Source organism: Veillonella sp. 3913, assembly GCF_003992235.1.
Classification (GTDB): domain Bacteria; phylum Bacillota; class Negativicutes; order Veillonellales; family Veillonellaceae; genus F0422.
Window position 1 is genome coordinate 57,672 of the sequence record NZ_RQVF01000006.1, and the last position, 57,671, is coordinate 115,342.

Consider the following 57,671-nt stretch of genomic DNA (forward strand, 5'->3'; position numbering starts at 1 on the left):
GTATGTCCATGCATAGGTGTTGCACCTGCATGAACAGATTCTGTATGTGTATCCATAGGAACTACCTCCTTAGTTTCTTCTTTCCATGCTTCTACCAATTCATAGGCTTGTTTGATGCCATCTGGCATGCCGACCCCTTTAAATGGAGTTCCAATTAATGCCAATCCCGGATAGTGTTCTTGGGCATGGTCCATGAGGGTTGCCACTCGTTCTTTGTGGCCCACTTCATATTGGGGCATACTTTTTTGTAACCGTACCACTTCTATCCATTCTGGATTTCCTGTAAACTTCAATATATTTCGTATTTCTGAAAGCGCCAATTCACACAGTTCTTCTTCACTGTGCGTATCTACCGTAGAGTCTGTAGGCTTCCCTAAAAAGACGCGTAATACCACCTTGTCTTGTGGTGTCGTTTGTGGCCACTTACTAGAAATGTAAGTACATGCCGTCAATGGTGTCTCTGTGCTGCGAGTGATGACAAAGCCTGTGCCTTGCAATGGTTTTGTAAAAGCTGACTTCGGCAAACTCATAATGACAATGGCACAAGAAGATTGTTCCATATGCCGCAAGTCTTCAAATTTTTTATCTCCCACAAAAAATTTTTCATAGGCTTTAGGTGGCGTAGTGATCACAAGACGATCGTAGGAGTCTGTACCGTTTTGTGTTTGCACTGTATAGAGCTTATCTGTGTATGATGCCTCTAGCACCTCAGTCGATGTGTGCAAAGAAACGTTCTTTGGCATTTGTTCCACAAGAGCATCTACTAATGATTCTAAACCTCCCGTTAATTGGGCAAATTGTCCTTCAGTAACCGCCCCAGATTGTTTGCGCATACCTTGCATAGCCATCATACCTTTGACCAAGTTTCCATGCTTTTGTTCTAATTGACGAAATTCTGGAAAGGTTCCCAGTAAACTTAAGCGTTTTAAGTCTCCACCGTAGATACCTGATAAGAGAGGTTCAATTAATAAATTGACTAGTTCGTCCCCTAAATGATACCGAAAAAAGGCATCGATACTCATATCCTCGTTTCCTGGATATGGTTTCTTAAAAATATCTAATCCAGCTCGTAATTTACCAGACCAACTCAATAAGCTAGACATAGCAAAAGGAAGAAATTCTGTAGGGATGCCAATGATGGATCCTCCAGGGATAGGCTTCATTTGACCTTGATGATAAATATAGGATTCTCCCGTAGCATTACGTACCAAGGTATCACCTAATCCCAATTCCTGTACCAAATCTGTCATAGATGTTTTTCTGGCTAAATACGAATCAGGCCCCACTTCTACCACATAGCCATCGCGACGTTTTGTTTGTACCTTTCCACCCCAACGATTCGAAGATTCTAGGACATGAATGTCCCAGTTAGGAAATGCTTTGCCCATATAATACGCTGCAGATAAGCCCGTTAGGCCACCACCAATAATTGCTACTTTCATATTATCCCTCCTTCAAGAGAGCTGTTAATACACCATGCGCCATGGCTTTCACAAAGAGAGTGTCACGATCTGGCATAGGCACTCGCACATAAGATATACCTAAGTGATCACATTGTTCACGACGTTCCACATCTAAATCATAAGATACTTCCATATGAGTGCAAGTAAAGCCGATAGGCATATATACCACATGGGTATGCCCTTCTGCGCCCGCTTGTTCCGTAACCATTTCTACCGTAGGTGTTAGCCATTCCCCACGAGTGCCTGCACTTTGCCAAGCTAGGGTAGCATTGGGCAACACCAATTGATCTGCTATAGATTGCATCACCCGTTGTAAGCTATGCACATATCCATCATAGGAAATTCCTTGCATCAGTGGCACACTATGGCCAGTAAAGACATACAGCGGTTTCGCCGTAATAGGCAATGTACGCATAGTCTTCTGTACTCGGTCTGTCCAAGATTGCACTAATGTCGGTATATCTGCCCAATGTTGTACTACCTTCCATCGGTCATTCATAAACGGTTTCAGTGGCTCTAGATAGGATGCATTTAATATGTCTGTTCCATAAGGATTCATCATAAGTACCACTACTATATCATAGTGGCCCAATTCCTTCGCTACATCCCCGATGAGTGGTTCTATATATTTATGTGCTTGTACCACCGTTACCTTTGCAAAGGGCAGTTCGTTTTGTAACTCTTCTTGTAACCGCTCTACTTGCCATGCGGTAGACTCCATTAACTGAGATTGTCCACCAATGCGTTCATACTTATGTCGCAATCCTTGTAATTCTTTGTCACTTGGCCCGTGACCTCTCCGTATGCGGGTATAATATGTTTTCACATCTTCTAAGGAGCGGGGAGAGCCATAATCTAATACCAATACACAAACTTGTTGTATCTCTTTATCCTCTGTCATGTACATACTCCACTATGTTTCGCAATACTTTAGGATTCGCATCTGGCACAACACCGTGGCCTAAATTAAAAATATGCTTTCCATGAGCAGCACCTTCTGCCAAAATACGATCAATTTCACCTTGAATTGTCTTCCAATCTGCAAATAAATAGGCAGGGTCCAAATTCCCTTGTAATGTTTGCTTGATGCCCATCGCACTTGCTTCTGCAATGGAGCATCTCCAATCGCAACCGATTACATCTAATGGTAATTCTTTCCACACTGGGAATAAATGCTTAGTACCTACGCCGAACATAGTGATAGGAATATGAGGATATCGTTCTTTAATAGTCCCAATAATATGTTTCATATACGGAAATACACCATTTTCATATTGTTCCATGGAAAGGGCTCCAATCCATGAATCAAAAATTTGAATTGCATTCACACCCGCCTGAATTTGACCTTCCATATAAGTAATGGACATAGCAGTCAATCGCTCCATCAAAGCATGCCAAATCTCAGGCGTTGCCACTAAACATTGACGAGTTTTCTGGTAATTCTTAGAAGGGCCACCTTCAATCATATAGCTAGCCAATGTGAAAGGAGCTCCTGCAAAACCAATTAAGGGAACTGTGAGCATTTCTTTCGTCAAGATTTGGATCGTTTTCACCATAAAGTCCAACGATTCTTCTACTACAATATCCCGTAGCTTTTCCACATCATCTTTGGACCGAATGGGATTAGAAATTACTGGCCCTATACCAGATTTTATGTTCACATCTACGCCCATAGGCACCAAAGGCGTCATAATATCTTTGTACAAAATAGCCGCATCCACATCATACTCATGAACGGGAAGAGCTGTTACTTTTGCACATAATTCCGGTTGATGAGTAATCTCAAATAGGCTATATCGCTCTTTAATCTTGCGATACGCCGCTTGACTTCGCCCCGCTTGACGCATAAACCAAACTGGTCTGCGGGACACCGACTCACCTGCAATCATTTGCAAATAATCCTGTTGTTTTTCCATATATAATTACACCTTACCTTTTACCAAACCAAACTTGGATTCTATACTCTATTGTAGCATATAGCGCATGTATTTACCTATATATTCTATCACTAGTTATATGCTCTATATTGAGAAATATTTATAAGTTCTGCTCCTAACATATGAGCAATTTCTTTGGCACGGTTCATACGTACAAAACTGGTGTCTGTATCGATAACCGTCGTTTGTATTCCCTGATTCGCAAGCCATCTACCGATGTCGTCTAGTCCCTGCAGTGCTTGTGAAGTGACCTTCCCATCTGTAATAATTACAACCTTTGCCTGTACATGCCCCATTTGAGACATGTCATTGCCTATCTGTTTGACCGCTTCCTCAATACCTTTTACAAAGGGCGTTCTGCCCCCAATACGAGCTTCTCCCAATGCTTTGGGGATGGTCTCAATTCGCTGTGTCAGCGGCACCACACATTGCGCCCCATGCTTTTGAAAGGTGATGAGCGATACATACTGTCGTTTTACATACATCATCTGTACCAATTGTGAAAGTAACTTCTCTGCCCCCTGTAATCGTTGTCTCTGCCCCATAGATCCACTTGTATCAACTACTAAATAGATGGCTTCTTTTGGCATTTCCTGATACATAGCATATCTGACATCTTCTATAGTTAGTCGAATCGGTACTTGCCGACTGCGTACAATCCCTTGTACTATCGTTGGTATCCATGCAATGGTTCTCCCCATAGTTCCTTGACGATGTACCTTAGGGCCTCGACCGTCATCACTGATGTCTATGTCTTTCTTTGCCAGCCCAGATTGCAACATCCCATATAAATGTAACACCTGCGTTTCCACTGCTTCTGAAAGTGCAAAGGACTCCTCTACCTTACCGCTATTGGGCTTACGTTGACCTTGTCCGTTAGTATCTGTTTCTTCCTCTGTTCCATCATGACTAGTGTCAAGTTCCGCTTCTGTCTGATCTAGTTCCAGAGTGGTTTCCTCTTTTGATTGTCCATCATGAGCTTCATCGCTATCTGTCATCATCCCCTGAGGCCACTTCCCTATTGTCTCATCACGGTCCTTTTCCCTATCCATACCTTGTGAGCTATTGTCCTCTTGTTCTCGGTTTGAACTGACCTCTTTCGTTTTCTCTTGTTCCCTTCTTGTCTCATCGGATGGACTTCGGCCAGATGAATCCTGTGCCTCTCCCTCTTGCTGTATCCGAGGATTCACTAGGTTCTTCATTTTCTGTGGTAATGTCCAAGGAAGTACTGTTTTTACATCAGTAGGCTCCACAAACTGATGGCCTTTTTCTCTAGCTAAACCGATGGCCGCTTTTAGTAAAATATATTCCATACCCATAAAGGAAATGTTGAATCTCTCTACTAGACTGGAAATATATGTATATATGCTATCATGCACGAAGGGGGTTCCAGGTGCATCCATTAATTTCCCCTTAGAACAAATCGACTCTTCTTCATGAGTTTTATATACATCTACTAATGTTCCCTCGTGAAAAGTTCCCTCCCCGTGGTAACTTTCACGAGTCGTACCGTTCTCATATATATCTGCATGGTCTCTATCTGCTAGGATCCGCACTCTAGTATCCACATCCGGTGATTCTATGGGTATCCACAAATCCATATCATAGACCCATTCTGAAAGCCCTTCTGCTCCCGTATAGGTCCCAATGATTTGTAGCGGTCTTCCCTCTTCGTACCGACGATTTTGCTCGTAAAGAATCCGTAACCACATGGACCGGTCAAAGTGATCCAATCCTTCGCAGATAAGCAAGTCATACACGTCCCAAGGATGTGCTTGTTTTACAATTTGAGCTGTTTCTAAGGTCCTTTGTATATCCACTGCTTCCTGCATAGCACTCACATCTGTGTGGGATGTAATCGTCGTATAGGTTCGGCCCCTATCATGCAATGTTTGTAACAGAGCATACGTTTTTCCCGTTCCCACTTCACCTGAAATCAGTAATGTCCGCAACAAAGGTTCTTGCAAAAAGAGGTGAATGCCTGTATTCAGTTGTACGCTCATACCATTCACCTCCTTTAACAAAATCTTTATTATGTAAGCTATTATATTAGTTATATTAGATGCGTCAGATGCGGTATTTATTAAATACCTTTTCTACTAATTGCAAGATTTCTCATAGGTAGCCCATAGATTGTCCAGCATAGTTTCATCAAATTCACGTTGTTCAAAGGGTTTTCGCTTCATCCGATGAGATACCACAAGAGGTGTTAACTGTTTCAGATGATCGATAGTCACACGGGACTCCTCTTGTAAGGCCGCTAAGGCACGGCTACTATTGAGTAAGGTAATATCCGAACGATGTCCCTCTACGCCTAGGGTAATCGATATATTGGCAATCAATTCTAATAGATTTGCATCTACCCCAATGGTAGGCAATACTTTGCGCGCTGTTTCAATAGTTTTACGCAACGCTTCATCGTCCTTCCTGTAGGACTCAATAAATGCTTGTGGAGTATCTTCAAAGGCCAATCGACGGCGCAATACTTCCATCCGCAATGCTACATCTGATTCTGCTTTCACAGTCACCGATAAACCAAAGCGATCTAGCAATTGTGGGCGAATAGCACCCTCTTCGGGGTTCATGGTGCCCACCAAAATAAATCGTGATAGATGACTATGGCTAATGCCCTCACGTTCAACCCGATTCACACCCATCGCCGCCACATCTAACAATGTATCCACTAAGTAGTCCTCTAGTAAATTGACTTCATCCACATAGAGAATATTTTCGTGAGCCTCAAATAAAATTCCTGGAGAAAACTCTTGCTTCCCCTCTTGCAGCATCCGCTCAATATTCAAGGTTCCTACCAATCTGTCTTCCGTGCAATGCAATGGAAGGTCCACCACTTTCATCGGGGTGCCATCACGATGCATCGGCAGCACCTTGGCTAAGCCTCGTACCGCCGTCGATTTTGCCGTTCCCTTATCACCCTGTATCAATACACCACCTACCCGTGGGTCTACCGCATTGAGGAGTAAGGCCAATTTCATTTGATCTTGTCCTACTAAGGCTGTAAAAGGATATATAGTACTCATGTTAGTCTCCTTACGTTTCATCATAATACCCCTCTAGATCATCTTCCAAGGACATTGCCACATCGCGCAATCCTTCTATACGTTCCGCACTGGCCTTCCAAAGTCCTCGTTGTTCTGCTTCTAATAAAGTAGTACAAATGGCCCCTAATGCCCAAGGATTGACTTGGCGCATCCAGTCCTGTACGTCCTGATTCATGACATACTCGTCTGTATAGGCATCATACATCCAATCTTGAATCATATCACTAGTGGCGTCCCATTCATAGGTATGTTGTACATAGGAAGCCATATCCGCTGCCCCCTTGTAGCCGTGTTTCATCATCCCCTCTATAAAAATAGGGTTCATTGGTTCACTACGGAACTGACGCTGAATTTCATCTTCTAAGGAACGCACCAAAATATCTTTACGATACGTGGTATCTCCTATAAATGATTTCGGCTTAATACCTTTCACCGCCTCCACAGCCGCAATCATACCCCCATGATAGGCATTGAAATCATCTGCACTCAACAAACTAACTTCACGATTATCTTCATTTTTCACGGTCACTTCAATGGAACCTAATCGCTTACGAAACTGTTGATGGCTTGGAATAATTTCCCCTTGCTCATCATATCCATAGCCACCCCAGGTGACATAGGCATTGGCTAAGTCTTCACGAGTCGACCAATTACTTTGTTCTAAAATTTGGTTTACCCCTGCCCCATAAGCGCCTGGTGCATCCCCAAAGACACGAATCGAAGCTGCTTTGACAGCTTCCTCATGATCCATACCTTCATCTTGTAATGCAGCTGCATCTAGTTCTATATGTTTTTTCACATAATTTACGCTATGATCTTCGGCTAGGGAGCCCACCATTTGCACCGCTTTTGCAATCCACATGACACCAGAAGGCATCATATCTCGGAATAATCCACTAATACGGCTTGTTACATCGATACGTGGTCGCCCTAATTCCTCGAGAGGTATGACTTCCAAATCGGACACACGACTACCTGTATAAACTGGTCGTACACCCAATAAATAGAATACTTCACCAATACATTGTCCATGAGTGCGTTGCGTGTTGTCTGCCCACAAGACAATACCAATTTCCTCTGGATATCGCTGTTCTTCTCGAATATATTCATTGAGCAACGCATCGCCTAGTTCACAACCGATGGCATAGGCAGGAACGGTCGGCAAGGTCCGTTCATCGACGCCATAAAAATTGCGCCCCATCGGTAGCACATCGATACCACCATTAGTAACAGCCCCACCGATATTAGGTGGAATATAGTTTCCTTCTAAACCTCGTAACAATTGGCACATTTCTTCTGTGGTTTGGCGCAACCCTGCGAGGTAGGTCTCACACAGCGTTTCCTTCTGTGCATCGTCTGGCACACCATACATGTCTATGAAAGCATCTATATACCCCTCCTCTTCCTCTGTGGTTGGATTTTGTCCTAAAATATGCAAGCCACAACGAATATGACGATTTTGGATATCCATCAAATAGTTATGAACATCCCCTAACAGTTCTTCTGCCTCGTCTGCATGAATGGAGTCAGCTAAGGCGCGCCACTCTTCTTCACTGACAGATCTATCTGCCACAAAGTGTGCCTGACCGCTCTCTTGATACCAGTCGAAGGGTTCGCACAAGTGTTCCAGATGACAATCTTTCACAGAAGATAAGATATACCCTAGCACCACATGCTCTTGGTTTGTTTCCTGGGCTTTCATATAGTCATATTCGTCCAAATACCGTTCTAGCGTTTCATAGTCACCATATAAGCCGGACCGCTTCATAGGTGGCGATAAATAGCTAAGTAAAACAGCATGGCTACGCCGTTTTGCTTGGATACCTTCACCGACAATAGTCGTCCAATACGGGTATAGATTCGGAATATCCTCAATCCCTAATTGGGGATAACAATATTCGCTTAAGGCGGTACCCTTACCAGGTAGCCATTCTAAATTGCCATGTGTCCCCATATGAATCGCCACATCAGCTTGAAATACAGTACGCACCCAATGATATACTCCCTCATAGTGATGCGTAGGCGGAATGTCCGGCGAATGGTACAAAGCATCTGGATTATCACTAAATCCACGTGGCGGTTGTACTAATATCCACACATTGCCAAAGGCCACACCGGGAATAATGAGCTCATCCTCTTCTACAAATATCTCCCCTATGGGCTGTCCCCAATATTGTAGTAGTGATTCTTGGGTAGCACTATCTAGCTTTGAAAACCACGTCGTATACACTTCTTTCGGTAGTTTCGGGGCTTTCTCTACGGCTGAATCGGTCAAACAATCTACATCATTCGTAGCATGTTTGGTCAATATTATCATTAGATCTTCACTCGTTTGAGGGATACCATCTACTGTATATCCGTTCTGTTGTAATTCTTGCAACAACCGTAGTACAGATTCTGGCGTGTCTAGCCCACAGGCATTGCCAATATGTGAATTTTTGGGAGGATAATTATGAAGGAATAGAGCAATCTTTACTTCTGACCTATGTTTCTGTTGCAATGCAATCCATCGTTTGGCTTGGTCTACTAACTTTTGAATCCCCTCAGGATATGATTTGAAATAGTAGCCTCTTTCCTCTGAGTACGTTCTGGTCCCTACAATATGACCGTTTAAAATGCCATCTATTTCCGGCAATGACAAGGAAAAGGATATATCCATAGGCTCTAACCCTTGTGAACGTGTTTGCCAGCTTTCAAGAGTAGTATAGGTAACAAAGCCCTGCAAGATAGGGATCCCTAAATCCGTCAGTTCATCACGACTCGCCCCCTGCAAGCCAATGATGGAGAACTTACATGTATTAATGATGAGAGATATTGTCTCTTTCACTTGATGATCAAACAACATGTGCCAACAATCGTACCACCGTAATTGCCCACCAGATTTACTGCTATATTGACCAAATACTAATACCGGGGATAATCCTTGTTCTAATACACGATCATACAGTGCATAGGGATAGTCTAATTGACCTTGCACCCATTCATCTCGATAAAAGAAAATACCTACCACTGGACCGCCATGATCATAGTCCTTACGATATTCCTCATAGGATGGATACACTTCCCCTTGTCTGCCTAAAATACCTTGGTATGGTAGTTCTTTCACCGGTTCTACTGGCCCTGTATAACCTTGTAAGGATAGCATATATTGGCACAGTCCATAAAAGTTTTCTCTTCCACCTTGGTGCAAATAAGCCTTAATTTGATCAATGTCCTCATCTGCAATACCATATCGCTGTATATCCGACGCTGAATCATGGAATAGTAATACATAAGGAACTTGTTTCTGTGTAATATATTTGTGAATCCCTTTTACCAAAGGAGTATCTAAGGTACTTCCTACATGAGTAAATAGTACTATATCCGTACCATCAATCGCCCTCTGAACATCTTCTAACTCTATATTTTCAGATGACAGAAAGACTATGCCCAAGGACATAGTCTCATCTGTATACTTCTGTTCTATTTCTTTAGCCCATTGCCAATGCTTCGTCATAGACGTAATGAGTAATATAGAATGTTTCATATCGTACTCACCACAATACGTAATGCCTTCCCTTTCATCATTACCTCTCCTATAGTTGATTTTTATTACCAAGTGTATATCCACTGCCCATAGTGAATCACTATATAGTACATATTAATTAGCATGTACTCTCTATACTTAAATAATACTATATTTCTAAGTAATAAGTAAAACATACAAAAAAGCCGTCACTATTGTGACGGCTTTTACTATGTATAAGACTATGTAATTAGTCAATATGGATACCATGGATTTCTTCAGCTAAACGTTTTAACGCTTCTACTGTACGAACGCCTGGTGTAATTTCAGATAATTTTACGCGAACGAAATGATTTTCTTGTACCGCTTTAATTGTTTGTAATTGAGGGTCAGCTTTAATTTTAGCTACTTTTTCTTGGAAATCATCATCGTTGCGGATGGAATTACCATAGTCAGGAATGATGATGTAATCAGGATTTTGTTGAACTACAGTTTCCCAAGAACCTTTCGCCCAAGTTTTATCTACCCCTAAACCACTCATTACGTTATCAGCACCGATTAAACGCAATACGTTAGTTGTGTAACCTTCGAATACTGTGAAAGGTTGTCCATCTTGGGAGTCATATACGAATACACGTTTATGTGGAAGGTCTTTCAATTTAGCTTGTACTTTTTCTAGCAAAGCACGTTGACCTTTTACCCATCCTTCTGCTTTTGCTTTCACGCCGAAGATTTCACCTAACTTAATCATATCTTTGAAATTAGTTTCTAAGTCAGCTTGTGTAGATAAAGCAGACTCTGGAATCCAAATGTTTACTTTTTGAGCAATCATTTTATCTGCAGGGATACCTTCTTTACTGAAAGAATCTTCCCATCCTGTAGCGAAGTCAGGTTTTACAGACATAAGCACTTCATAAGAAGGCCATTTTTCAGCTAATACTTTTACTTTGCCATAGGCTTCTTGTAATGGTGGATAGATTTCTTCTTCTTGGAAAGCTGTACCTGCCATTTTATCTTCCAAGCCTAATTGTAACATCATTTCTGTTGTAAATTGAGACATGGATACGGCATGTTTTGGAGATTCTTTCACAGCAAACTCAGTTTGTTTGCCTTCAAATGTTTGATTCCAAGTCACTTCTGTGCCAGTTTTCGCTTGTTCTTTTTCAGAACCACAGCCTGCTACTGTCAAAGCACCACATACTAAAGCTGTTAATACAAAGCCTTTAGATTGTTTCCAATTACTTAACATAATCTTCCCTTTCTTACCTTAATTAGTAATACAAATGATACACGCCCTCTTCCATAGACACATGGAAGGGCACTTCAAAAATAGGCTCTAGCAACTCTGGGGTTAATACCTCTTGTGGGGCTCCCGTTTTTAATACTTTGCCGTCTTTCATCAATACGATGTGATCACAATAGCGCGCCGCTAGATTTAAGTCATGGAGAACCACAATACTTGTACCCGAAAAGTTTTGCAATTCTTTCATGAGTGCTACCTTGTATTTCATGTCTAGATGATTTGTTGGTTCATCTAACAATAATACCTCTGTTTGTTGTGTCAATGCTTTTGCAATGAACACACGTTGCCGTTCACCACCCGACAAATGTCCCATTTCCTCTTCTGCCAAGTGGGATACCCCCACTTGATCCATATAGGACTGGGCAATGGCAACATCTTCCGCTGTATAATTACCAAAATGACTTTTATAAGGATATCGTCCCATAAGGACAATATCTTTCACTAAAAAATCATCGATCATAGCATCATGCATTTGTGCTAGCACTGCCACCTTCCGTGAAAAGGTGGGGCCATCAATAGTTTGTAAAGGTACACCATCCAGTGTAATCGCATCAGTGGGATGCAATTGGCTCAAATGTCCAAGGAGTGTCGATTTACCACAACCATTAGGTCCAATGATAGCCGTCATTTTATGTTTAGGAAAGCTGAGCTTCACATCATCTAAAATTTGTCGTTTTCCATAGGAAAAGGACAAAGAATTTACCTCGTACATAGTCCCTCCTATTGTCTAACCTTGATGACGGTATCTCGTCATAATAATCCAAATAAATAGCGGTGCCCCTAGTAAGGATGTCAATACGCCGATAGGAATTTCTTCGGGGCTATACATAGCTCGTGAAAGTACATCCGCCCAGATCATCACAATACTACCAATGAGTGGCGCAAAAATCAGTAATCGTCCATGTTTAGGGCCCCCAACCATGCGTGCCAAGTGCGGAATAATAAGGCCCATAAAGCCTACTACACCTACTTTTGCTACTAAGGTAGCGATAGCCACAGAGGATACGATGACCATAGATAATTGCAAGGATTTCACAGATAAGCCCATTTGCTTCGCTTCTTGTTGCCCTAATAAGAGGACGTCAAAATCCTGTTTATACATGTACATATAGAACATCAACAAACCAATGATAATGGCTGTTAATGGTAAATCTCTCCACTGAATGCCTGCAAAACTACCGAGCAACCAGAACATAGCACTTCGTACTTGTGCTTCGTGCTTCGCTCCATAAATAATCATCATCGTAATGGATGAGAAAATACCTGTCATACCCATACCAATTAAAATTAATTTTACTGGACTTTGGCTACGTCCCACACAGATTAACACCAACAAGATGGAAATACCTGCTCCTAAAGCCGCAAAGAATGGCACATTATAGGATGCCAAGAATGGTAATCCTCCCATAATGATAGCAAAGACCGCTCCTGTACTAGCACCTGACGAGACACCTAATACATAAGGATCGGCTAGTGCATTGCGTGTTACTGTTTGCATCAGAACCCCTACTAAAGATAATCCAATCCCTGTCAGTACGGAATACAACAACCGTGGCAAACGAATATCTTGCACAATGGTGCTCAACATTTTCATCTCATCTGTTGGCACTGGACTGGTAAATGCCTGGTACATATCCCACACCGGTATGAAAGAAGCCCCAAATTGAGGGGCTACTACGAGTGAAATCACCAGTAAGATCAATAATCCTACGATTTTTAATTTCATGTTATACGCCCTTTAACTATACCCAATATACGCTTAGGAGTTTCCCTCACGAAATTCGTGCCTCCTACAGTAAAAAAAGAGCAACCTATGATGGGCGCTCTTTTGTCTATATATAGTATACTATAATTTTCGATATAGTGTAAAGGTCTTCTCTTGATTTTTAACACGCCACAATTCCCATGACATATTACTGTAACATATAATTTCAGTCACATATTATTTCAACAGACCTTTCCCTAACAATATGTGTCGTATCGTCATGATTGGATGTATCCATAACATACGAGGACCACTGTAGCGCATGACTTCTTTAATTCGTTCCCGATAGGTCGGTGCGTAACAATGTGTTTTGCACATGGCGCAAAATGTTTTTTCTTCCATATGCGGGCATCGCTCTACCCTTGCTTCTGCATAATGCATCAATTCTGCACAGCTTTCACAGAGCTCACCGGACTTACGTCGGTGCTGTCCTTTGCAGTAGATTTCTATCATCTTGCGCACCGTTTTTAATTCTTTTAATCGCTTATCTTCGATAGCCTGCTGTTTCTCACGTTCTTTCATCACTAACTCCTCACTATTTAATGCTCAGTATGTCTACAACTATCTATGCCGCACATTTTTGTATGTTTATTCTATCACAGCCATGAACATAGACTCAATGTTTTCTATCACATGCAAAAATCCGCTATCCATAATTTTACTAGGCTCAACTTGTATTTTTTTCATTAGCTTTTATGAAAGTAAAAAGAGGAAAGTGAGTACCTATACTCAACCTTCCTCTATCATATAATCCCTATCTAATATGCCGTATGGAATGTTGCACTCACTATTCCTCTATAGTATAAAGGATATTTATAGTCCCCCTAAAATTTACAGTGTAATCGGCAAGAATGTCATGAATATTGCTATAAATATTGCTGGTAGCAAGTTAGCCACACGAATCTTGTTGGGCCACAATACATTAATTCCCACACAGAAAATTAAGATGGAGCCCACATAGGATAAATTATCAATCGCCTCTGGAGTCATAAGCGGTGCCGCTAAATGAGCTAAACCCGTAATCATCCCTTGGGTAATCCCCACTGGTAAAAAGGAGAACAAAGCCCCTTTTCCCATAGAAGATGCCATGACCATCACGATAATGCCGTCTAGAATACTTTTAACAACCATCGTACTATAATCGCCAGTCAAACCATCTTGAATAGAACCGATGACCCCCATAGCTCCTACGGTAAATGTCATGGATGCCGTAATAAAAGCATTGGTAAACTGTGGGTCCCGACTGTTACCTGTTTTCAACTTCAACCATTCTCCAATGGCTGTAATACGACGATCAAAATCAATCAATTCCCCTATAATCGCCCCTAGTACCATAGAGATAATCATCATCATAGGTCCTGTTGTATGCAAACTGTCGCTAACAATAACTAGCATATATTGCATAGTGCCACTCATACCTAATAGAAGGATAATGATCCCACACACCATCATGAGCGTTTCTTTTAAATTTTCTTTCATGCGATGTCGAATAAAGAGTCCTAATAAGCTACCACAAATAATCAACACCACATTAAGGATGGTTCCCATACCATGCATTGGTTGTTCCTCATCTTTCTAAAAAATCACTACACTATCATCCCCATCCACTTCGTGCACACGAACTTGCACCGTTTCCAAGTGGGACGTAGGAATATTTTTCCCTACATAGTCAGCTCGTATAGGTAGTTCCCGATGGCCTCGATCCACTAATACAGCTAATTGGATGGCACTCGGTCTACCTGCATCCATAAGGGCATTCAATGCAGATCGAATCGTACGACCTGTAAATAATACATCATCTACAAGAATCACAATTTTACCCGTCGTATCCATCGTAAACGGAGGCCCTTCCTTCGGTTGATTGCTCCGATCATCTCGATACAAGGAGACATCCATTGTTGCCACATCTACTTGAATCCCTTCAATGGCTTCAATTTGAGCTTGTAATCGTTTTGCTATATATACACCACGGCGCTCAATGCCAATAATTAAAGCATTGGATAATCCTTTATTACGCTCTAAAATTTCGTGCCCGATACGACGAATGGCTCGCATCATACCAGCTTCATCAATTAAGATACGTTCTTCCATAGTATCACTCCTTATCGATTATGCTCTTTCGCATACTCAATACATGCCAAAAAATCTTCCGGCAATGGCGCTTCAAAGTGTAAGGCTTCCCCTGTGATAGGATGTTTCACAGATAATGTTTTAGAATGCAAGGCCTGCCCTACAATAGGAAAATCCATTTTACGGAATCCATAGAACGGATCATTCACCACAGGATGTCCAATATACGCTAAATGTACACGAATTTGGTGAGTTCTTCCCGTTTCTAGTTCGCATTCTATTAATGTGTGCTTGCCATATCGTTCTAGTACACGGAAATGGGTCACTGCGTCTTTACTATTTTCAAAGACCACCGCCATTTTCATACGATCTTTAGGGTGGCGCCCAATAGGGGCCTTGATAGTCCCTTTTTCTTCTGCAATATTGCCTTGTACTAATGCATAATAGGTTCTTGTAGCACTATGTTCTTTCACTTGCTCTGCTAAGCCCAAATGGGATTCATCATGTTTGGCTGCCATCATCACACCAGATGTATCCTTGTCTAATCGATGCACAATGCCAGGGCGAATTTCTCCATTGATGCCAGATAAATCTTTACAATGGTATAACAAAGCATTCACCAGTGTCCCCGAATGATTGCCTACCGCTGGATGTACCACCATACCACGAGCTTTATTAATGACAATCATATGCGAATCTTCAAATAGAATATCCAGTGGAATGTTCTCTGGTTCTACTTCTACTTCGTGCACTTCAGGAATAGTAACGCTAATTTCACTATCCTTTGAAAGTTTCAAGTTTGATTTTCCTGTTTTACCATTCACTTGTACATTTCCCTCTTTCACTAAGGATTGCACATAGCTCCGTGACTGACCAAGCTCTCTCGTGAGGTACACATCTAATCGTGTACCCTCATCTTGAGCCTCTACTATATATTGTTTTGTTTCCATTATTTACCTCACTGTTTCTGGCTTTCATAGGACCAAAAATATAGAATCAACAAAGGTACACCAATGCAAATACCAATATCTGCAATATTAAAGATAGGCCATACTCGGAAATCAAAGAAATCCACTACCCCACCTAAGTACAAACGATCCCAGGCATTGCCCAAGGCACCACCCAAGAGCGTACCTGTCCCAATTCGCGCATATAACGGTGCCATAGCTAATTTCTTACGACCTACGTACATAGCGCCTAACAAAAGTACCACTACCAACAACAATATCCATCGTTGGTGCATCAACATACCAAAGGCTGCTCCATGGTTCACAATATAGGTCCAATGAAAAACATCAGGTACAACTGGCACAGATTCACCCAACCGAAAGTGGCTACGTACATACCATTTTGCTACTTGATCCAATAGGAAGGTCAAGATACTTATGATATAGATCATCGTTTACGTCCTCCACGGTCAGCCCATTGTTGTAATAAAGCGCCTAAATCCTGCTCTTTTTCTTGCCGTTTTCCTCGATTGTTTCTATCTCGCATAGGATTACCTGAGCCACTTCTTACATCCTTAACGTTCTTAGAGTTTCGACCCTGCTGTCTTTCGCATTTTGGTTGTTGACCATCCTTACGTGGTGTATCTTGACGGGGATTTCCATCGCCATTGCGTCTATGACCTTGACGGTTTAGATGTTTTGGTTTTTCTCGTTTCATAGATAAACCAATGCGGTTCCGTTTTGCATCGACAGAAATAATCTCTACTTCGATAATATCTCCTACTGCCAATACATCAGATGGATGTTCATGATAGGCACAAAACTCGCTTTTATGCAACAGTCCATTGATTTTCACACCAATATCCACAAAGGCACCAAAGTCCACCACATTATGGACTGTTCCTTTTACCACAGTGCCTACTTGCATATCCTCCAAGCTAGCTATTTGTTTGCGAGTCATCGGTACTGGTAAATCTTCCCGTGGGTCACGACCTGGTTTTTGCAAGGCTTCTACAATATCTCGCACTGTAGGTACACCTGCTTCTAGCTGTTTCGCTAACTCTTCAACATCCACAGCTTGCAGTTTTGCTTTGGCCCTTTCCAACGTCGCTTTATCTCGTAAATCTTCTAAGGACATTCCCAATTGTGTGAGCACTCCTTGTGCAATCTCATAGGACTCTGGATGAACTGGCGTCGCATCTAAAGGGTTCTCCCCTTTACCGATGCGCAAGAAACCGGCACATTGTGTAAAGGCGGCAGGACCTAAGCGAGCTACTTTCAATAATTGCTTACGACTTGTAAAAGCACCATGTTCCTTACGGTAGGCAATGATATTATTCGCCACTGTGCTAGAAATACCTGATACATGCTTCAATATCGCTGGAGACGCTGTATTGAGCTCTACCCCTACATGATTTACCACAGTTTCTACCACTTGATCTAAAGTGGCGCCCAATTGTTTTTGATTCACATCATGTTGGTATTGACCGACACCAATTGATTTTGGATCAATCTTCACAGATTCCGCCAATGGGTCTTGTACACGGCGCGCAATAGATACGGCACCACGAATAGATACATCTAAATCTGGCAATTCTTCGATAGCCAACTTAGAAGCGGAGTATACAGAGGCACCAGCTTCATTAGTGATAATATAATGACAATCTAATCCTTCTTCCGCAATCATGGAAGATGTGAATTGCTCTGTTTCATAAGACGCCGTGCCATTGCCGATAGAAATCAAAGTAACACCATATTGGCGAATTTTCTTAGCTAATTCTTGTTTGGCCCGCTCTGCTTGTTTATCACTCATCGTAAGATAGTAAGCACCATAATCTAGGACATTGCCTTCCCTGTCGATGATGGCCATTTTACAACCTGTACGATATCCTGGATCGAGTCCCATGATGACATGTCCAGATAAAGGTGCTTGGAGCAATAAATTGCGCAAGTTCGTTCCAAATACTTTGATAGCCTGCTCTTCTGCTTGCTCTGTCATAGCATTTCGCGTTTCACGCTCTAACGATGGATACAATAGTCGTTTATATCCATCAGCAATAGCCTCAGCAATATACGAATGCTCTACCCTTGCAGTACCTTGTACAATATCTACCATATATTGGATAAACATTTCATCCGGTACCACAAAGCTAACTTTTAAAGCGCCCAAGCTTTCCCCACGATTCATCGCTAATACACGATGGGATGGGACTTGGCGAATAGGTTCTTTGTATTCTTCATTGTACTGTAAGAATCCTTGGTTTACTTCTTCTTCGCCTACTAGCTCCGTTTTCATATGACCAGTTTCCCACATGGCTTTACGCAAATATTGGCGAATATCTGCTCGTTCACTCGCTTCTTCTGCTACAATATCCATTGCCCCCTGTAAGGCATCTTCCACAGTAGGCACTTCTTCATTAAGGTACTCTGATCCCATTTGGCGTAACTCTTCTTCTGTAGCCGTTGTAAACAATGCCTGTGCCAACGGTTCCAAACCACGGTCTCTGGCCATGGACGCACGAGTTCGTTTTTTCGGACGGAACGGCAAATACAAGTCTTCTAATTCTTGCAATTTCATAGCCTTCGTAATAGCTAGGGACAATTCTTCCGTCAATTTTCCCTGTTCTTCGATAGATTTTGTTACTTCTTCTTTACGTTGTAACAAATTGCGTAAATATTTCATCCGCTCTTCGATGTCACGCAATTGTTCATCTTTTAACTCACCAGTCACTTCTTTTCGATACCGTGCAATAAATGGTACTGTATTGCCCTCATCTAATAAAGTAATGGCTGCTTCTACTTGATGCGGTTTTACCCCTAATTCTTGGGCTATCACTACATGTATTTCCATTCTATTTCCGCCTTTCATAGGTTACAAAATCATAGGACAAATACTCTTGCCCAGCGCCGGGTATACGCTCTATCTCCATCCATTCTGGCTTGGTATGCTCAGTAAATGTCACATCCCCTGTGAAAGCTCTCTGTAACTCGGTCACATACAAACGATCTGCATAAGGCGCCATGCTTGCATACACCTGGGCGCCGCCAATGCAATACGCTATCTCTAGGTCTTGTGCTGCTTGTACCGCTTCCTCTGGACTATGGAATACTTTCACTCCTTCATAAGGTGGTATGTAATCCAATTGCGACGTAATCACCCAATGTTCACGATTAGGTAACAAAAACGGTAAAGACTCCAATGTCTTTCGCCCCATTATGATGACATGCCCAGTAGTGCGCTGTTTAAAATATGCTAAATCTTCTGGAATGCGCCAAATCAGTTGATTATCCTTACCTATAACGCCATTCTCAGCTACTGCTACAATCATTGCTAACATAGATAACTCCTTATACAGCTACTGTCATAGATAGTTTCCCTAAATGCTCATAGCCTTCTAGAGTTATATCTTCTGGCGTAAAATCATAGAAATTTTTGATCTCTCGGTTTAATCGTAACACCGGAGCCTCTAAAGCTTCATGTTTACGTTCTAATTGAGTACGTAAAGCTTCTACATGGTTCTCATAAATATGAGCATTATTGATAACATGCGTGAATTGTCCTGCCTGCAATCCAGATACTTGAGCAATCATATGAACCAATGCTGCATATTGAGCCGTATTAAAAGGTACTCCTAATCCCATATCCCCACTGCGTTGGATGAGCATACAATTTAAACGACCATCTGTGACATCCCATAATGTTTCATAGGCACATGGTTGCAACGCCATATCTGGCAAGTCCTCAATATTCCACAAGGTCACAATCATACGACGACTTTGAGGGTCCTTTTGTAGCATATCCAATAAATTATCTAATTGTTTATATTTGGCAATTTGGTATCCATAGGCCTTACCAATCGTACCATCTTCACGCATCCATTCATCCCAAACTTTTACATTCATGGCCTGTAATTGGCGTACATCATTAGATTGCAATTGCCAAATCCAAAGCAATTCTTTAATGGCCGTTTTGAAAGCCACAAATTTCGTAGTTAAAATAGGAAATTCTTCTGCTAAATTGAATTGCATCACTTGATGCGGTAATTTATAGGTCGCAATGCCTGTACGATTGTTGGCATAATACCCATGATCTAATATATTTTCTATAATCTGTAAATATTGCGTATCTGCTAAACTCATCTATGCCTCCTTGTATACGAAACTACGCTAAATTGTATCAGCATATATTTTGTATATCTGTATATATATCTGTATTTGTATCAATATCTGTGTCTAAATGTATTTGTATATCTACATTTAGATAAATATCAAGTTGTCCCTCTATCGCTATATGTTGCCCTTAAACCCGGCAATGACCTTCAAAAATTCATTGCCATATTTGCGCAGCTTCATATCTCCTACGCCTTTCACATTCGCCATATCTCCTAAGGTCAATGGTTCTTTTGCTACCATATCCAATAAAGTAGCGTCTGAAAAAATCATGAACGGTTTTACCCCTTCTGTTTTTGAAAGTTCCAAACGATGCACACGCAGAGCCTCAAATAAGGAGTTATTCTTAGTGGCTTTTGCTAGCCCTGAAGCATTTGATTTAGAACGGCCCTGCATAGGACGATGTTCCCCTACATCTATAGGCACATCTTTCACAGTGACTCGTCCCGCTAATACTTCATGACCTTGTTCCGTAACGGATAAAATAGGATATTGCCCTCCCGAAGACGTCACATACCCCATCGCCATTAAGCGCTTAATAAAGCCTTTTACATCTTTATCTGCCCAACGATTTAATTTGCCAAATACGGATAATCGGTGTAAGCGAAACCTCTCAATACGCTCCGTCCGATTCCCACATAGGATATCCGCAATCATGGTCACTCCATATCGTTCTTCTGTATTCCAAATCGTCTGCAATACTGCGCTCGCCTCGGCTGTTACATCCACCGCCACTCGTGGTTCATCACAAGTACTGCAATGATGACATTGATCCCAAGGCACTTGTTCACCAAAATAAGACAACATGAATTTACGTAGACACATAGGTGTATGACAATAATCGATCATGGCTTGTAGCATATTCCGCTCAATCCGTTGTCGTTCTGGTGGCAAGTCACTTTGACTTAGAATATATTGATGCACTGCCACATCTTGCCCATTATATAGCAAAATACAATCTGCCGGTGCTCCATCTCGTCCAGCACGGCCTGCCTCTTGGTAATAACTTTCCATATTTCGTGGCATTTGGTAATGGATTACATAGCGCACATTACTTTTATCGATGCCCATTCCAAATGCATTGGTAGCTACCATAACTTGTACTTCATCAAAGGCGTAACGATTCTGTTGGTACTTACGCTCTTCATCAGATAAACCACCATGGTAGTAACCTACTTTCACACCGTACCGTAAAAGCTCACGATATACCTTTTCCACATTCGCCCTAGTGGCACAATAGACAATCCCCACATCATTTGGGTTGTGTAGCACATAATCTCGTACATATTCCATACGCTTACTTTCGTGGATCACAGAAAACGCCAAGTTAGGACGATCAAATCCCGTAATATGCACACGGGCATTCTCCAATCCTAAGAGTTGTTTTATATCACGTTCTACTTCTTCCGTAGCACTGGCTGTGAAAGCCCCTACCACAGGTCTATGGGGCAAGCTCTTAATAAAAGGTCCTATGGCCGTGAAAGAAGGCCTAAAATCATGCCCCCATTGTGAAACACAATGGGCTTCATCAATGATGACTTGGCTAATCGGTAGTCCTCTTAGAAACTCACAAAACCCTTCAGATGCTAATTTTTCTGGCGCCAAGTATAATAATTTAATGCGCCCTTCCCGTAAATAGTACAAAATTTTATTCTGCTCTTCTCGACTGAGGGTGCTATTCATATACGCCGCTGGCATACCTTGCTCTTTCAAGGTATCCACCTGATCTTGCATCAAGGAAATCAACGGAGAAAATACAATGGTAATACCCGCCTTTAGCATAGCAGGAACCTGAAAGCAAATCGATTTACCTGCCCCAGTAGGCATAATCCCTAGCACATCTTGGTTCTCTAACAAAGCTGTAACAGGTACCTCTTGAGCAGGGCGAAAACTGGAATATCCATAAAAATGTTGCAATGCTCGTAGGGCTCTAGCATCCATATGTCTTTCCTCCTTTCTAACTGTACATTTATCGAATCGTATCTATATATTATACCATTTTTATAGGCCAGTATAAACCGTTTGCACTAGAACTACACTATCCTTTCCATAATCTACACATCTTCTACAAAAAAATGTTGGCACTACCCCAAAGGAGTAGCCCCAACATTTCGTTTACTATGTGTATGTAATTATAAAATATGCATTTGTTCTGATGCATCGAACTCCGCTTGGATTTCTTTGCTTGGCTCATGATCCAACAAACTTACTACAAAGATAGCAATGGCAGATAAGATGAAACCTGGTACGATTTCATACAAGCCGAACCAACCGAATTGTTTCCACACAAGAACGGTAATGCCCCCTACTAAGATACCAGCGATACAACCTTTCAGAGTCATACGTTTCCAAGTCAACGAGATTAAGATAGCTGGACCAAAGGCAGCGCCAAATCCTGCCCATGCATAGGCCACCATCGTCAAGATATAGCTTTGTGGATTCACCGCCATCACGATGGCAATAGCAGATACGATCAATACCGTAGCACGGCTAACCATAACTAGTTCACGGTCTCCTGCATCACGGGCAAACACATTGCGGTACAAATCTTGAGATACAGAAGATGCAGTCACCAATAATTGTGCAGAGGCTGTACTCATGATTGCTGCCAATACAGCGGACCAAATTAAGCCTGCCACAAATGGATTAAATAAATGCTCGCTCATCACAAGGAATACTGTTTCTGCATCAGCATCTACTAGAGGTGTTGTTAAATATACTTTACCAACAAGACCTACTGCCACTGCCGCCAACAAGGAAATAACCACCCAAATCATGGCAATATTCGTAGCTTTTTTTAATTCTTTCGCATCGGAAATCGCCATGAAACGCACTAAGATGTGAGGTTGACCAAAGTAACCAAGCCCCCATCCTAGGCTAGAAATGATACCTACCACCAAGGTGAAAGTATCTTGTTCCGATCCCCAAATAGACAAGCCTGCTGGGAACTCCGTAGCAATTAATTGAGATGTTTCTACAGGACCACCTAAATACATGGCTGCCGTCACCGGCACCAATAAGATGGCGAAAAACATCATCATACCTTGGATACAGTCTGTCCAACTTACGGCTAGAAAACCACCTAGGAACGTGTAGAAAATAACTACCCCTGCTGTAATAAAGAGGGATGTCATATAATCTAGTCCAAAGATAGTATTAAATAATTTACCACCTGCCACAAATCCGGAGGACGTGTAAATTAAAAAGAAAATAACGATGAAGATAGCAGACACCACCGGCACAATTCTTGATGTATCATGAAAACGGTTTTTCAAATAATCCGGTATAGTCAAACTATTATTCGCTACCTCTGTATAATTGCGCAATCGTTTCGATACGAACACCCAGTTCAGCCACGTTCCCAAAGCTAAACCAATGGCAATCCATAAGGCCGATATCCCTGTTGAGTAGGCAAATCCAGGTAAACCCATCAACATCCATCCACTCATATCTGATGCTTCCGCACTCATGGACGTGATCCAGGGGCCTAGCTGGCGACCTCCTAAAATATAGTCGTCTAAGCTATTAGACTTGCGGTAATAATATACCCCGATGTACATCATGAGGCCTAAATACAATGCAAATGCCCCAATCACTTCAAAATTGTTGTACACCCTACTCCTCCTTTCCTAATCCTTTCACCTTTACTTAAAATTCTATAGAATGCATTCAGCATCAATCTTTTCTATTATATCATAGATTATATATATCGTCTTTCATGGATTTTATACAAAAAAATAAACACCTTGTATAAAACAAGGTGAGTGCTATCATTGATCTATGTAAGTAGACAATGAAAATACCTAACGCATGAGGACTACCACTCCTCAACACGTTAGGTGTCATCAAGCTTTATTAACTCCTAGATGAGCCTAACGCCGAACGCACGTTGATGGCTCACCTTTTCTTATTTATATTATATCACAAACTACTACCTAGTCAATTTATATTCCATATATTATTTTATGTTGCATAATGCAATACAACAGTTTATAATTTACTTAACATAGTAACCAGAAAGGAGACCCTCATGAAATCTGCTAGCGTTAATGTCCGAATTAATGAAAATATAAAACAACATGCTGAATCTATTTTAGAAGACCTTGGACTAAGTCGCGCTGTCGCTATTGATTTATTTTATCGACAAATTATCCTACATAAAGGACTACCTTTTGATCTAAAGTTAAATACACCACCTCTTAGTACATCTGACTTTAGCCCTTCAGAATTAGAAGATATTTTATCTCGTGGAGTCGAAGAAACAAACAACGGTCATGGACGTTCTGCTAAAGAATTTTTCGCTACTTTATTGGGAGAATAATTATAGCTTGTTTCTACAGGAACTTCCCGCAGTATACGGAAAATACATATAGGTTTTATACAAAAAGGACCCCGCAAGGTCCTTTTTTATTTTCACATATTCTTATCGTTTGATGTTATAGAACACATCGCTACCACGGTATTGAGCCGTTTCTGCCAACATATCTTCAATACGAAGTAATTGATTGTATTTCGCTACGCGTTCGGAACGAGCTGGGGCACCAGTTTTGATTTGTCCAGCGTTTACTGCTACAGCGATATCAGCAATTGTGGAATCTTCTGTTTCACCAGAACGGTGAGAGATAACAGCTGTATAGCCTGCACGTTTTGCCATTTCAATAGCATCGAATGTTTCTGTCAACGTACCGATTTGGTTCACTTTGATCAAGATTGCATTCGCTGTATCTTCTTTGATACCACGGGACAAGCGTTCTGTGTTCGTTACGAATAAATCGTCACCCACTAATTGAACAGTTTTGCCAAGGCGCTCCGTCAATAATTTCCAGCCTTCCCAATCTTCTTCTGCCAAGCCATCTTCAATGGAGTAAATTGGATATTTTTCACAAAGTTCTGCGTAGTATTCTACCATTTCAGCAGCAGTTTTCACTTTGCCTTCACCAGCTAAGTGGTACTTGCCATCTTTGTAGAACTCAGAAGATGCTGCATCAATAGCAAATACAATATCTTTACCCACTACAAGACCTGCTTTTTCAATAGCTTCTGTAATCACTTGTAATGCTTCTTCATTGGAACCTAAGTTCGGAGCAAAGCCCCCTTCATCACCTACACCTGTGGCCAAGCCTTTTGCTTTCAATACACCTTTCAATGTATGGTATATTTCTGCACAATAACGCAATGCTTCCATAAAGCTAGATGCACCAATTGGCATAATCATGAACTCTTGGATATCCACGTTATTATCTGCATGAGCCCCACCATTTAAAATATTCATCATTGGCACTGGCAATTCTTTTGCATTCGTGCCACCAAGGTATTGGAACAATGGTAAATCATAGGACTCAGCCGCTGCACGAGCTACTGCCATGGAAACACCTAAGATCGCATTAGCACCTAATTTTGCTTTATTTGGCGTACCATCTAACTCGATCATCACTCCATCGATAGCCACTTGCTCAGATGCATCAAACCCTAAAATAGCAGGTCCAATGATGTCATTTACGTTTGCCACCGCTTGTAATACACCTTTACCTAAGTAACGAGGAGACTCGCTATCGCGCAATTCCACCGCTTCAAATTGACCAGTAGACGCTCCAGATGGAACCGCTGCACGACCAATCGTACCGTCTTCTAAATATACTTCTACTTCTACTGTTGGATTGCCACGGGAATCCATAATCTCTCTTGCGTATACATCAGTAATTACTGCCATTGTTACTTCTCCTTATTTATTGTACTAACAAACTTTCACCACTCATAGCTTCAGGCTGCTCAATACCGCCTAAAGCCAACATAGTTGGTGCTAAATCACATAGACGACCCGGTCGCAAGGTGACACCCTCTGGGGCTCCCACTAAAATGAGTGGCACCGGATTCGTCGTATGCGCCGTGTGCGGAATTTCTGTGGTATGGTCCACCATGACCTCAGAATTTCCATGGTCCGCTGTAATTAATAATTGACCATTCCTATCTTGAATGGCTTTCACAATCTCTGAAAGCCCCGCATCTACAGCTAAAATAGCTCGTTTTGCTGCTTCAAAATCACCCGTATGGCCTACCATATCTGGGTTCGCATAGTTCAAAATAATCATATCATACTCGCCACTGCGAATGGCGGATACAACCTTTTCTGTTACCTCTGGAGCACTCATCTCTGGTTGCAAATCATAGGTAGCCACCTTCGGAGAAGGCACTAAAATTCTATCTTCCCCAGGGAATACATCTTCCTTACCACCATTGAAGAAATACGTCACATGAGCATATTTCTCTGTTTCTGCAATGCGCAGTTGACGATAACCACCCTTGGATAACACTTCTCCTAAGGTATCTGTTAGCAGTTCTTTATCATACACCACAGGCACTGGTAAGTCCGCTTCGTACCGAGTCATACTCGCCACATAGGAACCTTGCAATACATGTTTTCGTTCAAATCCACTGAAATCAGGATCTACCACAGCACGCACTAATTGACGAGCCCGATCAGGACGGAAGTTAAAGAATAAGATCGCATCTCCATCCTGCATACCTGTATACCCTTCCACCACCGATGGAATGACAAATTCATCTGTCGTTTCATCAGCATAACTGTGTTCTACCGCTTCATGGGCACAACCTACTTCTGTGCCACTACCACATACTATGGCATTATACGCCAGTTGTACTCGTTCCCATCGTTGATCACGGTCCATACCGTAATAACGACCACCTATTGTCGCAATCGATCCTAGACCCAACTCGTTGCAGTAATGAGCAATATCATCAATATAGGCCAACGCACTTTGTGGAGGTACATCACGACCATCCAAGAAGGCGTGGATATACACTTTTCCTACACCAGCCTCTTTAGCGCCACGAAGTAATGCCTTCAAATGATCAATATGCGAGTGGACACCGCCATCCGACAACAAACCCACTAGATGCAAGGCTTGTTTAGCCCCTTCTTCATAGGCTTTCACCAAGGTAGGACGAGTAAACAAGGTTCCTTCCTCTGCCTCTTTCGTAATGCGCGTCAATTCTTGGTACACAATACGTCCAGCACCAATATTCAAATGACCCACTTCAGAGTTTCCCATCTGTCCATCTGGCAAACCTACAGCCATACCAGATGCATCCAATAAAGTGTGAGGGCACTTATCCCATAATTCTAAAAATGTTCGGGGGTTCGCTTGTACCACCGCATTGGTTGGGTCTTGACCATCCCCAATACCGAATCCATCAAGGATTGTTAGCATCACTGGTCCTTTTAATTTTGCCATACACTACCTCAAAACTATGTCAACAGGCATTAATAATTCCCGTAAAAGTCTCTGCTTCCAAGGAAGCACCGCCCACCAAAGCACCATCCACGTGGGCTTGGGCTAAAATATCTTTCGCATTCTCCGGTTTTACACTGCCACCGTATAGAATGCGCACTTGTTCTGCAATGTCCGGCGTATACATAGCGGCGATTTTCTCACGAATACTTTGGCATACTTCTCCAGCTTGTTCCGCTGTGGCTGTGCGACCTGTGCCAATGGCCCAAATCGGTTCGTAGGCAATCACCACTTCTGTCATTTCTTCTGCAGGCACTCCATGCAATCCCATTTCTAATTGGGAATGAATGAACGCCACTGTTTCTCCACTTTCACGTTGATTTAAACTTTCACCTACGCACAGGATAGGGCTCATGCCATGTTGTAAAACAATGCGTACACGCTTATTCACACAACGATCTGCTTCTTTAAAGATAGAACGTCGTTCAGAGTGCCCCACAATTACGTAGGACACGCCTAAGTCCGTCAACATCGAAGGAGATACTTCCCCTGTATAGGCACCAGATTCTTCGTGGAACACATTTTGCGCCCCTACACGAACCTTGGTGTCTTCCGCTAAATCAGCTACAGTGCTAATGGCTGTAAACGGAGGGCATACCACCACTTCACAACTAGCATCCGCCACTAATGTTTTCAATTGTTCTACGAATACTGTGGCTTCCGTATTCGTCATATGCATTTTCCAGTTCCCAGCAATGATCGGTTGTCGCATGATAACCTCCTATGCCTCTTGTAAGGCTGCAATACCTGGTAATACTTTGCCTTCTAAGTACTCTAAGGAGGCGCCGCCACCAGTGGAAATATGAGAAATTTTATGACTTAATCCACTTTTTTCAATAGCCGCTACAGAATCGCCACCGCCTACAATTGTAGTTGCATTCGCCTCTGCCACCGCTTTCGCTACCGCATTGGTACCACCTGCGAACACTTCCATTTCAAATACGCCCATAGGACCATTCCAAACGATCATTTTCATCGGTGCCAAAGCCTCTGCGAATAGCTCACGGCTCTTTGGCCCAATGTCTAAGGCCATCCAGCCCTCTTCGATAGCCGTCGCATCTACTACTTTGTGATTCGCCGTTTCACTGAAAGCATCGGCTACAACGAAGTCTACTGGTAATAATAGGTTAGTGTTAGTTTCTTTTGCACGAGCGATTAATTCACGAGCTAGATCAAATTTGTCAGCTTCCACTAAGGAAGTACCCACATTATGACCTTGGGCCGCTACGAAAGTATTCGCCATGCCACCGCCGATGATCAACACTTCTACTTTTGGTAATAAGTTAGAAATGACTTCAATTTTGTCGCTTACTTTGGCGCCACCGATGATAGCTGCAAATGGATGTTCAGGATGCTCTACAGCACCACCCACATAGCGAATTTCTTTTTCTAACAAGAAACCAGCTCCCATTGGTAAGTATTTCGTAATTCCTTCCACAGAGGCATGGGCACGATGAGATACGCCGAAGGCATCATTCACGCCTACTTCTGCTAAATCCGCTAAGGCTTTGGCAAAAGTAGGATCATTTTTTTCTTCTTCTTTGTAGAAACGAAGATTTTCTAATACCACCACATCACCGGACTTCATTTCACTTACGGCTTGTGCAGGGATGTCACCAATGCAATCTTCTACAAAACGAACTGGTTGTTCTAATAATTCACTCAATCGTTTGGCACAAGGAGCTAAGGTAAACTCTGGTTTACGCTCTCCTTTAGGGCGACCTAAATGAGAGGCAATCACTACCTTGGCACCTTGGTCAATCAAATGACGCAAGGTAGGTAATGTGGCACGGATACGAGTGTCATCAGTGATAACACCGTCTTTCAAAGGTACATTAAAATCAACTCGTACAAATACAGTTTTATTTGCTACATTCATATTTGCTAGTGAAAGTTTCATACTATCTCCTATGTATATACAATAAACATGCCAAAAAGGGACTACCCTCGTAGTCCCCGGCAGATTATAAGCCTCGTTTGCTCATGTACACAGCTAGGTCAACAATACGAGAGGAATAGCCCCACTCATTGTCATACCAAGCTACTACTTTTGCCATATTGCCTTCCATCACCATTGTCAAGTCTGCATCTACGATAGAGCTACGAGCATCACCATTGAAGTCTTTGGATACTAATGGCAAATCAGATACGCCAAGAATACCTTTTAACTCACCTTCAGCTGCTTTACGGAATGCCGCATTAATGCTTTCTTTAGTTGCTTCTTTTTCAAGTTCTACTACTAAGTCTGTTACAGACACATTTGGAGTAGGTACACGAAGAGCAAAGCCATTTAATTTACCTTTTAATTCAGGTAATACTAATGCCACTGCTTTTGCTGCACCTGTTGTAGTAGGAATAATGGACATCGCGGCTGCACGAGCACGGCGTAAGTCTTTATGTGGTGCATCCAATACACGTTGGTCATTTGTGTAAGAGTGCACTGTTGTCATCATACCACGTTTGATACCAAATTCTTGATGCAATACTTTTGCAAATGGAGCTAAACAGTTTGTAGTACAACTTGCGTTAGATACTACATGATGCGTAGCTGGATCATATTCACTTTCATTGACACCCATAACGATTGTTTTATCTTCATCTTTACCTGGTGCAGAAATGATTACTTTTTTAACAGTGCCTCCTAAATGAGCTGCTGCTTTTTCACGAGAACGGAACACACCTGTACATTCGATAACCACTTCTACCCCTTCGGAGGACCAGTCTAATTTTGCTGGATCACGGTCACAGAATACACGTGTTTTTTTGCCATCTACTACTAAATATTCGCCTTCTACAGACACGTCACAGCTTAAGTTGCCATGAATTGAGTCATGTTTAAACAGTAAAGCGGAACCTTCAATATCACCAGTATCATTAATGGCTACCACTTCCACCTCTGGATTGTTAAGAGCCGCGCGCATGACGCATTTACCAATACGACCAAAGCCATTAATACCAATCTTCACTGCCATAATCAATTCCTCCTAAAATTTCTTGTATTATATAAGTTGTTATAACTCTATTTTACAAGAATAGAGGGGTTGGTGCAAGTTATTAAAACATAATCCTATATTTGTATATCGTTGCAAAGACCGTAAATCTTTTGTAATAAACTCCCACGATCCCAAATAGTTTGAACAAACAGAAAATTCAGACTCTCTCATATACCTTAAAAAGCCCGGTAAATCTTCTTCGTATCTTGCTGCAAACTCATAAGCTAATCTCTCTTTATCCTCTGCTGCTACTTGTCGGAGATTATGTAATACATGCTCAAGATTACATGACATATAATATACATGATAGATAACCCCACCGCATATACCGCTTGTATTTTTATATAAGGTCTCTATATTCTGTTTTTTCTGAATATTTCTACTAACAACAGTATTCACATCTTTATAGCGTATTCCGTCATCCTCATAAATGAATGTATCTGTTGTTCCATCTAATTTTATAGCTGTATCAGGAATAAATGCTCCATCTAAATCAACTACATGAATCACCCTCATCAAATCCGATTTTTTTAATTTTAACCGGTGTAATTCATCGTTAATTTTACAGCCAACTTTTGCTTTAATAGTATCTGGATATACACCGTTTTGTGACGTGATATCTGTGTGTAATATTTTTGTAACAACTCTATCACTAGAAAAAAAGTCTTTAAAATATTTCCCTAGTGCCGTTGCATCTGAAGGTCCCTCTAATAATATCATAACTACTTTTTTCTTAGCCATTATTGCCTCCCAGCACTCCCCAATGCGTAAGCAATTTCCTCATTATCTGTTGCGTGATACACCTCTTCTTTTTGTTCCCCTAAAATAATATCTCTATAGTAGAAACTTCGCAAATTATTCGTACTCTTTACATTAGTTAATCGAATATATCGATTCTCAGGGTTCGTCGTAGTAACAACTATGCAACTTTTATGTAAAGTTTCTAATGGTCGTAAATTATGAGATGTAAATATCAACTGTCCCTTTCCACGATCAGATAATATTTTTAACAACTCTCCTAATAAATACTCAAAAATCCCTGCATCCAGTTCATCAATAGCTACAACAATATTTCTATTATTATAAACTGCAATTAATAAGCTTAAAATAGAGATAATTTTACGAATCCCTTCAGACTCATTTCGTAAAGGAATCATCTTATTGGGTTTATAGGACACTAAGAAAATACGTTTTCCTATTTCACCATCATCTGTTGCTTCAGTTGATAAAACCTCTAAACCTATTTTTAGATCTGGAATTATTTTTGTTAAAACAATATTCATTTTTTCTATGACAAATTCAATATGTTCAACAAGAACTGCAGGCAAAAGCAAAGAGTCATGTAATGGTAATGTAATCGTTCCTACCGCATTAGTTTTACTATCCTTATAATGCATCTCCAATGGCAAGATATTCAAGCCATGTAATGCACTATGAGAAGTCTTTACAACAAATAAACTGTTTTGAGCAAATTGTATTACCATCTCATATGGCTTCAAAAGATCTTCATACTCAGACGTTCTAGACTCATTATTACTTCTCAAGGTTAATTTATCCTTAAAAAACTTTGAAAATAGAAATGACCTGGCCTCCATTACAGAAATATGTTTTTGAACTAACAACTCTAGATGAATATCTTCATAATTTGAGAATAAAACAGATAGTCGTTGTTTAGGCATAATAACTTCATTAGCAGAGCTTGCAGTATTCATAATAACAGTTTTTCTCACTGCTTCTTGACCAGTTTTTTTATACTGTATCGATTCCGATTCGACAGTCATAATAAGTCTTTCTGTATCCTCATTAGTATTAGGATCAGTAGTCGTAACTATCCCTCGTTTTAAGGCTACATCATAGAAAATAGTTGTTATTTCATCCCCATTAGAACAAACAATTTCAAACGAAAGTGCCCCTTTTTCTTCATCAACAGAAATCCAGTTATTATACTCTTCTGGAATCTTTTGCCCCAATAATAAACATTTTAAAATATGTATGGCTTCAATAAATACAGTTTTACCGGATCCATTTTGACCATATATGCCCATAATATTGGCTCCCGTAACATGCTTACTGCTCGATAAATCTACATGCCCATAAGTGACATTCTTTATGTTTTGAATGGTTATAGATGATATGTACATAGCTGCTTGCATAACATCCCCTCCTTATCTTATACTATATCAAATCTATCAATAACATACAACAACTTTGTAAAAAACGATATATTTTATTTCAAAAATTATTTTTTCTACAAAATCTACTAATTACAACTATACACTATAATCTTTCCTTTATTTCATATTAATACTTCACCATCACTATATCTAGTTGCATAATTTAAATATATCAATTTGCTGTATGTGCTAAAAAGATTGACCATCCTCAATCGGCAATGTATAATAAACGTACAAATTGGGCTATGAACCCCAAAACTAACTTTATATTATCCTTTTGGATAAAAAGAAAAGGGTCCTTCGGGACCCTTTTGCTTGGTAAAAATATAAAAATAGAGGAAAGTTGATGTTTTTTCAACTTTCCTCTATTTTATTTGTGGGACATTTTGTTACAGCCCCTTCTACAAAATCTACTATGGATGAGCTTTATCAAATACGAAAGAATTATGGAATTTACATGGGTAAGAAGATGGAGAGATAGGCATCTCCTTGCAAACTATTTACAGCAAATAGTCATCTATCTTTATTTTTGTATCCTAGAAAGCATGATTCTAGGATGATCTTTATTATTACGTAGTTTAACATAGCCAAATTTTATTAATTCCTGCCCCACTTTATCCTTATAAAAATTATCCAGCAAAGGCTGTTTATTCTCCCAAACATTAGATAACTCTGAGATTTCATTTACAGAGGATATATAACTTTTCAGAACATTAACACTCAATCTATTTTTAATCTTAGTTAAAACCAAAGATACTTTGGTGCTTAATTTGATATCTGGTGAGCTTAGTACATATTGCATAAAAACTTCATTGAGATTTTCATCTTCCAAATCCTCCAATTTGTCTTTATCATCTAATGACTTTATAAACTCATCTTTTAACTCAAACATCTTAAAGGATTTACATATGTAGTTAATATTTACCGAAGATAAATCTCTCTTTATAATATATTCCATAATAGTTTTTTTAGTTGGATGTATCTTTTCAACTAAGACACTATCTTTTATTGAATCTATAAGCTTCATAGAATTTTCATCTGCAATATCACTATTAACTAAACCATATATCAACTCATAAGAAAGCTCATATTTTAGAAGTGTATTTATAACAAGTTCCTGTGCTACATCATCATTATAATTTGCCAGCGAAATCAATTCGGCATAATATGAGTTATTCCATAATGTCTCAATATTCTTTTCTGTCACTTCAATTAATCTCTGGTGAACTAAAATATTAACTCTATTTTGTGTTAGTTCATGATTGACATTACTTATTGGTTCATCCGCATATTTTATAATGAATGCAAAAATCTTATCACTTACAAACGAACTATTTATAAGGGTATTACAAATAGAAATATTATTTTTTAATATATCTTCATTATTATCTTCATCCAAGTTGTCATTTAGATATTCAACGAAATCATCAATAGATTCTTCAATCATATTCCAACATGAAGCTATATTATCTGAGCAGAACTTAACTTTATTTTTTCGTAATAAACAATTAAGTATTCTATTCGTTATAGAGTTATCATGTAGATCAGTTAACTTTGAAATTACTGTTTCATTCTTCTCTACATACTCTAATTTATATTCATCAGAAATATCAGAATTAAGAATTCTTAACAGTATCTCCTCACTGTTAGTATAGTTTTTTTCACTCTTGTTTTCATCTATATAATCGGATATAACGATCGAAAAATTATCCTCAATATACTCTTTGCTTGATGATAACTGAGTAGAATTATAAATCTCACTTAATAAACTACCATAGTTTATAGTCTTTTCTAATATTACTTCAGTTATAAACAATAAATTTCTAACATTTAGCTTATATGCATGAACCTGCTCAACCCCCGCCAATCTCACTTTATCACAATTTGCTTCTGACACATCTTCAAACTCGATGCCCGCAGAACGAATATTATCGATAAAAACATTAAACTCTTCTTCAGGTATTAAAGATATTATATTCTCATTTTGTTCTATATATTCCTTAAATTCAACTAAGTTAGCTAAATCTATAGTTTCATTTATTAAAACTGAAATCAGTATGTTCTTAAAAGTATCAATATTTTCATCTTCACAAAACTCCAAAGTTCTAACAAGCCCATCCACATTATTTTTCAACAAAATATTAGAATAAATTCTTATTATATCTAAGTCAAACTCGTCTAAAATTTTTAACAAATCCATATACTTGTCATTTATATCAACTGAATCAATAATAGCTAATACTTTTTCAGTTTGTTTTTGCTCTAAACAAGTCTTTAACACTTTCTGATTCAATACATTGAAACGACGAAAATCAGATAGTTTTAATCTACTTATTATCTCATTAGGCGTTTCGACATCCAAGAAAATATCTAGAGCTTTACCTTCTTTTAATCCTTTCATATAGATCATGTCATTTTTCTTTAATATATTTGATGTATCTACATTAAAATTGCCCTTATAGTACCAGTATGTTTCATCCAATAATCCGTCTACAATTAAAAATCTAACTAGAGAAAAATAATGACTTTCTACAATATCAAATCCACCAATTGAAAATAACTTATCCCTTTGTTCAGTGTTCATTTTAGATATAAGCTCTTTATAGTTATATATTTCAATGTCTTTAATCTGCTTTTTTATTTTTTCTCTATCTAAATTAAGTTTATTCATTTCAATAGAAAAATCTTCTGGTAATTTTGCAACTAATACCTTTTTTTCATCATCAGTTAAAACATACTTATTCAAAAAACCCTTGTAAGTAATCCATTCAGTACCGCTTGGATACTTAATGTTAAAACTAATATCAGGGTTTTGACTCCAATCTTTTAGAAACTGCGACATTGTTTTATATTGATTATCAGATGGTCCTACATCTGTCGAGATCATCAACGCCATTGCTTCAAACTTATCATTCGCAATCCTGCTATTTATAAATTTAATATTATCATCGATTTTCTCTAGATCCTGCTTAAAATAACTAACAATTTTTTTCCTATTAGACTCCAATTCATCAAATATTGCTCTTATAAATCCTTTATCTTCCTGCAAAAGATCAAACTCATTTGGGAATATATTTTTTAAAGTAATAAGTGCAAATAATTTATTACTCTCCAATTCAATCTTTCCTATTGGTATAATTTTAGAGTACACAATATATTCATTAACTATATTTTTTAGAAGCCTCATATCATCTACATATAAAGAAATATCAGCCAATAAACTTCTATCAGGGGCATTCTCTACTTCTTTCAAAAGTTCAATAAGTTCATTTTCTGATGTTTTTGAATCTACCACAGGGACTATAGGTAAAATAAAATCGAAGAATTTAGTTCTATTTTTAGAGTAAAATAAACTGTCCTTAAGCATATATATAAATCTTATCGGGGTTTCCCTTTCATCGTTTACTTTTACATATTTGTTTAACAGAAAATTCAGCTCTCTCAACTTTGTGTAAATGGATGCATTATCATATCTATCTAAATCTTCAAAAACAACAATCTTTGAATCAGAACTTCTCAATAAGTAAACCAACTCCTTAATATCTCTATCTAATACTGACTCATCACTATTATTGTCATTAATATTTGCTTCAGCACCTTTGAATGTTATTTTAGAAATTTTAAATTTGTTCCCTCTATTGAATATATACAGATAATAAAACAATGGTACAAATAACAACAAGGCACATAAAAACATCAAAGATATACCATTAAAATTTTTATACACCTCATTAACAAACGATATAAAATTATCTCTTATTATCCAAAGTAGTATTGAGCAAATTATTGAAAGAAACGCCAATGATTGCAGGCATATACTAAAGATGCTTTTATTTGATTTAAAACCATATTTACTAAGTGGTATTTTCTTTGATTCTATCTGAGATAATATTTGATTGATGAGTTGTCTTTCTACCCTATTGTCATCGCCTATATCCTCTGCTTTTTGATTTTCATTACTACACTTATTTTTAGCACCATCAGCCCGTGAATTTAAAGTATTCGTCGAAGATGCTTCTTTTAGTCTATCATCATCTTTAATGTTATTTTTATATTTACCCAAAGAAACTGTAATTATATTTCTTAATTCCTTTTCATGAACATAAGTATTCCATACTGTACTTTTTCCAGCACCATATATGCCGGTAATAGCAATATTTTTTATACTGCTATTGCTAAAAGCATAATCTAGTGCTTCTGTATATATTTGCTCGTTTTCTTCTAGCACTTCAGGGGTAAGTGCATTGAATTTATTATGTTTTACATCTTCTAGCATCATATCACCTATCTCTCTTTGTCAAGACAAATTAAGTCTCCTATATCTGAATTTAATTCCTTGCAAATTTTACCCAAAATAGAAAGGGAAACAGCTTCTCCTTTAGTCATCTTTGCTACTGTTGTTGGTGAAATACCTGTCCTATCAATTATGTCTTTCTTTTTCATATTATTGTCTATCAATAATTTCCACAAACCATTGTAATTAAATTTCATTATTACGCCCCTTTACTTCATATATATGGATTTTTTATATATTATTATAGCGCATTTTATGAGTAATTATAACTTTAAAATTAAAAAAAACCGGTGTAGTCTAAAGACCACACCGACCATAAATTTATCTCTCTGCTTCTTTGTTTGCCTCTTTCTTTTCTTTTGTCTTTTCCTTATCTTCTATCCAAAATAGTTCGAATTAGCGCCTCATGGCTATATGCCTTATTAGCCTGTTCCAATGCCACTTTAGTTTGTGCTTTTCTTGTGCTTAATAAATCTACTAACTCCTGCATAGCACGAATAATATCCGATTCTTCCAACGACTGTATCACACATCCAATTGGAAATTGATCTAATACTTCTGGATTTAATTCTGGAGATACTAATACAGGTTTATTATATCCAATAGCTGTAAATAGCATCGCTCCCCAATGGTATCTATATCGCTCTGCTGCATACGGCATTGCAATAGCATCTACAGATAACAAAGCGTCCTCCCAATCTTTGCCAATTAGATTTTCATGTCTAAATACAATATTGGGAGTATGTTTATACTTCTCTATAAGTGAGCCAAATAATGCTGTATCCTCAGGTTTTGCGGTTGCACCTTGTACGACTAATTCAACAGGCACTGAAAACTTTGCATGCATAAAGGCTTGTATAAATGACTCTAGATTTTTTTCTTTGCGGAATTGTCCAAAAAAGCCAATTCGTAGTGGTTCTTCTTTATCCTTTACAATATTACTTTCATTATATACTGGTTTAAATACAGGTGGAGCTACTAATTGAACATTGGTCAACCCACTATTAGCAAAATCATTTCGTAATGTAATGACATGCAAATGAACATTCTTATACGCTTGTATTCGTTTAGCCCGTTTTTCAAACTTAGGCTGCTCCTTAGGATTGATGCCATGAAATATAATATGTACAGGAACTGGTGAATTTTTCAATTCACTTCTCAGCAAAGATTTGATATACCGATAGGTGGCTGTAGGAATAATTATGGCATCACAAAGCCCTTGTTTTACTAATTCATACACACTGTTAAACCAATCTACCCGCCGTTTTTCACGTTGTACGGATCGCCACAGTTTTTGATACCAAGTAGCTCCTGCATACGTGACAACTTCGCCACCTTGTAACTCATGAACAGGCACTCCATAATCAACTTTAAAAGGGAATTTTTCCGGCACAAAAAACATAGGTTCATGTCCTTGCCGTTTCATTTCATTCACAAGAATTCTATCAAATTCTACTTCATGTCCTGCTGGCATGATAATACTTTCTAATATGGCAACTCGCATGGAAACTCCTTACCGTAATCGTATAACGCTTAATTACAACTTACCATTGGATTTATATAAATAATACAACTTCACATACTTTGTCATAGTATAAAAATAATGGTTCACGGACAAGACCCACCCCATTTTTCCATCTAAAATGCCACCTTGTAAAAGATACATTTTAAGAAATGCCCAAAATGGTCGAAATACAATATCTTTCAAAAAAGATACCGATTTATTTGCCTTTTTATATTTTTCTGCCGATAACGTTGTATATTTGTTTAATTTATTAAAATATTGATCCCAATTATCATAAGTATAATGGTACATAGGTGATTCTAAATTTTTTCTTTCATAAGGTGTAATAACAGCCTGATGCACATATCCTTCTACATATGTCCCAGCTTTGGGCATCAAGCGGCATACGTAGTCTGGTCGCAATACTCCGTGAGTAGCTACATTATGATGAAAGCGATTATGCCGTTCTATCCAGTACACAAACTCCTCTCCTTGTATAGCTAATCGAATTTCTTTACATAATTCAGGGCTGCATCGTTCATCTGCATCAATAAAAAATATCCAGTAGCTATTCGCCTGTTCTACTGCATATGTCTGTTGCGCTCCCCAGTCACCATTCAGCGATCGATGCAACACTTTTGCTCCTAATGATTCTGCAATAGATACCGTATTATCTTCACTACCATCATCAATAACGATAACTTCATCCGCAAAAGGTTGGCAACTTTCTATACAATCTTTAATATTCTGTTCTTCATTTCTCGTTAAAATTAGCACACTAACTGTATTCATAAACTTCCTCTTACCGATCCACATATGACAAAGACTATCACCTTACGTGATAGGCTTTTTATTTATCTTTTATTGTATCAAGTTTGAACTTTGTATTCAACTATAGGTTATACATGGACGATGTTAAGTTTTTTCTTGTAAAAATAATGACCTAACTTTAAAAGAGAGTTCTACATTTGACACTAATACACAAAAAACAGAGCGATTACTCGCTCTGTCTTCCTAAACATTTTTCTTCACTATTATGTTGTAAAAATTCATTGTCAAATGCTACTGCCTCATCCACTGAGTCAAATTCTAATATTTCTTGCGCATCAAACTTTCGTATTTCTAAACCTAATGTATCCATGTGATGAATATATAAATACTCCCACACATGATGCCAATAATCACTACTATCATCCAACTGTTCCAATAGTGTAACAAATTGCTCACTGAAGGTTTTATCAAAATACACATGGCCTAACATAATATCCGCATCATGCCCACCAATAGATACATCTGTAATGCGACCTTCCTCATTACTTGCTATACACCATTCATTTGTTTCGCCTTTCACATGAACAGAAGAATAGTATCCTCTATACTCGTGTGAATTAAAAAGACTTTTAGGATAATAATTATCTACAGAGCAAATATACGTATTTCTCAAAATATCTTTTACTAAATATAAAGATTGCGGATTATCTTTACTATTATATTGATTATTTTCTACAATTTTTACATTATACTTATCTTGCAAATAGTAAAACAACTCTTTTTTATAACCTACAACAACATATATATCTGTAATGCCAGCTTCTTGTAATTGCCGAATTTGTCGCTCAATCAATACTTCTCCTTTTACAAGAGTAAGTCCTTTGGGGCAATAGGCACTCACTGGTGCCAATCGTTTTGAAAGACCTGCTGCCATAATCACAGCATTATCGACTCGGTGTTCTTTCAAGAATTCATATTGATTTTTTTCTAATAGCCCATGAAACTCATTTCTTGTAATCATATGCAGATATAATGCCTCCGCCTACAATTAATATTCCTAATAACAATTCTTGATAGGTTGGTACAACTCCCCAAACTAACATATTAATCAAAATAGCAAATCCACTGTAGCTGCTATTCACTGCCATAGCACGACTAGCACCAATCCGATTGATTGATTTATAGTAAAACATATATGATAAAGCACCACATGTTGCTGCTATCCACAACCAACTCATTTTATCTAACACTAAGTCACTTACTCCTGCTACAGAGAAACCTCCTATAATAAGAGCTATCATGATAATAGCACTAGTTACCGTAGAAGATGCTTGGCGAATCCACAAAGCACTAGTATCATCTAATTCATACTTTCCTAAGGTCCAAGAACAAATAACCGCTTCAGATCCCCAAGCAACTGCACAAATAATAGCCGCAACTAATCCTAACCAAATATTCTGTATCACACTATCATAAGTAATACCCAATAGAATAACAGCACCAATAGAAATAGCTAATGCTATCCATTGATACACTTTTCGTCGTTCTCCTAAGAAAATATGCGCTAATATAGACCCAATTGCTGGATATAATGAAGTAATAACACATACTAAGAAGGGCCCTAAAAAATAAATGGCCAATATATAGGCTGACAATCCAATAGGACCGCCTAATAATGCGGCCATCCCTATAAACTTTGCACCCTTTGAACGAATATCTCTTATTACCTTATGAATATTCCTGGACATCCCTGCTATCACAGTAATCACAAATACACTAATTAAATCATGAATACCAGCCAGAATTAGAGGTAAGACTGCCAACGTCACATCATTCATAAACACAGTATTAATTAGTACTGTATCCGAGGCCCATAAAAAGCCTGAAAAAAGTCCTTGCCACATATTACCTATACAACTCCTTAAATATACCTATTTGGTTAGCCTCTTCATAGACGATCTGAAAATATTCCTTTGCATACTCGTATTGACTACATGCATACTTATTTTCGAGCACATGAGGGCCTTCTTTCACTTCGCACCATATACTCCATATAAACCCGCCAATAGCAATATATGCATAGATTAGATATCGAATCGCATCATCTACTCTTTCACCATAATAAGTATCTATAATACTATCAATCATATATCTATCTAACTGCGAATATAAACAAATCATAGCAATATCTAGATTAGGGTCTTGCATACCTGCATACTCAAAATCAATCAATCGTACTTCTTTATCATCTGTAATTAAAAAATTATCACAATTAGCATCAATATGACATAAGCAATATTCTCTATCCATGGTGTTAATACAGGTCAATAATTTTAGAATATTAGCTTTGGTAGCCTCATAATTTTGAAAGCATGTTTCCGTCTCTCTGAGCCTCTCATACTTTTCAATCATAGCTACTAAATCAAATGTATGAGGAACCTTGATATTGGATGCATGTAGTAATTTAAGCGTATCTAATGCTAACGATAACTCACCTTGATTGGATATTTCCAAGTTATGTGCAGACTCTATAAACTTTGTAACCTTAACACCTGTCATGGCATCCAAATATACAACATCATCAGATATATGTAACTCTTTTATAGCTTTATACACTGTAGCTTCCTGTTCTCGATTTACCAATGATGCGGTATCTACATTAGGTATACGAATTACATATTTTCCATCACCCTTAATAGAAAATGTAAAACTATCGTTAGTTAAACCTTTTTTTACAGGAGCTATATTTACGATGTTGTCTATATGTACTTTGAAAATATTTGATAAGAATTGTGCAATCTTATTTCTATCTAGTATATCATACTTTTTAAAACATATATTATGAGATGGTATCACGGTAACTCCTATAACTTAAATTACTTATGTTTCCAATAGGCCTCTACATTATGACCTCTTCTTTTCTCCTCTGGTGGTAGCTCCATATAGTCTCCATAGTATTCCCTCAGCATTTGATCATAAGATTTTACGATTGGAAGTTTATACCCCTCAAAATCTACTAATATAATATCTTCAAACCATTCATAAGGGTATATAGAGTAATTATATGGATCACCTTTTTTATAATCCTGTGTAAATGACACTTGCGGTGTTTTAGCATTATTATATTGGGTTTTACAATCTATTAAACGATTTGACATCGTCTTTAAGCAAGGAAGTGGCAATTTATACTTATCTATAAAACTATTCCATCTTTGAAAATGTTGTTGAAAATGGTAGATTAGTTTACTATATAACTTTATATTTTTAAAAAGTTTTACTTGGGCATTTTTCTCGATTGGAATATGGTCCAAAACAAAAATATCTATGTAGATTCCATACTCTATAAACTTTCCTTTTGAAAAATGTTCATATAAAATAGTATTAGAATCAAAAAATTTGGCACAGAAACACATAAAATAGCTAACTTCATCCATTTCTCCCCATAATGTGTAATGTTCTTCATTATGTAGGATATGTTCCTTCCATGCTTTCTCAAATTTATTATATTCTGATCGTAGCATAATGACATCTACATCATCATCCCAAGGAATAAATCCTTTATGTCGTATAGCTCCCAATGCAGTACCATATGCAATTGAATAGGAAATATCATGAATTTTACAAAATTCATCAAATCTCACTAAAGTTTTTAATAATACCTCTTTAAACTCTTTACCCTTTATCACTTGTCTCATATCCATAACACTACCTATATCCTATTAAGATTTTTTTCACGTATTATTTAAAATCGAAAAGACTCACTTAACCTCTTTACTACATTTAGAAAGTTTAGAAAACAACGTAAACCCAGTACCACAATTGTTATACAACCACCACAATATACGTTCTTTTTTTCTAATTCCTTCCCAAGCTACAGCATCTTGCATAGCCTCAGATAACCATCGTTTCGTATCTTCATATTCTTGTGGATAGTCTAAAATTAAATCCGTATTAGAATAAAATACCGTCAATAAAGACATTGCATTTTTTATAATCTCTCCATGGATATAATGTAATTCCTCTGTATATCCATATTCCGTAGCGAAAGCAATTTTTTCATAGTTTAAATATAAGCTGTCGTATTTTGGCTTTACTCTAAATGAGCGTTGTGTAATAGAGTTTTCTCGTTTTATATAATGATAAAATTGATAATCTAACCATCCCACTTTATGACATTCATTAAATATTTTATACAAAGTACCTAAATCTTCGAATACACGGCCTACTGGAAATTGAACTTTTTCCAATAACTCTTTTTTATAAATTTTCCCCCAAGCGCTGACATTATCATCTCTTAGCCCCATAGAAACTGCTGTACGGTGATCATAACACTCTAGTTTACCTGTTCCTATCATCTCTTTGATTACCATATTCTTTCGAGTACTCGTACAAGAAATAATATCTAAATTATGTTCTTGTAGATAAGGAACCATTGTTGCAAACATTTGCGGATGGATATAGTCATCACTATCTATAAAGGTAATTAGTTCTGCCTTTGCATGTGCAACTCCTACATTTCGAGCTTTACTAAGTCCCCCATTTTCCTGACTAATAATCCGAATTCGATTATCTTTTTTCTGATACTCTCTACAAATATCTACTGAGGAATCGATACCCCCATCATCTACCAAGATAATATCTAAATTTGTATAGGTTTGAGCTAAAACTGAATCTAAACACTGCCCTATATATTTTTCTACTTGATATACTGGTATAATTACCGACAATAAAGGTTCTGACATATTTCCTCCCTATTTTCTAGTTCTATACTATCTGATATCCACTAAGCTTCTATCACAACTATAGATTTAATTTAACAACCGTTTCCTATACCATTGCACAATCAGTACCAACGTATCCTCCATCGTATACTCTGGTACCCATCCTAATCTTTCTAGCTTACTACTGTCGATAGCATACCGTCGGTCATGGCCCAATCTATCTTCCACATAGGTAATAAGTTCATAGGGCTTTCCCAAAATAGTTAGGATTCGTTTCACCAGGTCAATATTGGAAATTTCTTCACGAGCCCCTATATTATAGACTTCTCCCACTCTACCTTTATGTAGAATACAATCGATGGCCCTACAGTGGTCTAATACGTGAATCCAATCACGCACATTCAATCCATCACCATAGACTGGCAGTGGTAAATCTTGCAACGCTTTTTGTATCATGAGGGGAATCAATTTCTCTGGGTATTGATTGGTTCCGTAATTATTAGAACATCTCGATATGGTTACCGGTAAGCCATAGGTCTTATGATAGCTCAATACTAATAAATCTGAAGAAGCTTTCGAGGCTGCATAAGGATTTGTCGGTGCCAATGAACTTTCCTCTGTGAAAGGAACTCCTCCTTCTAATTGTAAAGCTCCATATACTTCATCAGTAGATACATGATGAAACCGTTTTATCCCGTATTGCAAACACGCATCTAGTAAAACGCCAGTACCCATGACATTCGTCTCTAAAAACACTTGTGGTCCAGTAATACTCCGATCTACATGGCTTTCTGCTGCCAAATGTACTACAACATCTGGCATATACGTTGCAAACAAAGTATCTACCAAAGAAGCATCTCGAATATCTCCTTCTATCATGATCAAACGAGAATCTTCAAGTAGGTCTATTATATTGTTCCTATTCCCTGCATAGGTTAAGGCATCTATGCATATAAAGAAATCGTTTGTATAGGTATCCATCATATATCGTAAGAAGTGACTACCTATAAAGCCACAGCCACCTGTTACTAAAATATTCATAGTACCTATGCGCTCCTATAAAAAATTTATTCTACCGCATTGCCTCTCACAATCCGCCACACGCTAATGGTCCGCAACGCCTTAATATACTTTGCATACTCTTCTGGCATGGATGCCCCTTGTTCATGGATACCGCTATCGTCAACATATAAGCGATGATTAAATCCCATCTTAGGCGCTGTAAACAAACTCGGCATTAAACTCATATAGGTATCGCCCTTACGACCTACTAGCTCTGCCAAGGTAGGGTTAATTTGTAAAGCACTACCAAAGCTACTTTCACTCAGCCAACTAGGGTTTACACCTTGTCCATAAACGATAAAAGGAATAGCCGAGAAAGTTGGAATATCCACTTGGGTAGCAAAACTAAAACGTTCAGAGTGATCCCCTGTAATCAAGGTTAACATCGTAGGATCTATCGCTTCTACCTCACGAATCATGTTACCCATTGTCATATCTGCATACCAGAAATGACCAATTTCATTCACTGTTTTGTCATCCTTTTTGATAGAGTCATCGCCTTTACCAATTACTTTGGACGCATCAAAACCAGCTTTTGCTAAATCTACCGAATACGGTGGATGATTCGAGGATGTCATTATAAAGTGGAACACTTTTTCACCTGGTTGTTCCCCTTTTACATAATTGGTAATCGCCTTAAACAAATCTCCATCAGGAGCGCCCCAAGCATTGCCTCCTTCATAAGGGAAACTAGTCGCACCATGGAACTCGTCAAACCCTTGTGCTAGAGCAAATCGTTCCACATCTTGCCATGTTCCAAATCCACCATACCAGAACACTGTTTTATATCCAAAATGTTTCATCATTTGTGCAATACCAGTACCATACTTTGATTTATAGGACTGCCCTTCATAGTTCGGATATAAACCAGCATCAGCTAAACCTGTAACAAACCCATTGATAGCTGGCATAGTGCCTGTACCATGAGCTAGCATATATTTCGTGTGCATTGCTTTTGGCGAACTCTGAATTGCCTTGCCTTCTTGTACAATGTAAGTACCTAATTCTTCATAGTTTGGCAAGAACGGCCACAAACCATAGCTTTCACCTAACACAAAGATAACATTATGCGGCTGGGTAGGTAATTTTTCTTCTGTAATGGTCCGTGTGAAAGCTTCATCAATGGTAGCAGCCTGTGGATTTCCTCCCACAGATTGGATCACATCTTTGAGCTCAGCCCCTGTGATGGTAATTTTCTTCGCTTGTTTAGACCGTTCATAAATGGTAGACACTCGTTTCAAGGCTTGTCCATCATCTAAAATCGCTTCATTTAATAGATTAGACTTCGTCCGTGCTGCATTTTCCCAATGGATGGAACCATTGTAGGTAAAAGCTCCGCCAAAACGTAATCCAATACCCACTGCAACTACTAAAAAAATAGACCCTAATACTGTGGCAATTTGTTTAGCCTTACCACTTACTTGTATCTTCCATGTACGATTGGTATATACTTTCATAAAGATATAAACCATAACAGCACAGAAGACAATTGCTAAGGGCAAGCGCCAAAGCAATCCATATTCAGAAATCCCAGTTTGCAACGTAGCTCCAATATCGTCATGAGCTCCGTTGATAATCATCGCATTAAAGGAGGCATGGAAGATAGTAAAGTAAGGAATACGTAAGCAAAATAAAAATGTAAATATAGCGGTACTAATTCCATACATCCATCGACGTATTGACCAAGGTGAATACCATTGACACCCTTCTCTACATAGAACACCGGGTAGCGTGGAAAATAAAAAACTGAGTAATACAATAGTACCTGCTGTTTTTAAACTAATACGAAACCCTAGCCATAGTGCCTCAAGAATATCCCCTAAACTAACCTCCCCTAATTGATCTTGAAAGAGTGCAATAAAGGCAATCCGAAACACCATGAATAGTGCGGAAAACCAAAGTAATCCTTTTACATCTAACTGTAGTCCATGTATCCAGTTAGTTAGCTTTGTATGTTCCATGAGTCTATTCCCCTTGTTATGAATTATGTCGGTATCTATTTTTTCAAATTACCATCATCATTTCTCATCATTACCTTTCATTATACTCCATATTCCCTTAACAATCAAAAAATCGCATACCATGACGTATCATGATATGCGATAGTTCATACTGTTTTATGCGGTTCTGAAAGTTCCGTGTTTCACAACAGGTTTACCATCTCCTGTTTCACGTTGACGCAAAGTGCGACGTTCTGCACTACGAATCACTTGGGATAAATGTTTCACAAATAATTCTTGAATGTATGGATTTTCTCCTAAGCCTTCATTCCAAATAGAAACACCATATCCTTGTTGTCCTAACAAAGTAGCAATAGAATCAGATCGTTCACCTCCTAAGTAATCCATTAAGTGAGCGGAGCCAATCAATGCCAAAGGCACCACCAATACTTCCTGATGATCTAAACGTTCTAACAATGTCAGTGCTTGTTTAAAGTTAGGGAATCCATTGGCTGTGAATACCACTACATTTTGCCCTGCTCCATACAAACATTTCAATTGTAACGCACTATATTCCAATTGGTTTTGACCATTAGCCATAAGTAATACAGTTTTATTTAATGCACGAATGTTAATATGCTTAATGATTGCTTCTATAGTATCAGAGTAATCATCTGCATAATTTTTCACCCCTAAAGAGTTCAACAATGGTTTGCCTACTGTAGCATGCAAGCCACGATCGTGAGCTTCTTTCATCACTTCTTTACGCATTTGTACATAACATTGATCCCATACTAATGCAAATGGCTGAACAAAAATCTCCGTTACCCCTGCAGTAGCCAAACTTTCAATGGCACCCGTTAAAGTAAATACGTTTGCTTCATATTTTTCATTCCATTTATCCACTAATGCATCCGATAAAAATACACGACGCACTTCTACACCTGGATACATTTCCTTAATCCGTCGTTCCATAGCTCCTACTGATGCTTCCACCGCATCTCCGTAGATAGATCCGAATGTTGCTAACACAATACCACGTTGATTCATATATGCCTCCATATTCATTCCTTGTTTGTTGGGTTACATAAACACACTTCTTAATACCTATGATACGTCACGTTTTGTATTATGTCAATGATAATTTTTCTCATTTATTGAAATTGTTAGAAGATACTAAAAAAGGTCTAACAATAGATGTTGTTATCTATTATCAGACCTTAGATGATTAGCATATACTTATGGTTGTGAGATAATTCGCGGTGCTGCTACCTTGAATACATCACGTAATAACGGCAAAAACCGCCCTTCAATTAATGTTCGATTTCGTTCACTTTTTGTAATGAGCCATAACGCTGTCCCATTATATTTAATGGAAATTAAACTATTAATATATTGATCAAAATCGGATTGTCCCATTTTCTCACGTAATTCTAACAATAAAGAATGTAAGGGCTCCCCTTGATACTCAGGGCGTTCCAATACTGGTGTAAAAACTACTTCATATACAGAATCACTATATTGATTAGGACCTGCAGAACTTTGAAAATCCATGAATGACCTCCTATACACTATATGTACCAGTATGTGTATTAAACTAATGATACATTATATAACTATACACTTATAAACTATTGCCCCCTACTACTGTGATTAGTATCTTTCTTCCTGTTGAAATCGTTTCATATAAGCATACATAAGTCGTCTATCCAGTCCTTTGTATACACGAACTACACCACGACGTAAAAGTTTGTTATATAGAGCAGTTAAAATCCATACTAAAATGAAAGCCCCTAGTATGTCCCCAGGGTAATGATTCCCTACAAACACCCGAGAGATTCCTACTAAAATAGAACCATATACCATCCAGGTCCCCAAATTCCAACGATAATATAGGATACCGCAGGCAAGAGCCATAGTTCCTACTGCATGGTCACTTGGGAAACTTGCATCTGCTGCATGATTCACAATTAAAACCACATTATGGTCCACAAACGGACGATTTTCATAGAACATAGATCCTAAGATGAAACTACCAAGTAAGCAAATCAAAAAAAGTACACCAGTAGCAAAACTTTCACCACGTAGTTTAAAGTTTCGAGTACGGAAACCTTGCATATATAGCCCAGCTAATATAAAAATATAAATGTACGGTACAACTTTAGAAATGACTATCATTAGGGCATCTAATACAATACTCTGGTTAGCCATATCATTGATAAGCGAAAATAACCAATAATTCATTATAACACCTTCCGTTTCCTAGAAATGAATATATTATGTCTTATTATATCATGTTCCTAGTATATTGTAATGCATTGATTATAAAGTATACATTATAGATAAAAATATACACCTAAATTATACACAAAAAAAGAACTCCCGAAGGAGTTCTTTTTTATATGTGTAACTAACAAATTAGAATTTGTAGTTAAGTTCTGCACGGTAGTATTCAGGTAAGTTGTTGTCTTTTTTAGCTTGAGTTTTGCTATCGAATGTAGCATAAGCAGAAAGACCAACGTTTTTAGCTACAGTGTAATCTACAGTCGCTAAGTAACCTCTGTAGTTTCTGTTTTGATCATTCAAGTTCCAAGTGTTGGACACTACTGGGGATGCTTGTTTCAAGTCGAAGTATTGAACTTTTGCGCCCCAAGTACCAGCTTTAGCCATATCAGCTTCGCCATAACCTACACCTGCAGTCCAAGCTTCACCTGCTGCACCTTTAGTTTCTTGTTTAGCATATTCGCCACCAACCCAAACTTTTTTACCAAGTTTAAGGTCTAAGGATGTACCATATACATTATTAATACCTTTTTCATGAACATCAGCATAGAAACCTTTTACAGTCACTTTTTCAGTTGGCATGTAGTTTAATTGGTAAACGGAAAGTTGAGCATTTGTTTTACGGTCAATACCACCAAGATCCGTCGGTTCAGCTTGTCCTTCTGCAAGGTAAGATCCACCTTGTAAGTAACCATATGCTACAGATGCATTCAATTTATCAGTACCAACTGTTCCTACAGCACCTTCGAAGTAGTCATCATATACTAAGCCATTACCAATCATTAAATCTTGACGACCAGCTGTTGCTGTAGCATATTTACCGAAGTTATGTTGTACATATACATGGTCAACAGACGCTTTTGTAGTATTGTCTTTATCATTTTGACCAAATTCTTTTTCAGTAGCTACACGAACCACTGCTTTAGTGTTGTCATTTACTGTAGCATCGAATTGTACACGAGCACGGTAGTCAAATTTAGATTTGTAAGTGTTTGTATCTTCATTTTTAGCATTTTGATAACGAAGACGAGCATCACCAGTGAATGCGAAGTTGCCTACTTTGTTTTCTAATGTGGAAACACGAACGCCTAAGTTGTTCAATTCAGCGGAGAATTCGTTAGCTAAACGGTTGATGATAGCATTTTGTTCAGCATCAACACGATCTTGACGAACCAAAGCTTTAGCTACCATTTGAGCCATTTCATAACGAGTGATGTTTTGTTGGCCTTTGAAAGTGCCATCTGGGTAACCGTTAACGATACCTTGGGAAGCCAATTGAGCTACTGCTTGGTATGCCCAATCTTGTGGAGTTACATCGGAGAATGGGTTTGCTGCGAATGCAGAAGTTACACCCAATACTGCTGTTGCAGCTAATACTGCTAAATGTTTTTTCATGATAATTACCTCTCAATGAAAAATAAAATAATATAAACCGTCTCCTATAGTGAGTCAGATTGGATTATATCATTGCATTACTTTTCAATGGAGTGTCCACGTTTCCTCACATATAAGCAATACATTTCTGTAATCGAGTCTAATTCTTCTATATTTGACTTGAGTCCATCATAACACAAGAAATAATAAAACTCAACAATATTTTTCCGTTTTTTACTCAATTCGTTTAATTCTGAACAAAAAAAGAACTCCCGAAGGAGTTCTTTTGTATGTGTAACTAACAAATTAGAATTTGTAGTTAAGATCTGCACGGTAGGATTCAGCTTTAGCTTTATTATCTTGACCTTTAGTGTCAATAGTAGCAGTAGCAGCAAGACCTACATTTTTAGCTAGAGCATATTTAGCTGTTGCCAATACACCTTTTTGATCTTTATCCACAAAGCTTAATGTAGTGTCAACTAATGGTGCATCTTTTTTAATATTGTAGTATTGACCTTTTACAGACCAAGTACCTTGTTTTGCCATGTTGTAGTTACCATAGCTTAAGCCAGCTGTCCAAGCTTCACCATTTGCACCTTGAGTTTCTGTTTTAACATATTCACCGCCAGCCCAAACTTTGTTACCAAGTTTAAGATCTAGAGATGCACCATATGCATTGTCTACATTCTCTTCGTGAACGTCAGCATAGAAGCCTTTTACTGCTACTTTTGCTGTTGGATTGTAGTTCAATTGATACACAGATACTTGTGCATTTTGCGCGCGATCTATTTTATTAAGTTTTTTTGCATTTTTCGAATCGTTTTCTCCTGGTGCAAGATAGGAACCCGATTGCAAGTAACCGTATGCTACAGACGCATTTAATTTATCTTTACCAGCTGTAGCTACTACACCTTCAAAAGTACCATCAAATGCAAGACCATTACCAACTACTAAATCTTGACGACCAGCAGCTACAGTTGCATATTTACCAAAGTTATGTTGTACATATACACGGTCGATAGATGCATTTGTAGTATTTTTATCATCATTTTGGCCAAATTCTTTACTGTTAGCTAAACGAACAACTGCTTTCGTATTGTCATTTACAGTTGCTTCGAATTTTACACGACCACGGTATTCGAATTTAGAATCACGTGCATCATTGGAACCAGTGTAACGAAGACGAGCATCACCAGTGAATTTGAAGTTGCCTACTTTGTTTTCCAATGTAGCTACACGAACGCCTAAGTTGTTCAATTCAGCGGAGAATTCGTTAGCTAAACGGTTGATGATAGCGTTTTGTTCAGCGTCAACACGATCTTGACGAACTAAAGCTTTAGCTACCATTTGAGCCATTTCATAACGAGTGATGTTTTGTTGGCCTTTGAATGTACCATCTGGGTAACCATTAACGATACCTTGGGAAGCCAATTGAGCTACTGCTTGGTATGCCCAATCTTGTGGAGTTACGTCGGAGAATGGGTTTGCTGCGAATGCGGAAGTTACACCCAATACTGCTGTTGCAGCTAATACTGCTAAATGTTTTTTCATGATAATTACCTCTCAATGAAAAATAAAATAATATAAACAGTCTCCTATAGCTAATCAGATTGGATTATATCATTGTATTACTTTCCAATGGAGTGTCCACGTTTCCTCACATACAAACAATACATTTCTGTAATCGAATCTAAACCTTCTATATTTGACTTGAGACCATCATAACACAAGAAACTATGAAACTCAACAATATTTTTTTATTTTTTACTCAATTCGTTTAATTTTCTACAAAAAAAGAACTCCCGAAGGAGTTCTTTTTTATAGTTAACTTTCAAATTAGAATTTGTAGTTAAGTTCTGCACGGTAGTAGTTCGCTAATTTATCGCCAACTAAGTTTTTACCATGTAATTGAGCATTAGCTGTTAAACCAACGTTTTTAGCTACTGCATAGTTAACAGTTCCTAACCAACCTTTGAAATCATATACAGATTCCATTGGTAAGTTATATGTAGTAGAGTTTACAGGGTTATCTTCACCAAAGCGGAAGTATTGTGCTTTTACATCCCAAGAACCAGCTTTGGAGATATCGTACATACCATAGCCAATGCCAGCAGTCCAAGCTTCTCCGTCTTCACCAGCGGATTCATAGCGAGTATATTCAGCACCCGCCCAAATTTTATTGTTTGCACCAAAACGTGTATCTAATGCTCCACCAAAGAAGTTTTCAGAGCCTTCACCATGTTGTTGAACATAGAAACCTTTTGCTTCTACATGTTTACCTACTTTTGCATTTACTTGGTATGTTGTAGATTGGTAACGCTCTTCTTTAGAAAGTTCAGCAAGATCTCCATCTAACATATAACCATGTGCTACAGATGCATTTAATTTATCTTTACCAAATGTTGCTTGAGCACCTTCAAAAATGCCATCATAAGCGAAACCGTTACCAATTACTAAATCTTGACGGCCTACAGAAGCTGTTGCATATTTACCAAAGTTATGTTGTACATATACATGATCTAAAGTTGTTTCAGGATTTCCTGTAGCGCCAAACTCTTTGTCGCCTGTTGCTAAACGAACTACTGCTTTAGTGTTGTCGTTTACAGTAGCTTCGAATTGCACACGTCCACGGTAATCAAATTTGGAACGTTTGCTAGTTTTTTCAGTAACATCACCATATACATTAGTTTCTGTAACGTTTACATAGTCATTACCACGATCATTAGAACCTTGGTAACGAACACGTGCATCACCAGTGAATTTGAAGTTGCCCACTTTGTTTTCTAATGTGGAAACACGAACGCCTAAGTTGTTCAATTCAGCAGAGAATTCGTTAGCTAAACGATTGATAATAGCGTTTTGTTCAGCGTCAACACGATCTTGACGAACTAAAGCTTTTGCTACCATTTGAGCCATTTCATAACGAGTGATGTTTTGTTGGCCTTTGAATGTGCCATCTGGGTAACCGTTAACGATACCTTGGGAAGCCAATTGAGCTACTGCTTGGTATGCCCAATCTTGTGGAGTTACGTCGGAGAATGGGTTTGCTGCGAATGCAGAAGTTACACCCAATACTGCTGTTGCAGCTAATACTGCTAAATGTTTTTTCATTGTTAGTACCTCTTACTAAAAACATAAAATTACTTAATCTTTTCTGAATCATATAACAAAATTTATTCTACATATACAATTCATCTTTATATTTTTAAAAGAGTATCCATGTTCCCTCTAATAATTCACATCGATGGTTTATATATGTATTCTAAAAAGTTTCGTTATATCCATTTACTTAAATGTATGAAAAGACATTTGTATAATAACATAAATTTAAAGAAAGCACAACTATTTTTTTCGATATCCCTCTATGATGTCAAACAAATTTTATTTAAAACACTGACAATAAGCTATTTTCTATAAATTATAAACTTGAAGAAATAACAAAAAAGAACCCCTTAAGGGGTTCTTTTTCATAGGTAACTAACAAATTAGAATCTGTAGTTTAGCTTTTCTTATTTTCTCTCCTCCAATTCCAACCAACGTAAGGTACTCATATCCAACTCTTCTACCACTTGTTCTCGTTCTTTGATGGTACTTTCAATGGCTTCATAGTCACTACCCCCTTGAGCAATCATAGCATCATAGGCTTTCACTAGACCTTCTAGTTCCGCAATGTGAAGTTCTAATTGTTCAAGTTCTTTCATCTCCCCTAAGGTCAGTTTCTTTTTGGCACTCTCGTTGCTATCTATCGTAGTCGATACTACTTCTGGATTCATACTAGTATTCACATCTATGCCTGTATCACGTGATCGGTTTTGTACACCTCCACTTTCAGCATCTACTACCGTCCCTTCATTGGCATGGTGTTCCGCATTCTGCTCCCTAGAACCAGCGGAGCCACCCTGTACCTGCACAGCATGACGTAGGACACCACGTTTTGTATCACCACCCATGGCGCTCGTTAGCTTCGTATCCGCTTCATAATCAGAGTAACCACCATGGTATATCTCGATATGGCCTGCTCCAGTGAATACAAAGAGTTTATCTACCACCCGGTCTAAGAAGTACCGATCATGACACACGGTGATGACAATACCGCTATAAGAATCTAAGAACTCTTCTAAGACTTCTAAGGTTGGAATATCTAAATCATTGGTAGGCTCATCTAGGAGTAGCACATTGGGGGCATCCATTAAGATGCGAAGTAAAAATAATCTTCGCTTTTCCCCACCAGACAGTTTACGGATGGGCAAACCATGGTGGGATGGAGGAAATAAAAAGCGTTCCAATAATTGACCTGCACTTAAGGAACTGCCATCGGGCAAGTGCAAATACGAGCGATTTTCTCGAATATAGTCCAACACCCGTTGGTCCTCTTTAAAGGTCGGCAATTGTTGCGAGAAATATCCAATCCGAACTGTTTCTCCACGCCCCATAGTCCCACCTGTCGGTTCTAGGGACCCTTGGAATAGCTTCATCAACGTAGTCTTACCAATCCCATTAGGTCCTACCACACCAATTCGGTCATGACGTACCATATGGTACGTAAAGTCTCTAATCACTTCTCGTCCTGTAGGATACGCAAAGGACAAGTGCTCTATATCAAAGATGGTATTTCCTAAGCGAGAGGCTAATACTACGGGATCCACAGTGCCTACTTTTTGTCGTTTTTCCATAGCTTTCAATTGCTCGAACCGTTGCAACCTTGCCTTTTGTTTTGTTGTACGCGCCTTTGCACCACGGCGCACCCATTGTAATTCACTGGCAATCAGTTTTCTGCGCTTTTCCTCAATGGCATCTAACTGTGCTTCTCGTTCTTCTTTCAAGGATACATAGGTTTCGTAAGTCTCTTGAAATTCATATATAGTCTGATTCGATAGTTCCCATATGGTGTTACATACGGCATCTAGGAAATATCTATCATGGGTGCTCAATAATACAGCCCCTTTTCTATCTTTTAAGTATAGTTCTAGCCATTCAATGGTGGCCTCATCCAAATGGTTCGTCGGTTCGTCAAGCAATAATAAATCACAAGGATAGACCAAGGCTCTAGCTAATGCTAATCTTCGTCGTTGTCCCCCAGATAATGAGTTTGCTGGCCCATGTACATCATGAAAGCCAAGGCGTGTCAATATCATTTTTGCTTCTTGTTCTACAACCCAGCCATCTTCTTCATCCATGCGCGCTAATAATTTCATATACTGCGAGGATTCTGGGTCTTGTAAAGCTCTTTCAAAATCTCGAACCAGTGAAAGTTTAGGATGGTCTCCTAATAATACATTATCTAGCAAGGTACTACTTTCATCAATATACGGATCTTGTTCCAATCGATGAATCGTAGCCTTCCCATTCCGTTCTATACTACCTGTATCTGGTTCTTGTGTTCCTTCCAACACCTGCAATAAAGTTGTTTTTCCCGTCCCATTGACCCCAATTAAGCCAATGCGATGATGAGAGGCTATGGTGACATTTACGTTTTTAAACAATAGCCGAGTGCCATACGATTTTTCTATGTTTTGTAATGTTAAGATATTCATGTGTTTCCTTTCAATACATTTGCTAATATCCTACTTATCTACATATGTAATAGGTATATTATCTATTGAAACCATTGTTATCATATCTAAATTTTATATCTTTGTAAACACACATTCCTCCATTGACACACCTACTGTCATGGATTAGAATGAAAGTAACATATTCATTATTTTATAAGGAGGTTGTCATGGACACTGACACGGTTCAGCAAGAGTTTGAAGATATTGGTTTTGAAATTGTAGAAGTTGACGAACGGGACGTCCTATTATACGAACTATCTGATGGTAGCGAAGAGGAAGATGGTCAATATGCCATTATTTCCGATGAAGATGGACGTATTCCTACTGCAATGGATACACCTGTAATTGTATCCGTGTATGATGATAATGATGCATTTCAATGGAGCGTAACACTTCCAAATGGAGAGGAACTAAAAGAATTATTCCTTCGTGTGGAAAGTGCGGAAGAATTACTAGATACTTTGCAAGATATTCGCAATGAAAATATTGAGCGTTACGATTCTGAAATGGACTCCTATAGCGAGTAATACAGCAAAAAGGCTGTCGCACCATGTAATTTACATGTTGTGACAGCCTTTCTTAATACAACTGTATAAGTAGGAGGCCATACTAGTCGGCATCCTAAGTCCTGTATTATGTTATCTTTCTATTCAAGCATCTCCTGTTTATGTGCCAGCATGTCCTCACAAGCAGCTACGATTTCCGCGGCTCCATCTACTTTCCAAGCCTTCGCTGCTTCATGCATAGCCTGTAAGCGTTCATGGTTTTGTAATAACGCACCTACTACATCATCCAAGTTTTCAATATGACGTGCCCATTTGCCACAGCCCTTCTGTTCTAACAGTTCTGCATTAGCCTCTTCTTGCCCAGGAATGGCATTGAAAAATACCATAGGTACGCCTATGGTAACGCCTTCCATACAAGTCAATGCCCCTGGCTTTGTCACAAGCAACGTCGCCTTTCGCATCAATTCAGGGATTTCATTGGTATAGCCATATATGGAAATAGGCGTTCGTAAGGATTCTTTCATATGATGCAAAGAGTTATATAACCCATCGTTCAAGCCTGCCACTACATGAATTTCATCAATCCCCGGTACATGATCTAGCCGTTGTAAGGCTTCTTCTACACAGCCTAATCCAAGTCCACCACCCATGAGCAATACCCTCTTACAAGAATCACTGCCATAAGGTTCTTTTAAAGGTGTAAAGAAGTGACGCATAATAGGAATACCCGTGACATGAATTTTTTCTAAAGGTACACCCATGTTCAACACTTCATACACCATGGATGGCGTAGCTACATGATAGGCATCGATTTCATCATAGCGCCAAAATTGGTGGGCTGCAAAGTCAGTCATAACGGCTACAATAGGAATCTCTATTTTTCGATGTCGTTTCAACACACTTGCTGCCCCACAAGGAAATGGATGGGTACACACAATTAAATCTGGCTCTTCCTTTTCTATGAG

At 38.7% G+C, this 57,671-nt stretch carries 47 protein-coding genes (2 of these 47 cut by a window edge); 2 read left to right on the top strand and 45 right to left on the bottom strand.

Annotated elements, in window-relative coordinates:
* The 19 genes from hemG to putP all read right to left on the bottom strand — a co-directional run.
* Positions 1–1,442 carry the 5' portion of a protoporphyrinogen oxidase gene (gene hemG, locus EO113_RS08270; protein ID WP_240633676.1) on the bottom strand. 739 nt of this gene lie to the left of the window's left edge, so the window shows 1,442 of its 2,181 coding nt (coding positions 1–1,442); its start codon is at positions 1,440–1,442; the stop codon falls past the left edge of the window.
* Position 1,443: 1 nt separating this feature from the next.
* Positions 1,444–2,364: a ferrochelatase gene (hemH, locus tag EO113_RS07145; protein ID WP_164726349.1), complete on the bottom strand. Its 921-nt coding sequence runs from the start codon at positions 2,362–2,364 to the stop codon at positions 1,444–1,446.
* Positions 2,351–3,379, bottom strand: coding sequence for a uroporphyrinogen decarboxylase (gene hemE / locus EO113_RS07150; RefSeq protein WP_127135925.1), 1,029 nt, complete (start codon positions 3,377–3,379; stop codon positions 2,351–2,353). The genes hemH and hemE overlap by 14 nt, the downstream gene beginning before the upstream one ends.
* A 92-nt stretch (positions 3,380–3,471) precedes the next feature.
* Positions 3,472–5,403 (bottom strand): VWA domain-containing protein, encoded by a 1,932-nt coding sequence (locus tag EO113_RS07155; protein WP_127135926.1) that lies wholly within the window; start codon positions 5,401–5,403, stop codon positions 3,472–3,474.
* Positions 5,404–5,499: 96 nt separating this feature from the next.
* Entirely contained in the window at positions 5,500–6,438 is a 939-nt protein-coding gene (locus EO113_RS07160) for an ATP-binding protein (protein ID WP_127135927.1), read from the bottom strand.
* A 10-nt stretch (positions 6,439–6,448) separates the two neighbouring features.
* The gene (locus EO113_RS07165) at positions 6,449–9,985 is read right to left on the bottom strand and encodes a cobaltochelatase subunit CobN (RefSeq protein ID WP_127135928.1); all 3,537 of its coding nucleotides are present in this window, start codon (positions 9,983–9,985) and stop codon (positions 6,449–6,451) included.
* 229 nt (positions 9,986–10,214) lie between these two features.
* Complete coding sequence (locus EO113_RS07170; protein WP_127135929.1) at positions 10,215–11,213, bottom strand: ABC transporter substrate-binding protein; 999 nt, start codon at positions 11,211–11,213, stop codon at positions 10,215–10,217.
* Between the two features lie 22 nt (positions 11,214–11,235).
* A complete protein-coding gene (locus EO113_RS07175) occupies positions 11,236–11,979 on the bottom strand; it encodes an ABC transporter ATP-binding protein (protein WP_127135930.1) in 744 nt (247 codons plus the stop codon).
* Between the two features lie 15 nt (positions 11,980–11,994).
* Entirely contained in the window at positions 11,995–12,993 is a 999-nt protein-coding gene (locus EO113_RS07180; RefSeq protein WP_127135931.1) for an iron ABC transporter permease, read from the bottom strand.
* A 216-nt stretch (positions 12,994–13,209) separates the two neighbouring features.
* Complete coding sequence (locus EO113_RS07185; RefSeq protein WP_009353674.1) at positions 13,210–13,554, bottom strand: nitrous oxide-stimulated promoter family protein; 345 nt, start codon at positions 13,552–13,554, stop codon at positions 13,210–13,212.
* Between the two features lie 309 nt (positions 13,555–13,863).
* A complete protein-coding gene (locus tag EO113_RS07190) occupies positions 13,864–14,589 on the bottom strand; it encodes a DUF554 domain-containing protein (RefSeq protein ID WP_127061220.1) in 726 nt (241 codons plus the stop codon).
* Between the two features lie 18 nt (positions 14,590–14,607).
* On the bottom strand, positions 14,608–15,123 hold the full coding sequence (pyrR, locus tag EO113_RS07195; RefSeq protein ID WP_009353692.1) for a bifunctional pyr operon transcriptional regulator/uracil phosphoribosyltransferase PyrR: 516 nt from the start codon (positions 15,121–15,123) through the stop codon (positions 14,608–14,610).
* Positions 15,124–15,134: 11 nt separating this feature from the next.
* A complete protein-coding gene (locus tag EO113_RS07200; RefSeq protein WP_126940678.1) occupies positions 15,135–16,052 on the bottom strand; it encodes an RluA family pseudouridine synthase in 918 nt (305 codons plus the stop codon).
* A gap of 8 nt (positions 16,053–16,060) precedes the next feature.
* Positions 16,061–16,501 carry a signal peptidase II gene (gene lspA, locus EO113_RS07205; protein WP_009353699.1) on the bottom strand — a complete coding sequence of 147 codons (441 nt, stop codon included), beginning with the start codon at positions 16,499–16,501 and terminating at the stop codon, positions 16,061–16,063.
* Positions 16,498–18,900, bottom strand: coding sequence for a Tex family protein (locus EO113_RS07210; RefSeq protein ID WP_127135932.1), 2,403 nt, complete (start codon positions 18,898–18,900; stop codon positions 16,498–16,500). The genes lspA and EO113_RS07210 overlap by 4 nt, the downstream gene beginning before the upstream one ends.
* Position 18,901: 1 nt before the next feature.
* On the bottom strand, positions 18,902–19,387 hold the full coding sequence (locus EO113_RS07215; protein ID WP_127135933.1) for a dihydrofolate reductase: 486 nt from the start codon (positions 19,385–19,387) through the stop codon (positions 18,902–18,904).
* 10 nt (positions 19,388–19,397) lie between these two features.
* A complete protein-coding gene (locus EO113_RS07220; protein WP_127135934.1) occupies positions 19,398–20,189 on the bottom strand; it encodes a thymidylate synthase in 792 nt (263 codons plus the stop codon).
* Between the two features lie 147 nt (positions 20,190–20,336).
* The gene (gene recQ / locus EO113_RS07225) at positions 20,337–22,160 is read right to left on the bottom strand and encodes a DNA helicase RecQ (RefSeq protein WP_127135935.1); all 1,824 of its coding nucleotides are present in this window, start codon (positions 22,158–22,160) and stop codon (positions 20,337–20,339) included.
* A gap of 191 nt (positions 22,161–22,351) precedes the next feature.
* Positions 22,352–23,782: a sodium/proline symporter PutP gene (putP, locus tag EO113_RS07230; protein WP_240633683.1), complete on the bottom strand. Its 1,431-nt coding sequence runs from the start codon at positions 23,780–23,782 to the stop codon at positions 22,352–22,354.
* Between the two features lie 467 nt (positions 23,783–24,249).
* Between putP and EO113_RS07235 the strand changes: the two genes are divergently transcribed.
* Positions 24,250–24,540 (top strand): type II toxin-antitoxin system RelB/DinJ family antitoxin, encoded by a 291-nt coding sequence (locus tag EO113_RS07235; RefSeq protein ID WP_127135937.1) that lies wholly within the window; start codon positions 24,250–24,252, stop codon positions 24,538–24,540.
* A gap of 102 nt (positions 24,541–24,642) precedes the next feature.
* Here EO113_RS07235 and eno read toward each other — a convergent pair whose 3' ends face one another.
* From eno to EO113_RS07360, 25 genes are all read right to left on the bottom strand, one after another.
* A complete protein-coding gene (gene eno, locus EO113_RS07240; protein ID WP_127135938.1) occupies positions 24,643–25,929 on the bottom strand; it encodes a phosphopyruvate hydratase in 1,287 nt (428 codons plus the stop codon).
* Between the two features lie 16 nt (positions 25,930–25,945).
* Positions 25,946–27,472: a 2,3-bisphosphoglycerate-independent phosphoglycerate mutase gene (gene gpmI, locus EO113_RS07245; RefSeq protein WP_127135939.1), complete on the bottom strand. Its 1,527-nt coding sequence runs from the start codon at positions 27,470–27,472 to the stop codon at positions 25,946–25,948.
* A 19-nt stretch (positions 27,473–27,491) separates the two neighbouring features.
* The gene (gene tpiA / locus EO113_RS07250; RefSeq protein ID WP_231723409.1) at positions 27,492–28,244 is read right to left on the bottom strand and encodes a triose-phosphate isomerase; all 753 of its coding nucleotides are present in this window, start codon (positions 28,242–28,244) and stop codon (positions 27,492–27,494) included.
* A gap of 6 nt (positions 28,245–28,250) precedes the next feature.
* Positions 28,251–29,429: a phosphoglycerate kinase gene (gene pgk, locus EO113_RS07255; RefSeq protein ID WP_127135940.1), complete on the bottom strand. Its 1,179-nt coding sequence runs from the start codon at positions 29,427–29,429 to the stop codon at positions 28,251–28,253.
* 64 nt (positions 29,430–29,493) lie between these two features.
* Entirely contained in the window at positions 29,494–30,501 is a 1,008-nt protein-coding gene (gene gap / locus EO113_RS07260) for a type I glyceraldehyde-3-phosphate dehydrogenase (RefSeq protein WP_127135941.1), read from the bottom strand.
* Between the two features lie 39 nt (positions 30,502–30,540).
* On the bottom strand, positions 30,541–31,263 hold the full coding sequence (locus EO113_RS07265) for a hypothetical protein (RefSeq protein ID WP_127135942.1): 723 nt from the start codon (positions 31,261–31,263) through the stop codon (positions 30,541–30,543).
* A complete protein-coding gene (locus EO113_RS07270) occupies positions 31,263–32,675 on the bottom strand; it encodes an AAA family ATPase (protein WP_127135943.1) in 1,413 nt (470 codons plus the stop codon). The genes EO113_RS07265 and EO113_RS07270 overlap by 1 nt, the downstream gene beginning before the upstream one ends.
* 544 nt (positions 32,676–33,219) lie before the next feature.
* Positions 33,220–36,975: a hypothetical protein gene (locus EO113_RS07275; protein WP_240633678.1), complete on the bottom strand. Its 3,756-nt coding sequence runs from the start codon at positions 36,973–36,975 to the stop codon at positions 33,220–33,222.
* Positions 36,976–36,980: 5 nt separating this feature from the next.
* Entirely contained in the window at positions 36,981–37,187 is a 207-nt protein-coding gene (locus EO113_RS07280) for a helix-turn-helix transcriptional regulator (protein ID WP_127135944.1), read from the bottom strand.
* A 173-nt stretch (positions 37,188–37,360) separates the two neighbouring features.
* Positions 37,361–38,494 carry a glycosyltransferase gene (locus EO113_RS07285; protein WP_127135945.1) on the bottom strand — a complete coding sequence of 378 codons (1,134 nt, stop codon included), beginning with the start codon at positions 38,492–38,494 and terminating at the stop codon, positions 37,361–37,363.
* A 33-nt stretch (positions 38,495–38,527) separates the two neighbouring features.
* Complete coding sequence (locus EO113_RS07290) at positions 38,528–39,286, bottom strand: glycosyltransferase family 2 protein (protein WP_127135946.1); 759 nt, start codon at positions 39,284–39,286, stop codon at positions 38,528–38,530.
* Between the two features lie 205 nt (positions 39,287–39,491).
* Positions 39,492–40,286, bottom strand: coding sequence for an NTP transferase domain-containing protein (locus EO113_RS07295; RefSeq protein WP_127135947.1), 795 nt, complete (start codon positions 40,284–40,286; stop codon positions 39,492–39,494).
* Complete coding sequence (locus EO113_RS07300; protein ID WP_127135948.1) at positions 40,270–41,169, bottom strand: DMT family transporter; 900 nt, start codon at positions 41,167–41,169, stop codon at positions 40,270–40,272. The genes EO113_RS07295 and EO113_RS07300 overlap by 17 nt, the downstream gene beginning before the upstream one ends.
* Before the next feature lies 1 nt (position 41,170).
* Positions 41,171–42,121, bottom strand: a complete 951-nt coding sequence (locus EO113_RS07305) for a choline/ethanolamine kinase family protein (protein WP_164726350.1) — start codon at positions 42,119–42,121, stop codon at positions 41,171–41,173.
* Between the two features lie 20 nt (positions 42,122–42,141).
* A complete protein-coding gene (locus EO113_RS07310) occupies positions 42,142–42,966 on the bottom strand; it encodes a phosphorylcholine transferase LicD (protein ID WP_127135950.1) in 825 nt (274 codons plus the stop codon).
* A 57-nt stretch (positions 42,967–43,023) separates the two neighbouring features.
* A complete protein-coding gene (locus tag EO113_RS07315) occupies positions 43,024–44,007 on the bottom strand; it encodes a glycosyltransferase (protein WP_127135951.1) in 984 nt (327 codons plus the stop codon).
* Between the two features lie 66 nt (positions 44,008–44,073).
* A complete protein-coding gene (rfbB, locus tag EO113_RS07320; RefSeq protein ID WP_127135952.1) occupies positions 44,074–45,027 on the bottom strand; it encodes a dTDP-glucose 4,6-dehydratase in 954 nt (317 codons plus the stop codon).
* 26 nt (positions 45,028–45,053) lie between these two features.
* On the bottom strand, positions 45,054–47,009 hold the full coding sequence (locus tag EO113_RS07325) for an LTA synthase family protein (RefSeq protein ID WP_164726351.1): 1,956 nt from the start codon (positions 47,007–47,009) through the stop codon (positions 45,054–45,056).
* 156 nt (positions 47,010–47,165) lie between these two features.
* The gene (locus tag EO113_RS07330; protein ID WP_240633680.1) at positions 47,166–48,038 is read right to left on the bottom strand and encodes a sirohydrochlorin cobaltochelatase; all 873 of its coding nucleotides are present in this window, start codon (positions 48,036–48,038) and stop codon (positions 47,166–47,168) included.
* Positions 48,039–48,227: 189 nt separating this feature from the next.
* Positions 48,228–48,542 (bottom strand): hypothetical protein, encoded by a 315-nt coding sequence (locus EO113_RS07335; RefSeq protein WP_009353541.1) that lies wholly within the window; start codon positions 48,540–48,542, stop codon positions 48,228–48,230.
* Between the two features lie 99 nt (positions 48,543–48,641).
* The gene (locus EO113_RS07340; protein ID WP_127135953.1) at positions 48,642–49,232 is read right to left on the bottom strand and encodes a phosphatase PAP2 family protein; all 591 of its coding nucleotides are present in this window, start codon (positions 49,230–49,232) and stop codon (positions 48,642–48,644) included.
* Positions 49,233–49,406: 174 nt separating this feature from the next.
* The gene (locus tag EO113_RS07345; RefSeq protein WP_127135954.1) at positions 49,407–50,666 is read right to left on the bottom strand and encodes an S-layer homology domain-containing protein; all 1,260 of its coding nucleotides are present in this window, start codon (positions 50,664–50,666) and stop codon (positions 49,407–49,409) included.
* Positions 50,667–50,951: 285 nt separating this feature from the next.
* Positions 50,952–52,199, bottom strand: coding sequence for an S-layer homology domain-containing protein (locus EO113_RS07350; protein ID WP_164726353.1), 1,248 nt, complete (start codon positions 52,197–52,199; stop codon positions 50,952–50,954).
* Positions 52,200–52,481: 282 nt separating this feature from the next.
* Positions 52,482–53,756, bottom strand: coding sequence for a putative porin (locus EO113_RS07355; RefSeq protein ID WP_009353524.1), 1,275 nt, complete (start codon positions 53,754–53,756; stop codon positions 52,482–52,484).
* Between the two features lie 398 nt (positions 53,757–54,154).
* Positions 54,155–56,179: an ABC-F family ATP-binding cassette domain-containing protein gene (locus EO113_RS07360; RefSeq protein WP_127061260.1), complete on the bottom strand. Its 2,025-nt coding sequence runs from the start codon at positions 56,177–56,179 to the stop codon at positions 54,155–54,157.
* A 188-nt stretch (positions 56,180–56,367) separates the two neighbouring features.
* On the opposite strand from EO113_RS07360, the gene EO113_RS07365 reads away from it, so the two are divergent.
* Positions 56,368–56,727: a hypothetical protein gene (locus EO113_RS07365; RefSeq protein WP_009353548.1), complete on the top strand. Its 360-nt coding sequence runs from the start codon at positions 56,368–56,370 to the stop codon at positions 56,725–56,727.
* A gap of 119 nt (positions 56,728–56,846) precedes the next feature.
* On the opposite strand, the gene EO113_RS07370 is transcribed toward EO113_RS07365, so the two are convergent.
* A protein-coding gene (locus EO113_RS07370) for a glycosyltransferase (protein ID WP_127011240.1) crosses the window boundary here: on the bottom strand, positions 56,847–57,671 show its 3' portion. Its footprint extends 294 nt past the window's final position; the window shows 825 of its 1,119 coding nt (coding positions 295–1,119); the start codon falls outside the window, past its right edge — the gene reads right to left on this strand; the stop codon is at positions 56,847–56,849.

Bases quoted from the DNA above. Each gene is read 5' to 3' on its own strand.
- hemH (WP_164726349.1), bottom strand. From the start codon at position 2,364: ATGACAGAGGATAAAGAGATACAACAAGTTTGTGTATTGGTATTAGAT.
- hemE (WP_127135925.1), bottom strand. From the start codon at position 3,379: ATGGAAAAACAACAGGATTATTTGCAAATGATTGCAGGTGAGTCGGTG.
- EO113_RS07155 (WP_127135926.1), bottom strand. From the start codon at position 5,403: ATGAGCGTACAACTGAATACAGGCATTCACCTCTTTTTGCAAGAACCT.
- EO113_RS07160 (WP_127135927.1), bottom strand. From the start codon at position 6,438: ATGAGTACTATATATCCTTTTACAGCCTTAGTAGGACAAGATCAAATG.
- EO113_RS07165 (WP_127135928.1), bottom strand. From the start codon at position 9,985: ATGAAACATTCTATATTACTCATTACGTCTATGACGAAGCATTGGCAA.
- EO113_RS07170 (WP_127135929.1), bottom strand. From the start codon at position 11,213: ATGTTAAGTAATTGGAAACAATCTAAAGGCTTTGTATTAACAGCTTTA.
- EO113_RS07175 (WP_127135930.1), bottom strand. From the start codon at position 11,979: ATGTACGAGGTAAATTCTTTGTCCTTTTCCTATGGAAAACGACAAATT.
- EO113_RS07180 (WP_127135931.1), bottom strand. From the start codon at position 12,993: ATGAAATTAAAAATCGTAGGATTATTGATCTTACTGGTGATTTCACTC.
- EO113_RS07185 (WP_009353674.1), bottom strand. From the start codon at position 13,554: ATGAAAGAACGTGAGAAACAGCAGGCTATCGAAGATAAGCGATTAAAA.
- EO113_RS07190 (WP_127061220.1), bottom strand. From the start codon at position 14,589: ATGCATGGTATGGGAACCATCCTTAATGTGGTGTTGATTATTTGTGGT.
- pyrR (WP_009353692.1), bottom strand. From the start codon at position 15,123: ATGGAAGAACGTATCTTAATTGATGAAGCTGGTATGATGCGAGCCATT.
- EO113_RS07200 (WP_126940678.1), bottom strand. From the start codon at position 16,052: ATGGAAACAAAACAATATATAGTAGAGGCTCAAGATGAGGGTACACGA.
- lspA (WP_009353699.1), bottom strand. From the start codon at position 16,501: ATGATCTATATCATAAGTATCTTGACCTTCCTATTGGATCAAGTAGCA.
- EO113_RS07210 (WP_127135932.1), bottom strand. From the start codon at position 18,900: ATGGAAATACATGTAGTGATAGCCCAAGAATTAGGGGTAAAACCGCAT.
- EO113_RS07215 (WP_127135933.1), bottom strand. From the start codon at position 19,387: ATGTTAGCAATGATTGTAGCAGTAGCTGAGAATGGCGTTATAGGTAAG.
- EO113_RS07220 (WP_127135934.1), bottom strand. From the start codon at position 20,189: ATGAGTTTAGCAGATACGCAATATTTACAGATTATAGAAAATATATTA.
- recQ (WP_127135935.1), bottom strand. From the start codon at position 22,160: ATGGATGCTAGAGCCCTACGAGCATTGCAACATTTTTATGGATATTCC.
- putP (WP_240633683.1), bottom strand. From the start codon at position 23,782: ATGATGTACATCGGGGTATATTATTACCGCAAGTCTAATAGCTTAGAC.
- EO113_RS07235 (WP_127135937.1), top strand. From the start codon at position 24,250: ATGAAATCTGCTAGCGTTAATGTCCGAATTAATGAAAATATAAAACAA.
- eno (WP_127135938.1), bottom strand. From the start codon at position 25,929: ATGGCAGTAATTACTGATGTATACGCAAGAGAGATTATGGATTCCCGT.
- gpmI (WP_127135939.1), bottom strand. From the start codon at position 27,472: ATGGCAAAATTAAAAGGACCAGTGATGCTAACAATCCTTGATGGATTC.
- pgk (WP_127135940.1), bottom strand. From the start codon at position 29,429: ATGAAACTTTCACTAGCAAATATGAATGTAGCAAATAAAACTGTATTT.
- gap (WP_127135941.1), bottom strand. From the start codon at position 30,501: ATGGCAGTGAAGATTGGTATTAATGGCTTTGGTCGTATTGGTAAATGC.
- EO113_RS07265 (WP_127135942.1), bottom strand. From the start codon at position 31,263: ATGGCTAAGAAAAAAGTAGTTATGATATTATTAGAGGGACCTTCAGAT.
- EO113_RS07270 (WP_127135943.1), bottom strand. From the start codon at position 32,675: ATGCAAGCAGCTATGTACATATCATCTATAACCATTCAAAACATAAAG.
- EO113_RS07275 (WP_240633678.1), bottom strand. From the start codon at position 36,975: ATGATGCTAGAAGATGTAAAACATAATAAATTCAATGCACTTACCCCT.
- EO113_RS07280 (WP_127135944.1), bottom strand. From the start codon at position 37,187: ATGAAATTTAATTACAATGGTTTGTGGAAATTATTGATAGACAATAAT.
- EO113_RS07285 (WP_127135945.1), bottom strand. From the start codon at position 38,494: ATGCGAGTTGCCATATTAGAAAGTATTATCATGCCAGCAGGACATGAA.
- EO113_RS07290 (WP_127135946.1), bottom strand. From the start codon at position 39,286: ATGAATACAGTTAGTGTGCTAATTTTAACGAGAAATGAAGAACAGAAT.
- EO113_RS07295 (WP_127135947.1), bottom strand. From the start codon at position 40,286: ATGATTACAAGAAATGAGTTTCATGGGCTATTAGAAAAAAATCAATAT.
- EO113_RS07300 (WP_127135948.1), bottom strand. From the start codon at position 41,169: ATGTGGCAAGGACTTTTTTCAGGCTTTTTATGGGCCTCGGATACAGTA.
- EO113_RS07310 (WP_127135950.1), bottom strand. From the start codon at position 42,966: ATGGATATGAGACAAGTGATAAAGGGTAAAGAGTTTAAAGAGGTATTA.
- EO113_RS07315 (WP_127135951.1), bottom strand. From the start codon at position 44,007: ATGTCAGAACCTTTATTGTCGGTAATTATACCAGTATATCAAGTAGAA.
- rfbB (WP_127135952.1), bottom strand. From the start codon at position 45,027: ATGAATATTTTAGTAACAGGTGGCTGTGGCTTTATAGGTAGTCACTTC.
- EO113_RS07325 (WP_164726351.1), bottom strand. From the start codon at position 47,009: ATGGAACATACAAAGCTAACTAACTGGATACATGGACTACAGTTAGAT.
- EO113_RS07330 (WP_240633680.1), bottom strand. From the start codon at position 48,038: ATGAATCAACGTGGTATTGTGTTAGCAACATTCGGATCTATCTACGGA.
- EO113_RS07335 (WP_009353541.1), bottom strand. From the start codon at position 48,542: ATGGATTTTCAAAGTTCTGCAGGTCCTAATCAATATAGTGATTCTGTA.
- EO113_RS07340 (WP_127135953.1), bottom strand. From the start codon at position 49,232: ATGAATTATTGGTTATTTTCGCTTATCAATGATATGGCTAACCAGAGT.
- EO113_RS07345 (WP_127135954.1), bottom strand. From the start codon at position 50,666: ATGAAAAAACATTTAGCAGTATTAGCTGCAACAGCAGTATTGGGTGTA.
- EO113_RS07355 (WP_009353524.1), bottom strand. From the start codon at position 53,756: ATGAAAAAACATTTAGCAGTATTAGCTGCAACAGCAGTATTGGGTGTA.
- EO113_RS07360 (WP_127061260.1), bottom strand. From the start codon at position 56,179: ATGAATATCTTAACATTACAAAACATAGAAAAATCGTATGGCACTCGG.
- EO113_RS07365 (WP_009353548.1), top strand. From the start codon at position 56,368: ATGGACACTGACACGGTTCAGCAAGAGTTTGAAGATATTGGTTTTGAA.